This is a genomic window from Cellulomonas sp. GbtcB1 (assembly GCF_019091725.1).
Taxonomy (GTDB): domain Bacteria; phylum Actinomycetota; class Actinomycetes; order Actinomycetales; family Cellulomonadaceae; genus Cellulomonas.
In genome coordinates this window covers 1-48,284 of record NZ_JAGXJG010000030.1, presented here as the reverse complement: position 1 = coordinate 48,284, position 48,284 = coordinate 1, and the positions used below count along the sequence as shown (strand labels likewise).

At 74.8% G+C, this 48,284-nt stretch carries 40 protein-coding genes, 1 tRNA gene, 2 pseudogenes and 1 riboswitch; of the genes and pseudogenes, 27 read left to right on the top strand and 16 right to left on the bottom strand.

Annotation, left to right across the window (positions count from 1 at the left end; genetic code table 11):
• The 3 genes and pseudogenes from KVT14_RS12135 to KVT14_RS12125 form a co-directional block, all read right to left on the bottom strand.
• Positions 1 to 813, bottom strand: a pseudogene (locus tag KVT14_RS12135) (hypothetical protein); the annotation flags it as partial.
• Between the two features lie 178 nt (positions 814 to 991).
• Positions 992 to 1,062: transfer RNA gene (locus KVT14_RS12130), tRNA-Gly, on the bottom strand.
• A gap of 121 nt (positions 1,063 to 1,183) precedes the next feature.
• Positions 1,184 to 3,676, bottom strand: coding sequence for a glycosyl transferase (locus KVT14_RS12125; RefSeq protein ID WP_217615897.1), 2,493 nt, complete (start codon positions 3,674 to 3,676; stop codon positions 1,184 to 1,186).
• A gap of 189 nt (positions 3,677 to 3,865) precedes the next feature.
• On the opposite strand from KVT14_RS12125, the gene KVT14_RS12120 reads away from it, so the two are divergent.
• The 6 genes from KVT14_RS12120 to KVT14_RS12095 all read left to right on the top strand — a co-directional run bounded on the left by KVT14_RS12120 (position 3,866) and on the right by KVT14_RS12095 (position 10,083).
• Positions 3,866 to 4,396 (top strand): hypothetical protein, encoded by a 531-nt coding sequence (locus KVT14_RS12120; protein ID WP_217615896.1) that lies wholly within the window; start codon positions 3,866 to 3,868, stop codon positions 4,394 to 4,396.
• A 171-nt stretch (positions 4,397 to 4,567) separates the two neighbouring features.
• The gene (gene dcd / locus KVT14_RS12115; RefSeq protein ID WP_147795220.1) at positions 4,568 to 5,143 is read left to right on the top strand and encodes a dCTP deaminase; all 576 of its coding nucleotides are present in this window, start codon (positions 4,568 to 4,570) and stop codon (positions 5,141 to 5,143) included.
• A 7-nt stretch (positions 5,144 to 5,150) separates the two neighbouring features.
• Entirely contained in the window at positions 5,151 to 6,248 is a 1,098-nt protein-coding gene (locus tag KVT14_RS12110) for a hypothetical protein (protein ID WP_308161051.1), read from the top strand.
• Positions 6,249 to 6,394: 146 nt separating this feature from the next.
• Positions 6,395 to 7,288 (top strand): SDR family oxidoreductase, encoded by an 894-nt coding sequence (locus KVT14_RS12105; protein WP_217615895.1) that lies wholly within the window; start codon positions 6,395 to 6,397, stop codon positions 7,286 to 7,288.
• A gap of 13 nt (positions 7,289 to 7,301) precedes the next feature.
• A complete protein-coding gene (locus KVT14_RS12100; RefSeq protein WP_217615894.1) occupies positions 7,302 to 9,212 on the top strand; it encodes a glycoside hydrolase family 15 protein in 1,911 nt (636 codons plus the stop codon).
• A 70-nt stretch (positions 9,213 to 9,282) separates the two neighbouring features.
• Complete coding sequence (locus KVT14_RS12095; protein WP_217615893.1) at positions 9,283 to 10,083, top strand: SDR family NAD(P)-dependent oxidoreductase; 801 nt, start codon at positions 9,283 to 9,285, stop codon at positions 10,081 to 10,083.
• A gap of 697 nt (positions 10,084 to 10,780) precedes the next feature.
• Here KVT14_RS12095 and KVT14_RS12090 read toward each other — a convergent pair.
• Together KVT14_RS12090 and KVT14_RS12085 are read right to left on the bottom strand one after the other, a co-directional pair.
• A pseudogene (locus tag KVT14_RS12090) lies at positions 10,781 to 13,471 on the bottom strand (cation-translocating P-type ATPase); the annotation flags it as partial.
• Between the two features lie 531 nt (positions 13,472 to 14,002).
• On the bottom strand, positions 14,003 to 14,521 hold the full coding sequence (locus KVT14_RS12085; protein WP_217615891.1) for a TetR family transcriptional regulator: 519 nt from the start codon (positions 14,519 to 14,521) through the stop codon (positions 14,003 to 14,005).
• Between the two features lie 81 nt (positions 14,522 to 14,602).
• Between KVT14_RS12085 and KVT14_RS12080 the strand changes: the two genes are divergently transcribed.
• Positions 14,603 to 16,153 carry an MFS transporter gene (locus KVT14_RS12080; protein WP_217615890.1) on the top strand — a complete coding sequence of 517 codons (1,551 nt, stop codon included), beginning with the start codon at positions 14,603 to 14,605 and terminating at the stop codon, positions 16,151 to 16,153.
• Positions 16,154 to 16,368: 215 nt separating this feature from the next.
• Here KVT14_RS12080 and KVT14_RS12075 read toward each other — a convergent pair whose 3' ends face one another.
• A complete protein-coding gene (locus tag KVT14_RS12075; protein ID WP_217615889.1) occupies positions 16,369 to 18,621 on the bottom strand; it encodes a (Fe-S)-binding protein in 2,253 nt (750 codons plus the stop codon).
• 294 nt (positions 18,622 to 18,915) lie between these two features.
• Between KVT14_RS12075 and KVT14_RS12070 the strand changes: the two genes are divergently transcribed.
• Genes KVT14_RS12070 through mnhG form a run of 6 tightly spaced genes read left to right on the top strand, consistent with a single transcriptional unit; the run spans position 18,916 to position 25,714 of the window.
• Positions 18,916 to 22,017: a Na+/H+ antiporter subunit A gene (locus tag KVT14_RS12070; RefSeq protein ID WP_217615888.1), complete on the top strand. Its 3,102-nt coding sequence runs from the start codon at positions 18,916 to 18,918 to the stop codon at positions 22,015 to 22,017.
• Positions 22,014 to 22,556: a Na(+)/H(+) antiporter subunit C gene (locus KVT14_RS12065; RefSeq protein ID WP_217615887.1), complete on the top strand. Its 543-nt coding sequence runs from the start codon at positions 22,014 to 22,016 to the stop codon at positions 22,554 to 22,556. The genes KVT14_RS12070 and KVT14_RS12065 overlap by 4 nt, the downstream gene beginning before the upstream one ends.
• Entirely contained in the window at positions 22,553 to 24,103 is a 1,551-nt protein-coding gene (locus KVT14_RS12060; protein ID WP_147795228.1) for a Na+/H+ antiporter subunit D, read from the top strand. The genes KVT14_RS12065 and KVT14_RS12060 overlap by 4 nt, the downstream gene beginning before the upstream one ends.
• Positions 24,100 to 24,681: a Na+/H+ antiporter subunit E gene (locus KVT14_RS12055; RefSeq protein ID WP_217615886.1), complete on the top strand. Its 582-nt coding sequence runs from the start codon at positions 24,100 to 24,102 to the stop codon at positions 24,679 to 24,681. The genes KVT14_RS12060 and KVT14_RS12055 overlap by 4 nt, the downstream gene beginning before the upstream one ends.
• A complete protein-coding gene (locus KVT14_RS22435) occupies positions 24,678 to 25,313 on the top strand; it encodes a monovalent cation/H+ antiporter complex subunit F (protein WP_308161050.1) in 636 nt (211 codons plus the stop codon). The genes KVT14_RS12055 and KVT14_RS22435 overlap by 4 nt, the downstream gene beginning before the upstream one ends.
• Positions 25,310 to 25,714: a monovalent cation/H(+) antiporter subunit G gene (gene mnhG / locus KVT14_RS12045; protein ID WP_217615885.1), complete on the top strand. Its 405-nt coding sequence runs from the start codon at positions 25,310 to 25,312 to the stop codon at positions 25,712 to 25,714. The genes KVT14_RS22435 and mnhG overlap by 4 nt, the downstream gene beginning before the upstream one ends.
• Positions 25,715 to 25,724: 10 nt before the next feature.
• Here mnhG and KVT14_RS12040 read toward each other — a convergent pair whose 3' ends face one another.
• Entirely contained in the window at positions 25,725 to 26,519 is a 795-nt protein-coding gene (locus KVT14_RS12040) for a class I SAM-dependent methyltransferase (RefSeq protein WP_308161049.1), read from the bottom strand.
• A gap of 94 nt (positions 26,520 to 26,613) precedes the next feature.
• Entirely contained in the window at positions 26,614 to 26,898 is a 285-nt protein-coding gene (locus KVT14_RS12035) for a DUF4235 domain-containing protein (RefSeq protein ID WP_154728452.1), read from the bottom strand.
• A 113-nt stretch (positions 26,899 to 27,011) separates the two neighbouring features.
• Positions 27,012 to 27,145: riboswitch (TPP riboswitch) on the top strand.
• Between the two features lie 73 nt (positions 27,146 to 27,218).
• On the opposite strand from KVT14_RS12035, the gene KVT14_RS12030 reads away from it, so the two are divergent.
• The 3 genes from KVT14_RS12030 to KVT14_RS12020 are packed head-to-tail and all read left to right on the top strand — an operon-like array spanning position 27,219 to position 31,171.
• Positions 27,219 to 28,331, top strand: coding sequence for a thiamine ABC transporter substrate binding subunit (locus KVT14_RS12030; protein ID WP_217615884.1), 1,113 nt, complete (start codon positions 27,219 to 27,221; stop codon positions 28,329 to 28,331).
• 15 nt (positions 28,332 to 28,346) lie between these two features.
• Entirely contained in the window at positions 28,347 to 30,119 is a 1,773-nt protein-coding gene (locus KVT14_RS12025; protein ID WP_217615883.1) for an iron ABC transporter permease, read from the top strand.
• Positions 30,116 to 31,171 carry an ABC transporter ATP-binding protein gene (locus tag KVT14_RS12020; RefSeq protein WP_217615882.1) on the top strand — a complete coding sequence of 352 codons (1,056 nt, stop codon included), beginning with the start codon at positions 30,116 to 30,118 and terminating at the stop codon, positions 31,169 to 31,171. The genes KVT14_RS12025 and KVT14_RS12020 overlap by 4 nt, the downstream gene beginning before the upstream one ends.
• Before the next feature lie 98 nt (positions 31,172 to 31,269).
• Here KVT14_RS12020 and KVT14_RS12015 read toward each other — a convergent pair whose 3' ends face one another.
• The gene (locus tag KVT14_RS12015; RefSeq protein WP_217615881.1) at positions 31,270 to 31,731 is read right to left on the bottom strand and encodes an SRPBCC domain-containing protein; all 462 of its coding nucleotides are present in this window, start codon (positions 31,729 to 31,731) and stop codon (positions 31,270 to 31,272) included.
• A gap of 38 nt (positions 31,732 to 31,769) precedes the next feature.
• A complete protein-coding gene (locus KVT14_RS12010) occupies positions 31,770 to 32,897 on the bottom strand; it encodes a GNAT family N-acetyltransferase (protein ID WP_217615880.1) in 1,128 nt (375 codons plus the stop codon).
• A gap of 126 nt (positions 32,898 to 33,023) precedes the next feature.
• Between KVT14_RS12010 and KVT14_RS12005 the strand changes: the two genes are divergently transcribed.
• From KVT14_RS12005 to KVT14_RS11985, 5 genes are all read left to right on the top strand, one after another.
• Entirely contained in the window at positions 33,024 to 33,677 is a 654-nt protein-coding gene (locus tag KVT14_RS12005) for a hypothetical protein (RefSeq protein ID WP_217615879.1), read from the top strand.
• Positions 33,678 to 33,792: 115 nt separating this feature from the next.
• Positions 33,793 to 35,031 carry an Nramp family divalent metal transporter gene (locus KVT14_RS12000; protein ID WP_217615878.1) on the top strand — a complete coding sequence of 413 codons (1,239 nt, stop codon included), beginning with the start codon at positions 33,793 to 33,795 and terminating at the stop codon, positions 35,029 to 35,031.
• Between the two features lie 218 nt (positions 35,032 to 35,249).
• Positions 35,250 to 35,918: a TetR/AcrR family transcriptional regulator gene (locus tag KVT14_RS11995; RefSeq protein WP_217615877.1), complete on the top strand. Its 669-nt coding sequence runs from the start codon at positions 35,250 to 35,252 to the stop codon at positions 35,916 to 35,918.
• Positions 35,919 to 36,044: 126 nt separating this feature from the next.
• The gene (locus tag KVT14_RS11990) at positions 36,045 to 36,263 is read left to right on the top strand and encodes a hypothetical protein (protein ID WP_217615876.1); all 219 of its coding nucleotides are present in this window, start codon (positions 36,045 to 36,047) and stop codon (positions 36,261 to 36,263) included.
• Positions 36,264 to 36,357: 94 nt separating this feature from the next.
• Positions 36,358 to 37,197, top strand: coding sequence for a class II glutamine amidotransferase (locus tag KVT14_RS11985; RefSeq protein ID WP_217615875.1), 840 nt, complete (start codon positions 36,358 to 36,360; stop codon positions 37,195 to 37,197).
• A 14-nt stretch (positions 37,198 to 37,211) separates the two neighbouring features.
• On the opposite strand, the gene KVT14_RS11980 is transcribed toward KVT14_RS11985, so the two are convergent.
• The 4 genes from KVT14_RS11980 to KVT14_RS11965 are packed head-to-tail and all read right to left on the bottom strand — an operon-like array spanning position 37,212 to position 39,556.
• A complete protein-coding gene (locus KVT14_RS11980) occupies positions 37,212 to 37,988 on the bottom strand; it encodes an ABC transporter permease (RefSeq protein ID WP_217615874.1) in 777 nt (258 codons plus the stop codon).
• Positions 37,985 to 38,785 carry an ABC transporter ATP-binding protein gene (locus tag KVT14_RS11975; RefSeq protein WP_217615873.1) on the bottom strand — a complete coding sequence of 267 codons (801 nt, stop codon included), beginning with the start codon at positions 38,783 to 38,785 and terminating at the stop codon, positions 37,985 to 37,987. The genes KVT14_RS11980 and KVT14_RS11975 overlap by 4 nt, the downstream gene beginning before the upstream one ends.
• The gene (locus KVT14_RS11970) at positions 38,782 to 39,147 is read right to left on the bottom strand and encodes a DUF1048 domain-containing protein (RefSeq protein ID WP_217615872.1); all 366 of its coding nucleotides are present in this window, start codon (positions 39,145 to 39,147) and stop codon (positions 38,782 to 38,784) included. The genes KVT14_RS11975 and KVT14_RS11970 overlap by 4 nt, the downstream gene beginning before the upstream one ends.
• Position 39,148: 1 nt before the next feature.
• Positions 39,149 to 39,556 (bottom strand): PadR family transcriptional regulator, encoded by a 408-nt coding sequence (locus tag KVT14_RS11965; protein ID WP_217615871.1) that lies wholly within the window; start codon positions 39,554 to 39,556, stop codon positions 39,149 to 39,151.
• A gap of 163 nt (positions 39,557 to 39,719) precedes the next feature.
• Here KVT14_RS11965 and KVT14_RS11960 point away from each other — a divergent pair, with 163 nt between their 5' ends.
• Entirely contained in the window at positions 39,720 to 40,589 is an 870-nt protein-coding gene (locus KVT14_RS11960; protein WP_217615870.1) for an AraC family transcriptional regulator, read from the top strand.
• Between the two features lie 24 nt (positions 40,590 to 40,613).
• On the opposite strand, the gene KVT14_RS11955 is transcribed toward KVT14_RS11960, so the two are convergent.
• Complete coding sequence (locus KVT14_RS11955; RefSeq protein ID WP_217615869.1) at positions 40,614 to 42,173, bottom strand: SDR family NAD(P)-dependent oxidoreductase; 1,560 nt, start codon at positions 42,171 to 42,173, stop codon at positions 40,614 to 40,616.
• 96 nt (positions 42,174 to 42,269) lie between these two features.
• Positions 42,270 to 42,695 (bottom strand): HNH endonuclease, encoded by a 426-nt coding sequence (locus KVT14_RS11950; protein ID WP_217615868.1) that lies wholly within the window; start codon positions 42,693 to 42,695, stop codon positions 42,270 to 42,272.
• A gap of 102 nt (positions 42,696 to 42,797) precedes the next feature.
• Between KVT14_RS11950 and KVT14_RS23475 the strand changes: the two genes are divergently transcribed.
• The 5 genes from KVT14_RS23475 to KVT14_RS11925 all read left to right on the top strand — a co-directional run bounded on the left by KVT14_RS23475 (position 42,798) and on the right by KVT14_RS11925 (position 48,209).
• Entirely contained in the window at positions 42,798 to 43,760 is a 963-nt protein-coding gene (locus KVT14_RS23475) for a cold-shock protein (protein WP_217615867.1), read from the top strand.
• A 290-nt stretch (positions 43,761 to 44,050) separates the two neighbouring features.
• Positions 44,051 to 45,919, top strand: coding sequence for a molecular chaperone DnaK (dnaK, locus tag KVT14_RS11940; RefSeq protein WP_217615866.1), 1,869 nt, complete (start codon positions 44,051 to 44,053; stop codon positions 45,917 to 45,919).
• Complete coding sequence (locus tag KVT14_RS11935; RefSeq protein ID WP_147795251.1) at positions 45,916 to 46,545, top strand: nucleotide exchange factor GrpE; 630 nt, start codon at positions 45,916 to 45,918, stop codon at positions 46,543 to 46,545. Before dnaK ends, KVT14_RS11935 begins: the two co-directional genes overlap by 4 nt.
• 127 nt (positions 46,546 to 46,672) lie before the next feature.
• Positions 46,673 to 47,683: a DnaJ C-terminal domain-containing protein gene (locus tag KVT14_RS11930; protein ID WP_147795252.1), complete on the top strand. Its 1,011-nt coding sequence runs from the start codon at positions 46,673 to 46,675 to the stop codon at positions 47,681 to 47,683.
• Between the two features lie 76 nt (positions 47,684 to 47,759).
• Complete coding sequence (locus tag KVT14_RS11925; protein ID WP_217615865.1) at positions 47,760 to 48,209, top strand: heat shock protein transcriptional repressor HspR; 450 nt, start codon at positions 47,760 to 47,762, stop codon at positions 48,207 to 48,209.
• Positions 48,210 to 48,284: the final 75 nt, after the last annotated feature.

The window sequence follows — 48,284 nt, the reverse complement described above, 5'->3', positions numbered from 1 at the left end:
CCGCACGGCGACGAGCGCCTGGACCGGCCGCCCGACCGCGGCGAGGCCGACGCCGAGGGCCGCCCCGCGGACCACCCCGCGCTCGCGCAGCGCCGGCGTCGGGTCGACCGCGGTGGGGGGTGCGCCGCCGACGGCGCCCGCGGCCCTCGTCGGCGGACCCGTGACCGCGGTTCGCGCCCGGGCGGTCCCCGGTGGCGCGGTCGCGGCCCTCGCCGCCGGCCGCGGTGCCGGCGGCCGCCGCCCGGTCAGCCCGACCCGGAGCCGGTGCGCGATCGTCTCGGCGTGCGTGACGAGGTCCTGGTAGCGCTCCGAGGACCGGGTGTCGAAACGCAGCTCGACGGCCTCGCTCGCCCCGGCCGGGAACACCGTCCAGATCACCTCGTGGCGCAGCACGCCGTGGCTCCGGAGCGCCACGACCGCCTGGCCCGCCGGCAGCTCCCGCAGGGACGCGGTGTGGTACGTGATGCGGGTGGCCGTGTGCCGGGACCGCGCGATCTTGCGCTGCACCCGGTGCAGGTAGGCGGCGGCCGCGTCGGCCCCGACGGGGACCTCGACCAGGATCTCGCACGCGAGCCCGGCGACGACGTCGCCGGTGGGTTCCGGCACCCACGCGCCGGCGCGGACGTGTCGGGTGTTCAGGCCGACGACCGCGCGGTCCACGGCCTCGAGCGCGGAGCGCAGCCGGGCGACCGCGACCGGGCCGCCGGCGAGGTCGGCCGCGAACCGCCGGGCGACCCGCGGGGCGTCGCCGGGTCGCCACCCGCACCACCGCGGAGGCAGCCGCAGGTCGATGCGGGAGATCTCGTGCTTCATGCGGTCCTTCCGTCGGGCTGGCCCTGGGAAGGTAGGCGGGGGTCCATCGACCCCCCGGCCGTTGAGTAGGGGGAATCACTCAGAGCAGGTGGTGACCCGCAAGGCGGCCGACCGCGCGCGTCGCGGCGGGAATGACGAAGGGCCAGGCGCGGCGGTGCCGGCCTGGCCCTCTCGGGAGAGCGGGTGACGGGAATCGAACCCGCGCTATCAGCTTGGGAAGCTGAAGTTCTACCATTGAACTACACCCGCGTGACCGTCCCCGGCTGCTCGAGCCGGGCGGTCGACGCGCCCCCGCGAGGGGAGCGCGCGCCCAGCATAGCGGCTCCGGACGCCCGCACGCGCGGACGCCCGGAGCGCGCGTCACGCGTCGTCAGACGGTGACCTCCACCCGCACGGTGCTGCCCGCGGGCGCGTAGGGCACGGTCGACCCCTCGACCGGGACCCCGTCCACGACCAGCCGCCCGCGCGCGCCCGGCGCGCCGGCGTTGGTCACGGTGATCTCGTACCGGGCGCCGCGGGCGACCCGGGTGACGCCGAACGACGGCACGTCCGGCCCGATCTGCGGGTCGACCACCAGGCCGTCGTGCTCAGGCCGGACGCCCAGCAGGTACTGGGAGACGGCGACGAAGTTCCACGCCGCGGTGCCGGTGAGCCAGGAGTTCTTGGCCTCGCCGTGCCGCACCGCCTCCTTGCCCGCGATCATCTGCGCGTACACGTACGGCTCGAGCCGGTGCACGTCGGAGATGTCCTCGCGGTACGCGGGCGTGATCCGGCGGTAGTAGTCGAACGCCCGCTCGCCGCGGCCGAGGACGGTCTCGCCGATGATCACCCACGGGTTGTTGTGGCAGAAGATGCCGCCGTTCTCCTTGTAGCCCGGCGGGTAGGTGGAGACCTCGCCGAGCTCGATCTGGTAGCTCGTGTAGGCGGGCGACTGCAGCACCATGCCGTGCGGCGTCGCCAGGTGCTCGCGCACCGAGTCGAGCGCGCGCACCGCGGGGGAGGCGGGGTCGCCCGGGTTCTGGGCGTCGACGCCGATCCCGGCCATGACCGCGAAGCCCTGCGGCTCGATCCAGATCTTGCCCTCGGGCGACGCGTCGGTGCCGACCGGGTTGCCGTAGAAGTCGTAGGCGCGCAGGAACCACTCGCCGTCCCAGCCGTGCTCCAGCACCGCGGTCCGCATGGCCTCGATCTCGGTGCGCGCGCGGGCAGCGACGTCGGCCAGGCCGCGGCGCTCCGCGAGCTCGGCGTACTCGGGGCCGATGTGCACGAACATCGCGGCGATGAACACCGACTCCGCGACCCCGCCGGCCTGGTTCTCGGTCGTCTGGAACGACTCGCCCGGCTCGGTGGAGAAGCAGTTGAGGTTGAGGCAGTCGTTCCAGTCGGCCCGGCCGATGAGCGGCAGGCCGCGCGGGCCGCGGTTCGCGACCGTGAACTCGAACGACCGGGTCAGGTGCTCGAACAGCGGCACCTCGGAGCCGGGCTCGTTGTCGAACGGCACCGGCTCGTCGAGGATCCCCCAGTCGCCGGTCTCCTTGATGTAGGCCGCGACGCCGAGGATCAGCCACAGCGGGTCGTCGTTGAAGCCCGACCCGATGTCGTTGTTCCCGCGCTTCGTCAGCGGCTGGTACTGGTGGTAGGCGGAGCCGTCGGGGAACTGGGTCGACGCGATGTCGATGATCCGCTGCCGGGCGCGCTCCGGGACCAGGTGCACGAAGCCGAGCAGGTCCTGGTTCGAGTCGCGGAAGCCCATGCCGCGGCCGATGCCGGTCTCGAAGTACGACGCCGACCGGGACATGTTGAACGTGACCATGCACTGGTACTGGTTCCAGATGTTGACCATCCGGTCGAGCTTGGGGTCCGTGCTCGTCACCGAGTAGGTGGACAGCAGGTCGGTCCACGACGTCCGCAGCGCCTCGAAGGCGGCGAGCGTCTGCTCGGTGGTGGCGAACCGGGACAGCAGGGCGTGCGCGCGCTCGCGGTTGACCCGCTGCATCCCCGGGACGCCGGCGGCCTCGTCGGCGGGCGCCCACTTCTCGTCGTGCGGGTTCTCGACGTAGCCCAGCACGTAGGTGAGCGACCGGCTCTCGCCCGGGGCGAGCGTGACGTCGACCTGGTGCGAGCCGATCGGGTACCAGCCGGACGCGATCGACCCGGTGGCCCGGCCGGCGTGCGGCACGGCCGCCTCGCCGAGCCCGTTGAAGGGGCCGGTGAAGGAGTCCCGGTCGGTGTCGAAGCCGTCGGCGCGGGTGTTCACGCCGTACACCGCGTAGTGGTCGCGGCGCTCGCGGTACTCGGTCTTGTGGAAGATCGCCGAGCCGTGCGGGCCGTCCAGCTCCACCTCGACCTCGGCGAGCGACAGGTTGCGCTGGTAGTTCGTCTGGTCGTCCTGGGCGTTCCACAGGCAGAACTCGACGAACGAGAACAGCGAGACCGTCTTCTGGGCGTCGGAGGTGTTGGTCAGCGTGACGTGCTGGACCTCGGCGGTCTCGCCGAGCGGCACGAAGAACAGCGTCTCCACCCGCAGGCCGCCGCGCTCGCCCGTGATGCGCGAGTAGCCCAGGCCGTGCCGCGCCTCGTAGTGGTCGAGCTCGGCCTTGACCGGCAGCCAGCCCGGCGTCCAGACGTCGCCGCCGTCGTGCACGTAGAAGTACCGGCCGCCCTCGTCGGCGGGGATGTTGTTGTACCGGTAGCGCGTGAGGCGGCGCATCTTCGCGTCCCGGTAGAACGAGTAGCCGCCGCCGGTGTGCGACAGCAGCGAGAAGAACTCCTCCGAGCCCAGGTAGTTGATCCAGGGATACGGGGTGCGCGGCGTCGTGATGACGTACTCGCGTGCCTCGTCGTCGAAGTGGCCGTACCGCATCGTCGCGCCTTCCGGTCGTCAGTGGTGGCCGCTGCGGGAGCGCTCCCACGCGGCGTGCGTCGGTCAGCGTAGCGCACGGTCGAAACGCTTCCGGCGGGCCCTGGTCCCGGCCCCGGAGCGGAGGTCCCACTCAGCGCCGGGAGCGGGCACCTACGGTCCCGGGATGCGCGACGACGAGCAGGCCGGCCCGTGACGTCCCACGCGTACGTCGACGAGTCGAAGGCGCGCGACTACCTCCTCGCGGCGACGATCGTCGACGGGGGCAGCGTCCACCGGGCCCGTCAGGAGGTCCGCCGGCTGGTGCTCCCTCGGCAGACCCGGGTCCACATGAAGCACGAGTCCGACCGCCGCCGACGGATCATCCTGAGCGCCCTCGCGGAGCTCGGGCTCGGCACGACGATCTACTCGGCGGGCGGACCGCCCGCCCGGACCCAGATCGAGAGGAGACGCGCGTGCCTCGCGCGGCTCGTCGCCGACGTCCACGACGGATGCGACCGCCTGGTCCTGGAGTCCGACGAGACCCAGGACGCCCGCGACCGCCGGGATCTGCTCGAGATCACGCGGGCGGCGGGATCGCAAGAGAGGTTGAGCTACGAGCACCGGCGGGCCGCGCAGGAACCCCTGCTCGCGCTCCCGGACGTGGTGGCGTGGTGCTGGGCCCGCGGGGGTGAGTGGCGGCGGCGGGCCGCTCCGCTCACCGCGGGGGTCGTCGACGTGTGACGGCGCTCCGGCACATGCGTAGGGCCCGAACGCCACGTCCTCCGGACGGGTCTCGGGCCCTCGACTTCCACGAGGATCAGCTCCCCGGGCGATAGCGGCACTCTAGCGAAGCAGCGTCCGGGGACGGAAGCCCGATCTCGTCGGCCCCGCCGACCCCGGTACCGTGGTCCCGTGCTGCTCTCCGACCGCGACATCACCGCCGAGCTCGACGCCGGCCGGGTGGTCCTCGACCCCCACGACCCCGCGATGGTGCAGCCGTCGAGCGTCGACGTCCGTCTCGACCGGTTCTTCCGGCTGTTCGACAACCACAAGTACGCGGTCATCGACCCGTCCCAGGACCAGCCCGACCTCACGCGGCTGGTGGAGGTCGACGGCGACGAGCCGTTCGTGCTGCACCCCGGCGAGTTCGTCCTGGGCTCCACGTTCGAGCAGGTGACCCTCCCCGACGACATCGCCGCGCGCCTGGAGGGCAAGTCCTCGCTCGGCCGGCTCGGCCTGCTCACGCACTCGACGGCGGGGTTCATCGACCCGGGCTTCTCGGGGCACGTGACCCTGGAGCTGTCGAACGTCGCGACGCTGCCGATCACGCTGTGGCCCGGCATGAAGATCGGGCAGATGTGCTTCTTCCGGCTGTCGTCGCCGGCCCTCGCCCCGTACGGCTCGGGCGCCACCGGCTCCCGGTACCAGGGCCAGCGCGGCCCGACCGCCTCGCGCTCGTGGCAGCACTTCCACCGCACGCAGGTCTGACCCCGTCGTGACCGCGTCGCTGCCGCCGCTGCCCGAGGTGCCCGCCGCCGCGGGCGTGACGCCGCCGCCCGGGCGGCACCTGCTGGTGCTGCCCGAGGGGGTCGCGCCCGACGAGGTCGACGTGCTGGCCAGCAGCCGGTTCCCCGCCGCGCGGTGGGAGCGCCCGCCGCGGGTGCCCTCCGGCCGGCGCGCGTCCGGCGCGAGCCGCGCGCCCGCGCCCGCGGCCACGCCCGGTGTGCTGCGGCTCGGGCGGCTGTCGACCCTGACGGGGCCGTTCGCGCTGGAGCCCGCGCAGCTCGCCCGCTGGGGGCTGCCGTCCGACGCGCGGGTCGCCTGGGTCGTCGACTGCCCGCGCGAGCGCGCCGAGCAACCCGCGTTCGGCGGGGACCGGGACGGTCTGCGCCGCGCGTTCGGGACCGCCGGACCGGTGCGGGAGGAGCAGCGCGTCGTGCTGTGGCTCGTCGCGGTGGCCCGCCGGCTCGGCGGCGCGCTGCGCGTCGACACCGGCGTGGTGCTCGAGCCGGACATGGACGCGGCGCTCGACCTCACCGTGCTCAGCGACCGCTGGGTGGAGCCCGAGACGGTGCTCGCCGCCGCGCACCGCGTGTCGTCCCGCGCCGCGCTGGACGTGCCGAGCGCCCCCGACCCCCGGAGGGCCTCGCCGCAGCAGGCCGGCGCCGCGCTCGCGGCCCGGGACCGGGTGGGCGCGGGCGTCGCCGACGCCGAGGAGCGCCGCCGGCTGCACGCCGAGGCCGACGCCTTCGACGCGCACATGCGCGAGAACCCGCCGGCCGCCGAGGCGTTCGGCCTGCAGGTCGACCTCGGGGTCGACGGCATCGTGGTCGTCGAGGTGGCCGCCGAGGCCGAGGTGCCGCAGGTGCTCGCCGGGGTCGACTGGGCCCAGGGCGAGGTGGTCGCGTACCGGGTGCGCTGGGAGGCGCCCGACGTGGAGCAGCTGGAGTCCGAGCGGCCGTCGCTGCCGCACCGGGTCGCGCGCGGCCGCGCGGCGCGGGTGGTGCGCGGGGTCGCGCGCGAGGTGCACGCCGAGGTGGGCGGGGAGATCGCCGACATGGCGGGCTTCCTGGTGGACCCCGCCGACCTCTGACGCCTGGGCGACGGGACCGCGCGGGAAGCGCTCCCTGTTGCGACCCTCCCGACCCCGGCTGACGATGGACGCGGGTCGACGCCCGCCGGTCTCCACGCCGGCGGGCGTCGCCTTTCGCATTCACCGCCCAGGACGGAGGACGCCGCATGGCCGACCAGTACACGTTCCAGGACCCGATCGCGCAGTACCCGATGCCCGAGCCGCCCGAGCAGAGCCAGGACGGGCCCGGCCTCGACGCCGACCTGCAGCCGCTCGCCGACCACGGCCAGGACACCTACCGCGGGTCCGGCCGCCTCGAGGGCCGGAAGGCGATCGTCACCGGCGGCGACTCCGGCATCGGCCGCGCCGTCGCCATCGCGTTAGCCCGGGAGGGCGCCGACCTCGTGCTGTCGTACCTGCCCGAGGAGCAGGAGGACGCCGAGCACGTGGCGCAGCTGGTCCGCGACGCCGGCCGGAAGGTCGTGCTCGCCCCCGGTGACGTCGCCGACCAGGCCTACAGCCGGTCGCTGGTGCGCACGGCGCTCGACGAGCTCGGCGGCCTGGACACGCTCGCGATCATCGCCGGGCGCCAGCAGTACGTGGAGGACATCACCGAGCTGACCCCGGAGTCGTTCGACGAGACCTTCAAGACGAACGTCTACGCCCTGTACTGGCTGGTCCAGGAGGCGGTGCCGCACCTGCCGAAGGGCTCCAGCATCATCACGACGTCGTCGATCCAGGCGTACCAGCCGGCTCCGATCCTGGTCGACTACGCCACGACGAAGGCCGCCATCAACACGATCTCGAAGGCGCTCGCCGGGCAGCTCGCGCCGAAGGGGATCCGGGTCAACGTCGTGGCGCCGGGGCCGATCTGGACGCCGCTGCAGACCGCGGGCGGCCAGCCGCCGTCGGCGCTGCCGGAGTTCGGGCAGCAGACGCCGTACGGCCGCGCGGGCCAGCCGGCCGAGCTCGCCCCGGCGTACGTCTACCTGGCCTCTCAGGAGTCGAGCTACGTCAGCGGCGAGACGCTGAACGTCAACGGGGGGATGCCGACCCCGTGACGGCGACCCGCGGATGACGGAGCAGCCGGGCCTCGAGAACCTGGACGGCGACGCCGGCACGCGCACGGAGGGGTCGGGGCACGCGGCGGCGGACGAGCCGCGCGACCCGACCCCCCGCACCGCGGGCTACGCCGACCTGCGCTCGTACGCGGTGCTGGGGGACGGGCGGACCGTCGCGCTGGTCGCGGACGACGGCCGGGTGGACTGGTTCCCGGTCCCCGACCTGGACACGCCGCCGGCGTTCGCCGCGCTGCTGGACGCGGACGCCGGCGGCTACGTCGAGCTCGCGCCGACGGTGCCCTTCCGGCTGCGCCGGCAGTACGTCGTCGGCACGAACGTGCTGGTCACCACGTACGACACCGACGGCGGCCGGGCGCGGGTCACGCAGGCGATGAACACCGGCGTGGCCGGGCGGCTGCCGTGGAGCGAGCTCGCCGCGCGGGTGGAGGGCCTGTCCGGCTCCGTGCCGATGGCCTGGCGCGTCGCGCCGGGCACCGTGCTCGGCACGGCGTCGCCGTGGGTGCAGCGGACGGTGCAGGGCCCGGTGCTGCGGGTCGACGGCGTGACCCTCACCGTGCGCACGCTCGGCGAGATGACGACGGTCGTCGACGACCAGGCCTGCGCGGGTGCGTTCGAGGCGACCGCCGGGTCGCGGCACCTCGTCGCGGTCGCCGGCACCGAGCGCGAGCCGGTGATGCTGCCCGACCCCGAGGACGTCGACCGCGGCATCGACCGGACGGTCGACAACTGGCGCGCCTGGACCCGCGAGTTCCACTACGACGGGCCGTGGGGCAAGGCGGTGCAGCGCAGCGCGCTCGCGCTCAAGCTGCTGCTGCACGAGCCGACCGGCGCCATCGCCGCGGCGGGCACGACCTCGCTCCCCGAGAGCCTGGCGGGCGGCAAGAACTGGGACTACCGGTACGCGTGGGTCCGGGACGCCGCGTACACGCTGGACGCGTGGATCGGCTTCGGCCTGCGCGAGGAGGTGCACGCCGCGATCTCGTGGACGCTGCGCACCCTCCGCGAGCACGGGGTCCGGATCTTCTTCGGGCTCGACGGCGCGCTGCCGCCCGAGCCGGAGCGCCACGACGTGCCGGGCTGGCGGGGGATCGGCCCCGTCGTCACCGGGAACCGCGCGGACGGGCAGCTGCAGCTCGGCGTCTACGGCGACGTCCTCGCGGTGGTCCGCGGGTACGTCGATGCGGGGAACCTGCTCGACGCCGAGACCGGCCGGCTGCTCGCCGCGGTCGCCGACGAGGCCGCCGACGCCTGGCACCGCCCCGACGCCGGCATGTGGGAGCTGACCGAGGAGCGGCACTACACGTCGTCCAAGCTCGGCTGCTGGCAGGCGCTGCGGTGCGCGGTGCACCTGGCCGAGCTCGGGCAGATCCCCGGCGAGCCCGATCGCTGGCGCGCCGAGGCGGACCGGATCGCCCGCTGGGTCGGCGAGCACTGCTGGTCCGAGGAGCGCGGCGCCTACGTGATGCACCCCGGGTCGGATGCCCTCGACGCGTCCGTGCTGCTGCACGCGCGCAGCGGGTTCGACACCGGCGAGCGCATGAGCCGCACCGTCGACGCCCTGCGCGCCGAGCTCGGCTCCGGGCCGCTGCTGCACCGGTACACCGGCATGCCCGAGGAGGAGGGCGCGTTCGTCGCCTGCGCGTTCTGGGGCGTGGCCGCGCTGGCGCTCGTCGGGCGGACCGACGAGGCGGCGCAGTGGATGGGCGAGCTGCTCGACCTCGCGAACGACGTCGGCGTGTGGCCGGAGATGATCGACCCGGCGACCGGCGACTTCCTCGGCAACCTGCCGCAGGCGCTGAGCCACCTCGCGCTGGTGCAGGCCGCGCTCACCCTGGCGCCCGCGCTGCGCGACGACCCGCCCCGCGACGACCCGCCGCGCGACGACCGCGACGCGGCGGGCTGACCCGCTCCGCCGCCCCGCACCACCGGCGCCCGCCGACCGGCCGGCACCACCCGCACCCGAGGAGGACCCCATGGACCTGGGCATCACCGACCGCGTCGCGCTCGTCACCGGCGGCGACTCCGGCATCGGCCTCGCCACCGCCCGCCTGCTGCTCGCCGAGGGCGCCCGCGTCGTGCTCACCGACCAGGACGCGCCCGCGCTCGAGCGGGCGGTCGCCGACCTCGGCGCCGGGCCCGACCGGCTGGTGCCGGTGCTGGCCGACCTCACCGTCCCGGCCGAGGTCGAGGCGCTGGTCGCGCGGGCGCACGGCGCGTTCGGCGCCCCGGAGATCCTGGTGCACGCCGCGGGCGTGACGGGCGCGCAGGGGCTGTTCCACGAGATCGACGACGAGGGCTGGGCCCGCACGATCGAGGTCGACCTGCTCGCGGCGGTCCGGGTCGTGCGCGCGGTGCTCGGCCCGATGCGGGAGGCGGGGCGCGGCCGGATCGTGCTGCTCGCCTCGGAGGACGGCGTGCAGCCCTACGTCGACGAGCTGCCGTACTGCGCGTCGAAGGCCGGCGTGCTGTCGCTGGCGAAGGGGCTGTCGAAGGCGTACGGCGCCGAGGGCGTGCTGGTCAACGCGGTGTCCCCGGCGTTCATCGCCACGCCGATGACCGACGCGATGATGGCGAAGCGGGCCGAGGAGCGCGGCACGGACCGGGACGAGGCGATCGCGTCGTTCCTCGACGAGGAGCGCCCGGGCATGGTCCTGAAGCGGCGCGGCGAGGCCGGCGAGGTCGCCGCCGTGATCGCGTTCCTGGTGTCCGAGCGCGCCAGCTTCGTCACCGGCGCGAACTACCGGGTCGACTCGGGGTCGGTCGCGACGATCTGACGTCGCGGTCGTGCCCGGGGTGCCGTCACCCTGCGGTGACGGCACCCCCGGGCACGACCGGAGGCGGTCAGTCCCGGTCGGCCTCCGGTGCCACCGTGCCCAGCGGCTCGGTCGGGGCGGCGGCGTCCCGACGGGACCGGCGACGCGGCGGCGCGGGGGGCTCGGGGGCGTCGTCGCCGGCGGCGGGGACCGGGTCGAGGACGATCGTCGCGTCCGCGGTCCCCGGATCCGGTGCTGTCCCGTCGGCACCGACCTCGGCGGCCGGGCGCGTGCTGACCCGGGTGGGCGCCGTCTCCTCCGGCGCGGCGGGCGCGGCGGAGGAGCCGACCGCGGACGCCGCGAGCGCCTCCGCCGGCGGCGCGGCCGGGTCCGCCGCCTCCGAGGCGCCGAGCTGCGCCCCGTCGGGTGGCGTCAGCTGGATCGCGGTCGTGCTCACGTTCGCGGCGACCGTCTCCCCGGCGGCGGCCCCGCGGCCGCTGGTGCGCCGCGCGGCGCCGGTCACCGCGACGATGCGTGCGACCGGGCGACCGTCGCGGGTGAGCGTGACCTCGTCGCCGTGCTCGACGGCGTGCACCAGGGCGGGGAGCCGGGACGCGGCGTCGGCGAGCGTGACCGACCCGGCGGGGACGGGTGCCCCCGGCAGGGCGGCGGCCTCCGTCGCCTCGGCGGGCCGGGCGTCGGTCCGCGCGTCGGCCCGGGCGTCGATCGCCCGCGTCACGGCCTTCATCGCCTCGGCGAGCAGGAACACCAGGATCGCGAAGCCCAGGGTCAGCGCCCACTCCCGCAGGCCGATGGGCGCCGAGTCGAACCAGGAGTTCATGAACGGCACGTACGTGAAGAACACCTGCAGCGCGACCAGCGCGCCGGTCGCGATCCACACCACGCGGTTCCCGCGCAGCACCCGCAGGGTGAGGCTGGACTCGCCGAGGAACCGGCAGTTGAACAGGTACGCCAGCTGCCCGAGGGCGAGCATCGTCACCGCGGTCGTCTGGGCGACCGCGTAGTCCGTGCCCCGGGCGTCCTCGATGAAGAACACCGCCAGGGTGGCGCCGCCGATGAGCAGCGACACGACGACCACGTGCCGCAGCGAGCGGCCCGAGATCACCGACCCCCCGGGTGCCCGGGGCGGCCGGGACATCACGCCGGGCTCGGCCGGCTCGTAGGCCAGCGCGAGCGAGAGCGTCACGGCCGTGACGAGGTTGACCCACAGGATCTGCACCGGGGACAGCGGGAGGGTGAGGCCGAACAGCACGGCGACGAGGATGACCAGCGACTGCGCGCCGTTCGTGGGCAGCAGGAAGACGACGGACTTCGCGATGTTGTCGTAGATCCGCCGCCCCTCCTCGACCGCCCGCTCGATGGTCGCGAAGTTGTCGTCGGCGAGGACGATGTCCGCGGCCTCCTTCGTGGCCTCGGTGCCCTTGATGCCCATGGCGATGCCGATGTCCGCCCGGGTGAGGGCGGGCGCGTCGTTCACGCCGTCCCCGGTCATCGCGACGACCTCGTCGTGCGACTGCAGGGCCCGCACGATCCGGATCTTGTGCTCGGGGCTGGTGCGCGCGTAGACGTCGACGTCCCGGACGCGCTGCCGCAGCTGCTCCTGGGTCATCGCCTCGAGCTCGGCGCCGGTGAGGGCGTGCACGTCGCCGTCGGCCGCGACGATGCCGAGCTCGCGGGCGATGGCCGTGGCGGTGCCGACGTGGTCGCCGGTGATCATCTTGACCCGGATGCCCGCGCGGTGGCAGTCGGCGATCGCCTGGACCGCCTCGGGCCGGGGCGGGTCGACGATGCCGAACAGGCCGAGGAACACCAGGCCGTCCTCGACGTCGTCCGGGCCGAGCGTGGTCGTCCCGTCCGCGACGGCCCGCTCGGCGGCCGAGAGGGTGCGCAGCCCCTGGGACGCGAGCTCGTCGATGACGGCCTCCCAGCGGGCGCGGTCGAGCGGCTCGGTGCCGCCGTCGGCGGCGCGCTGGTGGCTGCACCGGTCGAGCAGGCGGTCCGGGGCGCCGACGACGCGGATCCGGGTGCCGGCGCCGGGGACGCGGTCGAGCGTGGCCATGTACTTCGTCGCCGACTCGAAGGGCAGCACGGCGACCCGCTCGACGCCCGCGAGATCCACGCCGGCCTTGAGCGCGAGGGTCGCGACGGCGCCCTCCGTGGGCTGGCCGACGACCTTCCACAGGCCGCCGTCCTGGACGATCCGCGCGTCGTTGGCGGACGCCGCGGCGGCGACCAGGGCGGCGAGGTCCGGGTGCGCCCCGAGCGTGGCGTGCGCGCCGTCCCGGGTGATCCTGCCCTCGGGCGCGTAGCCGAGGCCCTCGACCTGGTACGTCCCGGACCCGGTGACGACGGTGCGCGTCGTCATCTCGTTCTTGGTCAGGGTGCCGGTCTTGTCCGAGCAGATCGTGGTCACCGAGCCCAGCGCCTCGACGGCGGTGAGCTTGCGGGTGATGGCGTTGCGCCGGGCCATCTGCTGGACGCCGAGCGCCAGGGTCACGGTGACCAGCGCGGGCAGGCCCTCCGGGACGGCCGCGACCGCGAAGCCGATGGCCGCCGAGATGAGCTCCGGCACGTCCCAGTCGTGGATGACGCGCCCGACGACCAGCATGAACGCGGCCATGCCGAGGATGCCCAGGGAGAGCGTCTTGCCGAACTGGGCGAGCTTGCGCGACAGCGGGGTGTCGAGGTCGTCGGAGGCGTCGGCGATGAGCGACTGGATCCGGCCGATCTCGGTGCCGGCACCGGTCGCGGTGACGACACCGGTGCCGGTGCCGACCGTGACGATCGTGCTGGAGTACAGCATCGAGGCCCGGTCGCCCAGGCCGGCGTCGGCGCCCACCGGGTCGACGTGCTTGCTCGCGGGGACGGACTCGCCGGTGAGGGCGGCCTCCTCGACCTGGAGGTTGGTCGACTCGAGCAGCCGCACGTCGGCGGGCACCCGGTCGCCGGACCGCACGCGCACGACGTCGCCCGGGACGAGGGAGTCGGCGTCGACGACCTGCCACTCGCCGTCCCGGCGGACCTGGGCGTCGAGCGAGAGCATGGTCCGGATGCCCTTGAGCGCCCGCTCGGCCTGGCCCTCCTGCAGGAAGCCCAGCGCCGCGCTGATCACCGCGACGGCGAGGATCACCGCGAAGTCGATCCAGTCGCCCAGGAGCGCCTTGAGCACCGCCGAGGCCAGCAGGATGTAGATGAGCACGTCGTCGAAGTGCCCGAGCAGCCGGCGCAGCCAGCTCCTGCCCTGCGGGTCCGGGAGCCGGTTCGGCCCGTGCTCCCCGAGGCGGCGCGTGGCCTCCGTCGCGCGCAGACCCGCGGGCGTGCTGCGCAGCTCGGCGAGCACGGACTCCGCGGGCTCGGCGTAGGGCCGGGGACCCGGGGGAGGGCTCACGTCCGCGGGGTCCGCGGGCGAGGGCGTCGTGAGGGCTGAGGTCGTCATGTCACCACCTGACCGTTCGGCGTCCGAGACATGGTGGCACGCGTGGTCGCCGCCGATCGAGCGGAGACGGGGCATCTCGGTGCGGGGCGGCGCTGATCACGCGCGTGATGCCATGAGAACCAGAAGGTCCCGGCGGGACGTCGGTCCTACGGGCCGGGGGGTGAGGCGACCGCGCGAGGTTTTACGCGGAGTTCACCCGGCGGGGGTGCGCCGTGCGGCCCGAGACCGCAGGATGGCACTCCGGAACGGATCGAGGGGGGTAGTCATGGAGATGACGACGAACGACCAGCAGGCGTCCGAGACCGAGTTCGACGACGTGCGCTGGACGAGCGTGAGCAACCCCCGGCGCGTGCGGATCTGACGCGCCGGACCCGTCCCGCCCCGTGTCCTCCGCACGGGGCGGCACACCGCTTCCGACGGCCCCGCGGCTCCTGCCGCGGGGCCGTCGTCGTGCTCGGGGCCTGAGCCGGGGCGCCGGACGGGTCAGGCGCCGGCGCGCAGCCGGCCGAGCACGGCCCGGGCGTCGGCGAGCGCGGTGTCGTCCCGCACGCCGGTGACCGCGTTGTAGTACATGCCGTCGCCGACCAGCTGGACGACGTGCGCGATCGCCGGGTCGCCGAGCTCGTCCGCCAGCGCCTCGAACCAGTGCCGCCGCAGGTCGTCGAGCACCGCGGTGGCGTCGTCGCCCGCCTCCTCGGCGAGCCGCGCGAACGCGATCAGCGCGCGGTCCAGCGGACCGCCGGACTGCTGCGACTCGCGCAGGTAGTACTCCGCCGCGCCCTCCGGTGCGGCGCGCATCGCGGCGACGTCCGCCTGCCCGAGCTCCGCCAGCCGCTCGCGCTGGCCCTGGACCAGCGCGGCCTTGCTGGGGAAGTGGTAGAGCAGCCCGCCCTTGGACACCTCGGCCGCGGCGGCGACGGCGTCGAGGGTCGCGGCGCGGGGCCCGTGCGCGATCAGCAGGCCCTCGAACGCGTCGAGGAGGCGGTCGCGGGTCGCGGACATGGGAATGACCGTACCGGCCGTGACGCTTTACCGTCCAGACGGTACAGTAGCCGCCGATTCCCGAACGAACGAGGTCGCGTCATGTCCGCCCCGGTCACCACCGGTCCCACCGCCGCCGTCCCGCTGGCGCTCCTGCACCGCGGTCGCCCGGTCCGCCCTTGGGCCGTGCTGGTCGTGCTCATGCTCCCCGTGCTGCTCATCTCCGTGGACAACACGGTGCTGAGCTTCGCGCTGCCCTCGATCACGGCCGCGCTCGGCGCCTCGGGGTCGGAGCTGCTGTGGATCGTCGACGCGTACCCGCTCGTGCTCGCGGGCCTGCTGGTCCCGATGGGCAGCCTCGGGGACCGCGTCGGGCGCAAGCGGTTGCTGATGATCGGCGCCACCGGGTTCGCGGTCGTGTCGCTGCTGGCGGCGTGGTCGACGAGCCCGGCGATGCTGATCGCGGCGCGCGCGGCCCTCGGCCTGTTCGGCGCGACGCTCATGCCGTCGACGCTGTCGCTCATCCGGAACGTGTTCCTGGACCGCGCGCAGCGCCGGCTCGCCATCGCCATCTGGGCGTCCGGGTTCGCCGGCGGCGCCGCGCTCGGCCCGATCGTCGGCGGCGCGCTGCTCACCCACTTCTGGTGGGGCTCGGTGTTCCTGCTGAACGTGCCGGTGCTGCTCGTGCTGCTGCCGCTCGCCGCGGCGCTCGTGCCCGAGTCGAAGGACCCCGCGCCGGGGCCGCTCGACCCGTGGAGCAGCGTGCTCGCGCTCGCCACGATGCTGCCGCTGGTCTACGCGATCATCGCGTCCGGCGAGCACGGCCTGACGCCGACGACGACGGGCGCGGTGCTCGTCGGCCTCGTGGCCGGGTGGGCGTTCGTCCGCCGCCAGCGCCGGCTGCCGTCGCCGATGCTCGACGTCCGGCTGTTCACCAACCCGGTGTTCTCCGGGGCGGTGTCGGCCAACCTGCTGTCGGTGCTCGGGTTCTCCGGCCTGCTGGTCATCGTGTCGCAGTTCCTGCAGCTCGCGGCCGGCCTCAGCCCGATGGACGCGGGCCTGGTGCTGCTGCCGGGGACCGCCGCGTCCGTGGTGGCCGGCCTGCTCGCCGTGCGGCTGGTGCGGTACGTCCGCCCCGGCGTGCTCATCGGGTCGAGCTTCCTGCTCGCGGCCGTCGGATACGGCGTGCTGACGCTGGTCGGCGACGTCCCGACCCCGGTGACGGTCGCGGTGACCTTCGTCGTGATGGGCCTCGGTGTCGGGCTGGCGGAGACGCTGACCAACGACCAGATCACCACGGCCGTCCCGCCGGAGAAGGCGGGCGCCGCGTCGGCGATCTCCGAGACGGCGTACGAGCTCGGCACCACGCTCGGCGTCGCGATCCTCGGCTCGGTGCTCAACGCGACGTACCGCGCGCGGGTCGCGCTGCCCGGGACGCTCACCGCCGACCAGGCGCACGCCGCGGGGGAGACCCTGGGCGGCGCGTCCCGGGTGGCCGGCGAGGTCGGCGGCGGCACCGGCGAGGCGCTGCTGGAGTCGGCGCGCCTGGCGTTCGACGCGGGCACGCAGCACGCCGCGGCGGTCGGCGCGGTCGTGGCGGTGGGCGCGGCGGTCGTGTCGTTCGTCACCCTCCGCCGCGCGACGGCCCTCTGACGCGCCGCTGCGCGCCGCTGCGCGCCGCGGCGCCCGCACCCGCGCACCTTCGCCGAGTCTCCGAACTAGGCCTCTGCCGCCGCTCTCGCGGACAGACACGCTCCGGAGACTCGCCGAGATGGCAACTCTCGGCTGCGCGCAAGGGGCTCGACGCAGCCGAGAGTTGCCATCTCGGCGGGGTCGCGCGGGTGGGTCGGGCGGGTGCGGGGGGGGGGTCAGCGGGCGGCGCGGACGCGGTCCAGGAGGAGCAGCGCGATGTCGGTGACCTCCGGGACACCGACCGCCGCGCGGTCGACGTCGAGCGGCGCGCCGCCCGCGCCGGCCGCCGCCACCCCGTCCGTCAGCATCACCGTGCAGTAGGGGCACGCGGTCGCCACGACGTCGGCGCCGGTCGCGATCGCCTCCTCCGCCCGGGCGGTCCCGATCCGGGTGCCGATCGACTCCTCCAGCCACATCCGCGCCCCGCCGGCGCCGCAGCAGAACGACCGCTCCCACGTGCGCGGCATCTCGACGGCCTCGACCCCGGGCAGGGCGCCGAGCAGCTCGCGCGGCGGCTCGTAGACCTCGTTGTGCCGGCCGAGGTAGCAGGGGTCGTGGTAGGTCACGCGCTGCTGCTCCGCGTCCGGCGCCGCCACCGGCGTCAGCCGGCCCTCGCCGACCAGCCGGTCCAGCAGCTCGGTGTGGTGCACCACGTCGTACCGCCCGCCGAGCTGCGGGTACTCCCGGGACAGCGTGTTGAAGCAGTGCGCGCAGGTGACGACGACGGCGCGCGCCTCCGCGGCTGCCAGCGTCTCCACGTTCGCGGAGGCGAGCATCTGGTACAGCACCTCGTTGCCCGCGCGCCGGGCCGGGTCGCCGGTGCAGCCCTCGCCGTCGCCGAGCACCGCGAACGTCACGCCCGCGGTGTGCAGCAGCTCGGCCACGGCCCGCGTCGTGCGCTTCGCCTTCTCCTCGTACGCCCCGGCGCAGCCGACCCAGAACAGGTAGTCGACCTCCGCGGCCGTGGCGACGTCCGCCCCGACCACCGGCACGTCGAACGGCAGCCCCTTGGCCCAGTCCAGCCGCTGCCGCGCGGGCAGGCCCCACGGGTTGCCGCGCCGCTCGAGCTTGGTGAACGTCCCGCCGAGCTCCGCGGGGAACGCCGACTCCATGAGGGTCTGGTACCGCCGGATGTCGACGATCGTGTCGACGTGCTCGATGTCGACGGGGCACTGCTGCACGCAGGCGCCGCAGGTGGTGCACGCCCAGAGCGCGTCCGCGTCGATCACGCCCGAGGCGACCAGGTCGACGTCGACGTGCCCCGGCTCGACCTCGGCCCCGGCGCGCGCGGCCCGCAGGTACGGCGCGGTCGCGGCCGCGTGGTCCCGCAGCGCCAGCGTCAGCAGCTTGGGGGACAGCGGCTTGCCCGTGGCCCACGCCGGGCACTGGTCCTGGCACCGCCCGCACTCGGTGCAGGTCGAGACGTCGAGCAGTTGCTTCCAGGTCAGGTCCTCCACCGCGCGGGCGCCGAGGCGGGCGTCGTCCGGCAGGTCCTCCAGCGCCGCCACGTCCAGCGCGACGTCGCCGACCCGCACCGGCTCCAGCGGTCCCAGCGCGGGCGCGCCCGTCACCGACCGGCGCGCGTACACGTTGAGCACGGCGAGGAACCGGTGCCAGGCGACGCCCATCGTGGGCTGCAGGCCGACGACGACGAACCAGGCCATCGACACCAGGATCTTCACGGTCGCGCACACCACCACGGCCGCCTCGACCGCGCCGGCCGACGCCCCCGACCACAGCCCGCCGATCCAGGCGGTGGTGGGGAAGTGCCAGGCGGTCGCGAGGGCCGAGCCGTCGCGCGCCGCCAGCTCGTGCTCCAGGCCGCGCAGCAGCAGCACCGCGAGCACGACGAGCAGCACGGTCGCCTCGACGACGACGGCCTGCGCCGTGCTCGACCCGAAGAACCGGGACCGCCGCTGCGGGAGCGAGCCCGGCTCGGCGACCGGCCCGGACCCGTCGCCGGTCCCCGCTCCCACGGCGGCCACGGCCCGCGCCGGCGTCGCCGGCAGCCCGCGCGGGGTCCGGCGCACCCGCACCGCGATCAGCGCGAGGATCCCGGCGAGCGACAGCCAGGCGATCCCCTCGGTGAGCCACTCCCACGGCGCCAGGTGCCCGAGCAGGGGCAGCGCCCACCGCGGGTCGACCACCTGCGCGTACCCGGCGACCAGCGTGAAGAACAGGACGGGGAACGACACCATGACGACCCAGTGCGCCGCCCGGACCACCGGCGTGTGCTGGAACCGGCCGTGCCCGACCATCTCCCGCACGACGAGCCACGCCCGCCGGCCGACCGGGCGCAGCCGACCCGTCGCCGGGCGCCCGACCCGGATCGTGCGGGTGAGCCGCCGTGCGCCGAGAGCGAACGTCGCGACCCCGACGACGGTGGCGACGAGCACCACGACGAGGCAGGTCATCCGCAGCAGGTCCACGCGATCACGCTAATCGTCCCGGCCGCCGGGGCCCGCGACCGGAGGTCCCGGGTGAGGTCCCAGCCGCTGTGCGCCCCGTCGTGCTGGGCCATCACTTGATAGAGTCCAGGTAATCCCTCGACCACGGTCGGCCTCCGCACGCTTGCGTGCGCCGTGTCGCCGTGCGTCCCTGTACCTGCCCGCTGACAACACCACAGTCGTCGAACCGCCGCGGGCGAGCCTCAGGGCCACCGTGGGCCCCGGGTCGGCGCTACCGACCGACCGACCACCCGCCCACGACAGGACGGAGCGGACGTGCTGCAGCTCCTCGCGGTGCACCTCGTCGCTGCCCTGGTCGCGCCCGCGCTCGTCGCGTGGATCGGCCGCAAGGCGTTCTGGGTGCTCGCGCTCGCCCCCGCCGCGGTGGCGGTGTGGGCGCTCTCCCTCACCGGCCGCGTGCTCGACGGCGACGGGCCCACGCAGGTCGTGCAGTGGATCCCCGGCCTCGGCATGGAGCTCTCGTTCCGGCTGGACACGCTGTCCTGGCTGATGACGCTGCTGGTCGGCGGGGTCGGCGCGATCGTCCTGGTCTACTGCTCCGCCTACTTCAAGGCGGGCGCGAGCGGGCTCGGGCGGTTCAGCGGGGTGCTGGTCGCATTCGCCGGCGCGATGCTCGGCCTCGTCACCGCCGACGACACGCTGCTGCTGTTCGTGTTCTGGGAGCTGACGACGGTCTTCTCCTACCTGCTCATCGGGCACTACCACGAGCGCAAGGCCAGCCGCCGGGCGGCGATGCAGGCCATCGTCGTGACCACCGCGGGCGGCCTGACGATGCTCGTCGGCGTGATCCTGCTGGGCGAGGCCGCGGGCACGTACCGGATCTCCGAGACGCTCGCGAACCCGCCGCACGGTGCGATGGTGACCGCCGCGGTCGTCTGCCTGCTGGTCGGCGCGATCAGCAAGGCCGCGCTCGTCCCGACGCACTTCTGGCTGCCGGCCGCCATGGCCGCGCCGACGCCGGTGTCCGCGTACCTGCACGCCGCCGCGATGGTGAAGGCCGGCGTGTACCTGGTCGCGCGGTTCGCCCCGGCGTACTCCGAGCTGTCGGCCTGGCGCTGGATGATCGTGGTGCTCGGCGGCGGCACGCTGCTGCTCGGCGGCTACCGCGCGCTGCGGCAGCACGACCTCAAGCTGATCCTGGCGTTCGGCACCGTCAGCCAGCTCGGGCTCATCGTCCTGCTGGTCGGCTACGGCACGAAGGCGACCGCGCTCGCGGGCCTGGCCCTGGTCGGCGCGCACGCCATGTTCAAGGCCGCCCTGTTCCTCGTGGTCGGCGTCGTCGACGCCGCGACCGGCACCCGCGACCTGCGCCGGCTGTCCGGCGTCGGGCGCGCGCTGCCGATCACCGCGGTCGCGGGCGGCCTCGCCACCCTGTCGATGATCGGCGCGCCGCCGTTCGCCGGGTACGTCGCCAAGGAGGCCGCGCTCGAGGCGCTGGGCCACGGCGGCCACCCGCTCGACCTCGTCGTGCTCGTGCTCGTCGCGGTGGGCTCCGCCCTGACGGTCGCGTACGGCCTGCGGCTCTGGTGGGGCGCGTTCGCCACCAAGCCCGTGCTGTCGCCCGCCGCGGTCAAGGCGCTGACGATCGCCCGCGAGGCGAAGGCCGCGAAGGACGAGCCCGGCGCGCGCGACGAGCGCAGCGTCCCCGAGCTCGACGCCCCCGCGGAGGACGACCGCGCGGAGCCCGCCGCGGTCGGCCGGCCGTCGCTGCTGCTGGTCTGGCCCGCCCTGCTGCTCGCGGTGCTCGGGCTGGCCGTCGCGCTGGTGCCGTCGTTCGGCGAGGAGCTGCTCGCCCCGCAGGCCGACCTGTACCCCGAGGGCGAGCCCGGTCACCTGCTGCTCTGGGGCGGGTTCACCCCGACGCTGGCGATCACGGTCGCGGTGCTCGCGGTCGGCGTGCTGCTGTTCCTCTTCCGCGGACCCGTCGAGGCCGCGCAGGCCGCGGTGCCGCACGTCCCCGAGGCCGACCGGATGTACCGCCGGTTCATGCGCCGCCTGGACGACGTCGCCGCCGACGTCACCGCGATCACCCAGCGCGGTTCGCTGCCGTTCTACCTCGGCGGCATCCTCGTGGTGTTCGTCGTGACGGTGGGCGTCCCGCTGATCCGGTTCACCTCGCTGCCGACCGAGACCCGCGCCTGGGACCGCCCGGCGCAGCTCGTCATCGGGGCGTTCGTCGCCGTGGCGGCAGTGCTGGTGGCTCGCGCGCGCCGCCGGCTGAAGGCCGTGATCCTGCTCGGCGTCTCCGGCTACGGCGTCGCCGCGCTGTTCCTGCTCCAGGGCGCCCCGGACCTCGCGCTGACCCAGGTGCTGGTCGAGACCGTCACGCTCGTGGTGTTCGTGCTGGTCATGCGCCGGCTCCCCCCGTACTTCTCCGACCGGCCCCTGGTGGCGTCCCGCTGGGTCCGCCTGGTCGTGGCGCTGTCGGTGGGCCTGACCGTCGGCGCCCTCGCGCTGATCGTGCCGAGCGCGCGCATCCACATCCCGGTGTCGGTCGACTTCGCCGAGGAGGCGTACTCGTTCGGCGGCGGCAAGAACATCGTCAACGTGACCCTGGTCGACATCCGCGCCTGGGACACGATGGGCGAGATCTCGGTCCTGCTGGTCGCGGCCACCGGCGTCGCCTCGCTGGTGTTCCTCCGCAAGCGGTCCGGCGCGATCTTCCGCGCGGGCGACGCGCCCGAGCACCGCGCGGTCTGGGGCAGCGAGGACGACCCGCAGGGCGCGCTCCGCAAGCCCGTCGAGGCGCGCGCCGGCTACCAGCCGCGCGAGTGGCTCCGCGCCGGCCGGACCCTGGCCCCGCGCCGCCGGTCCGTGGTGTTCGAGGTCGTCGTCCGGCTGCTGTTCCACACGATGATCGTGTACTCGCTGTTCCTGCTGTTCTCCGGGCACAACGCCCCAGGCGGCGGGTTCGCGGCGGGCCTCGTCACGGGCATCGCGCTGATCGTGCGCTACCTCGCGGGCGGCCGGTACGAGCTCGGGGAGGCGGCCCCGGTCCAGCCCGGTCTGCTGCTGGGCAGCGGCCTGTTCCTGTCGGCCGGCGTCGGCCTGGGCGCGCTGATCTTCGGCGGCACCGTGCTGCAGTCCTGGATCATCGACGTCTCGCTGCCGCTGATCGGCGACATCCACCTGGTGACGTCGCTGTTCTTCGACGTCGGCGTCTACCTCGTCGTCGTCGGCCTGGTCCTGGACATTCTGCGCAGCCTCGGCGCCGAGATCGACCGCCAGGCCGAGCAGGACGGCGACCCGGAGGCGGTCGGCGGCGACGCCGAGCCCGCCGAGGAGGTCCGCGTGGACGCGGTCGCCGCCGGGCGCGTCGCCCCGCAGCACCACGACGACCGGGAGGGCCCGCGATGATCGACATGAGCCCCAACCTCGTCCTGGTCGGCATCATCGTCGTCCTGGTGACGGCGGGCGTGTACCTGCTCCTCGAGCGCAGCCTGTCCCGCGTGCTGATCGGGGTCGTCCTGATCGGCAACGGCGCGAACCTGCTGTTCCTGGTCGCGGGCGGCGCCGCCGGCCGGCCGCCGATCGTCGGGCTGGAGCTCGAGCGCGACATGGCCGACCCGCTGCCCCAGGCGATGGTCCTGACGGCCATCGTCATCACGCTCGGCATGACGGCGTTCCTGCTCGCGATGGCGTACCGGTCCTGGCAGCTGCACCGGCACGACGAGGTCCAGGACGACGTCGAGGACCGCCGCATCGCCCGGCTCGCCGCCCGCGACCAGCGCGCCTTCGAGGACGACGACACCGAGGAGTCGACGACCACCCTCGACGAGGAGGCCGCCGAGACCCGCGACGAGACGGACGAGGGCGGTCCCTCGCCGGCCGGCGTCGGGGGCGCCGCCGGGGACCACGACCGACCGACCGACGACCACGGGGAGGGCAGCCGATGACCGAGTACACCTGGCTGGTGCCGCTGCCCGTCGTCGTGCCGCTGTTCGGCGCCGGCCTCGCGCTCGCCCTGTACCGGCGGCCGCGGTTGCAGCGGATCATCAGCGTCATCGCGCTGAGCATCGTCCTGGTCGTCGCCGCGACGTTGCTGGTCCTCGCCGACGACGGCCCGCTGGTGGTCGACATCGGCGGCTGGGCCGCCCCGGTCGGCATCGACCTCGTCGCGGACCGGCTGTCGGCCCTCATGCTCACGGTCTCCGCGGCGGTGACGCTCTGCGTCCAGCTGTACTCGCTGGCCCAGGGCGAGGCCGACGGCGACGAGGCCGCGCCCGTGTCGATCTACCACCCGACGTACCTGATCCTCGCCGCGGGCGTCGCCAACGCGTTCCTCAGCGGCGACCTGTTCAACATCTACGTCGGCTTCGAGATCCTGCTGGCCGCCTCCTACGTGCTCCTGACCCTCGGCGGCACCGGCGAGCGCATCCGCGCCGGCAGCATCTACGTGGTCGTGGCGCTGCTGTCGTCGCTGCTGTTCCTCATCGCGATCGCCCTCACCTACGCAGCCGCGGGCACGGTCAACCTGGCGCAGCTCGCCGAGCGGCTGCCGGAGATCGACCCCGGGGTGCGGCTGCTGCTCCAGGTGCTGCTGCTGCTCGCGTTCGGCATCAAGGCGGCGATCTTCCCGCTGTCGGCCTGGCTGCCCGACTCCTACCCGACGGCGCCCGCGCCGGTGACGGCCGTGTTCGCCGGCCTGCTCACCAAGGTCGGCGTCTACGCGATCATCCGCACCCAGACCCTGCTGTTCCCCGAGGGCCGGATGGACGACGTCCTCATGTGGGCGGCGCTCGCGACCATGGTGGTCGGCATCCTCGGCGCGGTGGCGCAGGACGACCTCAAGCGACTGCTGTCGTTCACGCTGGTCAGCCACATCGGCTACATGCTGTTCGGCATCGCGCTCGCCTCGGAGGCCGGCTGGTCCGCGTCGATCTACTACGTCGCGCACCACATCATCGTGCAGACCGGGCTGTTCCTGGTCGCGGGGCTGATCGAACGGCGAGGCGGGTCCACGTCGCTCGACTCGCTCGGCGGCCTGGCCAAGCTCGCCCCGGTGCTCGCCATCCTGTTCTTCATCCCGGCGATGAACCTCGGCGGCATCCCGCCGCTGTCCGGGTTCCTCGGCAAGGTCGGGCTGCTGCAGGCCGGCGTCGCCGACGGCTCGTGGCTCGCGCTGACCCTGGTGGTCGGCGGTGTCGCCACCTCGCTGCTCACGCTCTACGCCCTGATCAAGGCGTGGAACAAGGCCTTCTGGCAGACCCCGCCGGAGCCGCTGCCCGACGCCACGCTGCCGAAGGGCATGGTCGGCTCCGCCGCCGCGCTCGTCGTGCTCGGCCTCGCGCTGACCGTCGGGGCCGGCCCGCTGTACGGCTACGCCGAGCGCGCCGCCGGGGCGCTGGCCGACCGGTCCGTGTACATCCAGTCGGTGCTGCCCGAGGGCGGCCGCGGCTCCGGGGAGTCCGTCGACGTGGCGCACGGGGGTGACGACGCGTGAGCCTGCACCCGCGCCGCAAGAAGCTCGCGGCCCAGTGGCCGACGATGGTCTGGCTGGTCGTCGTCTGGGTCCTGCTCTGGGGCGACCTGTCCGTCGGGAACGTCATGGCCGGCGCCGTGATCGCCGTCGCGGTGACCGGGCTGCTGCGGATGACGCCGATCGACTTCCACGGCACCGTGCGCCCCTGGCCGCTGCTGGTGCTGATCGGGCGGTTCGCCTGGGACCTGCTGCACGCGTCGGTCGAGGTGTCCTGGGTCGCCCTGCGCCCGCGGCACACCCCCCGCGGCGCCGTGATCGGCGTCCAGCTGCGCAACCACTCCGACCTGTACCTCACGATGACCGCCGAGCTGTGCTCGCTCGTGCCCGGCTCGCTGGTCGTCGAGGCGCACCGGCTCACCGGCATGCTCTACCTGCACGTCCTCGACGTCGAGCAGTCCGGCGGCGTCGAGCGTGCCCGGCAGACGGTGCTCGACCAGGAGGAGCGGGTGCTGCGTGCGTTCGCCTCCGACGACGAGCTCCGCGAGGCGGGCCTGACGCCCGGCGGCCGGTCGTCCCGACGCCAGGAGGTGCGCGCGTGACCGCGGTCCTGCTGATCTGCGCCGTGCTGCTGACCGCCGCCGGCGTGCTCGCCCTCATCCGCGCCGAGCGCGGCCCGTCGATGCTCGACCGGACGGTGGCGCTCGACATCATCGTGACCGTCGTGGTCGCGGCCGTGGCGCTCTACGCCGCGGCCGAGCGCCGCACCGACGTGGTGCCGATCCTCGTGGTGCTGTCCCTGGTCGGCTTCGTCGGCTCGACCACCATCGCGCGGTTCGCCTCCGTCGAGCCCGCGGGCGAGGGCCGGGTGCGCACCCGGGAGGAGATCGCCGCCGAGGAGGCCGAGCGGATCCGCGCCGAGGAGGAGGCCGAGGAGGCCCGCCGCGCGCGCCGGGCCCGGGAGGCCGAGGGGGCCGCGACCGACGCGCCGCGTCCCGCGTCGGACCCGGAGGAGGTCCGCGCCGAGCACGCCGCGCACGGCGACGAGGCCCACCGCGCCGAGGTCGTGGCCGAGGAGGACCGGCGCGAGCACGGCGACGAGCCGCACGTGGACGAGCACGGGCCGGGCGAGCACGGCGACGGGACCGACGGCGGCGACCTGGCGGCGGAGGACACCGCCGCGGACGAGGACGCCGCCGCCCGCGGCACGCGCGACGAGGGGAGCGACCGATGAGCTGGGACTGGGACGTGGTCGCCGACGTCGTGGCCTCGATCTGCCTGATCGGCGGGGCGCTGCTCGCGCTCGCCGCCGGCGTGGGCGTCCTGCGGTTCCCCGACCTGCTCTCCCGGATGCACGCGGGGACGAAGCCGCAGGTCCTCGGGCTGATCCTGGTGCTGATCGGGCTGTCGCTCCGGCTGCGCTCCGGCGGGGCGGTGTGGGCGCTGGTGCTGGTGGCCCTCTTCCAGATGCTGACCGCGCCGGTGGCGGCGCACCTCGTCGGCCGCGCGGGCTACCGCACCGGCAAGGTGCGCCGGGACCTGCTCGTCGTCGACGAGCTCACCGAGGCGCAGGACCAGGCCACGCAGCGCGGCACGCCGCCCGAGGACGCGCCGGGCTCGGGCGACCGGGGCTGACGGCAGCGCGTCAGCGGCGGAACAGGCCCGCCCAGAGGAAGTCCGCGCCGAACGCGTCGCCCGCGTCGACGGCCGGGCGCATCCGGCGCAGCTCGACCTCGTCGAGCCAGCCGAACGCGCGGCGCAGGTCGTCGGCGGCGTAGGCCAGCCCGCCGCCCAGGCCGCCCTCCCGGTACAGGTCGACGTCGTCGGCCCCGGTGCCGCCGCGCTCGTCGTGGCCGTCGTCGCCCGCCGCGAAGCACGCGATCCCGAACCGGCCCCCGGGGCGGACCGTGCGCTCCAGCAGCGCGCGGTACGACACCCGGCGGTGCGGCGGCAGGTGGTGGAAGCAGCCGGAGTCGTAGACGAGGTCGTAGGGCTCGGCGGGCGGCTGCCAGGCGAAGATGTCCGCGCGCTCGAACCCGACGTCCACCCCGGCCTCGGCGGCGCGCTCCCGGCCCCACGCGACCGCCGTCGCCGACAGGTCCAGCGCGTCGACGGCGCAGCCCTGCTGCGCGAGCCAGACGGCGTTCCGGCCGGGGCCGCAGCCGAGCTCGAGCACGCGCGTGCCGGGTCCCAGCGGCAGCCGGCCGTCGGCGGCCCAGGCGACGAGGCTCTCGTCCGGCGCCCAGCGGAAGAACGGCACGGGGCGGTCGCGGTCGGCGTAGAACCGGTCCCAGAAGTCGGCGCCGCCCCAGTCCGTCCACCGGTCGGCGCGCTCGGCGAACAGCAGGTCCATCAGGGCCAGGACGTCGTCGACGGTGTGCACGGAGCGGCCGACGCCGACGGCGGGCCGGGAGGAGGGCTGCGCGGGAGTCTGAGGCACGGCTGACCTGCACCTTCGTCGGTGGACGGGGTGCTCAGGCTAGGCCGCGCCGGGGCCCCGCGGGCGGGACCTCCGGCCGTCGACGGGCGGGCGGTCAGGCCTTCGGAAGGCGGCGGTTCTTGTCGACGCGCTCGACGAACTTCTTCGTGCCGCGGGTCGCGAACACCCGCGCCACCGTGACGGCGGCAGCGGTGATGGCGGCGGCCGCGACGACCTCGGCGATGCGCGGGTCGTCGTCGTCCTCGGGCTTCGGCGGCTTGTGCCCGGACGCCGCCTTCCACGCCGCGTCCACCGCCTTGCCGGCGATCCAGGCGACGGCGCCCGCGACCACCAGACCGGTGATCTTCGCGAACGTGGACTGGGTCTCTTCGTCGGCCACGGGACCTCCTGCGTCGGGACGGCTGTGCTCCGCCCCACGCTAGCGCCGCCGGTGCCGCGCCGCAGGTCAGCAGGTGCCGGGCCGGGGGCGCGCCGTGCCGGTGTAGGGTCGGCCCCGAACGACAGGGGAGCGTCCCGGGCCGTGCGTGACACCGCGGCCCGACCGACGCTGAGAGTGCGGACGGAATCCGCAGACCCTCGCACCTGATCCGGTTAGCACCGGCGTAGGGAGTCGGGATCTCAGTCGCCCCGTGCCGTCGTGCTCCCCGGGGCGCGGCGACGCGGTGCGGCCCCCTCGGTGCACATCGAGGAGGAACCACCATGGCGCGCACGCGCGCACGCCGCCGGGCACCCCGGCGGACCACCACGGCCGGCCTGGCCGCCGCCGCCGGCGTCCTGGCGCTGACGGCCTGCTCCGTCACGGGGTCGGGCTCGGGCTCCGAGGCGGCGTCCGGCTCCGGGACCGACGGGTCGGGCGGCACCGTCACGCTGGTCACGCACGACTCGTTCCACGTGAGCGACGGCCTGCTGGAGCAGTTCGAGGCCGAGACCGGGCTGACCGTGAAGCAGGTCGCGCCCGGCGACGGCGGGGCGCTGGTCAACCAGCTGATCCTGACCAAGGACGCCCCGCTCGGCGACGTGGTCTACGGCATCGACAACACCTTCGCGTCGCGGGCGATCGACGAGGGCGTGCTGGAGCCGTACGAGTCGCAGGCGCCCGCGGCGGCCGACGCCGAGCAGTACGCGCCCGACGCCTCGCACTCGCTCACCGCCGTCGACATGGGCGACGTCTGCCTGAACGTCGACCACGCCTGGTTCACCGAGCGGGGGATCGCGGAGCCGACGTCGCTGGAGGACCTCACGGACCCGCAGTACAAGGACCTGACGGTCGTCACCAACGCGGCGACCAGCAGCCCGGGCCTGGCCTTCCTGCTGGCGACCGTCGGCGCGTTCGGCGAGGACGGCTGGCAGCAGTACTGGACGGACCTGACGGCCAACGGGCTGAAGGTCGCCGAAGGCTGGTCCGACGCCTACTACACGGACTTCTCCGGCGGCGGGGGCGGCGGCCCGCGGCCCATCGCGCTCTCCTACGCGTCGAGCCCGCCCGAGACGATCCCGGAGGGCGGCGGCGAGCCGACCACCGGCGCGCTGCTCGACACCTGCTTCCGCCAGGTCGAGTACGCGGGCGTGCTGGCCGGCGCGCAGAACCCCGAGGGCGCGCAGCAGCTGGTCGACTGGCTGCTGTCCGACGCGGTCCAGGCCGACATCCCCGGGTCCATGTACATGTACCCGGTGAGCACGGCCGTCGACCTGCCGGAGGCGTGGGCGCAGTGGGCGCCGCTGTCGGACGCGCCGTACGAGGTGCCGCTCGACGACGTCGCGGAGAACCGCGACACCTGGGTCCGCGAGTGGACCGACCTGGTCGTCGGTTGAGACGCGGCTGACCCGATGAGCACGGCGACGCGGACGCCCCCGACCGGCACGGGCCGGCCGGGGGTGCCCGCGCGCCCGGGGCCGGCCGGCGCCGTGGCGGGGCGCCCGCCGCTCCGCGCGCCGTCCCGGGGCTGGGCGCTCGGCCGTGCCGGGGCGTGGGCGCTCGCCGCCGCCGTGCCGCTCGTCTTCCTCGGCACGTTCTTCGCCTGGCCCGTGCTGTCGCTGGTCGGCCGGGGGTTCCTGCCCGACGGCGCGCTGGACCTCTCCGGGTTCGCGGACGTGTTCTCCCGGCCGCGCACCTGGCGGATCGTCGGGCTGACGCTGGCCCAGGGCGCGATCGGCACGGTGCTGTCCGTGCTGCTCGGCGTCCCCGGCGCGTACGTGCTGTACCGGTGCCGGTTCCGCGGGGTTGGCGCGCTGCGGGCGTTCGTGACGGTGCCGTTCGTGCTGCCGACCGTGGTGGTCGGCGTCGCGTTCCGCGCGCTGCTCCGGGAGAACGGCCTGCTGGGCTTCCTGCACCTCGACGGCACGTTCGCCGCGATCGTCGCGGCGCTGGTGTTCTTCAACTACGCCGTCGTGGTGCGGACGGTCGGCGGGCTCTGGCAGCGGCTCGACCCGCGCCCCGAGCAGGCCGCACGGTCGCTCGGGGCGTCGCCGGCGCGGGCGTTCTGGACGGTGACCCTGCCGGCGCTGACGCCCGCGATCGTCTCGGCGGCGTCGTTGGTCTTCCTGTTCTGCGCGACCGCGTTCGGCACGGTGCTGGTGCTCGGCGGGATGCGGTACGGCACCGTCGAGACCGAGATCTGGATCCAGACCACGCAGTTCCTCGACCTGCGGGCCGCCGCGGTGCTGTCGGTGGTGCAGGTGGTCGTGGTGGTCGCGGCGCTGGCGGTCGCCGGGCGGGCGCGGGCGCGGCGCGAGCGGGCGCTGTCCCTGGTGGCGCCGGGGTCGTCCGGCGCGGGGCCGAACCGCCCGCACGCGGTGCCCGCGGCCGTGACCGGGGTCGTCCTGGTGCTGCTGGCGCTGCCGCTCGGCGCGCTGCTGCTCGGGTCGCTGCGCACGGGCGACGGGTGGGGGCTGGACCACTACCGGGCGCTCGGCACCACCGGCGGCCGGAACGCGCTGACCGTGACCGTGTGGGAGGCGCTGGGCAACTCGCTGCGGATCGCCGTCGACGCGACGCTGCTGGCCCTGCTGGTCGGCTGCCTTCTCGCGCTCGTGGTGTCGCGGCGGCCCCGGGCCCGGGCGGCGCGCCGCGCGGTCGGCGTGCTGGACGGGACGTTCATGCTGCCGCTCGGGGTGTCCGCGGTGACCGTCGGGTTCGGTGCGCTGCTCACGCTCGGGCACCCGTTCGGCATCCAGACGGACCTGCGGAGCAGCGGCATCCTGGTGCCGGTCGTGCAGGCCGTGGTGGCCGTCCCGCTCGTGGTGCGGACCGTGCTGCCGGTGCTCCGGGCGATCGACCCGCGGCTGCGCGAGGCCGCGGGCACGCTCGGCGCGGGGCCGGGCCGCGTCCTGCTGGGGGTCGACGGCGCGCTCGCCGCCCGGTCGATCGGGCTGGCCGTCGGGTTCGCGTTCGCGGTGTCGCTGGGGGAGTTCGGCGCGACGTCGTTCCTCGCCCGGCCCGACCTGCCGACGCTGCCGGTGGTGATCTTCCGGCTCATCGGGCAGCCGGGTGCGGACAACTACGGGATGGCCCTCGCGGCGAGCGTGGTGCTCGCGGTGCTGACGGCCGGGGTGATGGCGCTCGCGGAGCGGTTCCGCGGGCCGGCGGGAGGAGAGCTGTGACGGGGACGGGGTCCGGTGCGGGTGCGGCGGGTCGCGGGCTGGCCGTGCGCGACCTGGTGGTGCGCTACCCCGGCGCGGGCCGGGGCGCCCCGGCGGTGACGGCCGTCGACGGGGTCGCGCTCGACGTCCCCGTCGGCGAGGTGCTCGCGCTGCTCGGCCCGTCGGGCTGCGGCAAGTCGTCGCTGCTGCGGGCCGTCGCCGGCCTGGAGCCGCCGACCGCCGGAGCCGTGGCCTGGGACGGCGTCGACCTGGCCGCGGTGCCGGTGCACCGGCGCGGGTTCGGGCTGGTGTTCCAGGACGGCCAGCTGTTCCCGCACCGGGACGTCGCGGGCAACGTGGCCTACGGGCTGCGCGGCCTGCCGCGGGCGGACCGGGCCGCGCGGGTCGCGGAGCTGCTGGACCTCGTCGGCCTCCCCGGCTACGACCGGCGCCCCGTCGCCACGCTGTCCGGCGGCGAGCGGCAGCGGGTGGCGCTCGCCCGGTCGCTCGCGCCCCGGCCCCGGCTGCTGCTGCTCGACGAGCCGCTGTCCGCGCTCGACCGGTCGCTGCGCGAGCGGCTGGCCGACGACCTGCGCCGGGCGCTCGTCGCCACCGGCACGACCGCGCTGTTCGTCACGCACGACCAGGACGAGGCGGCCACCGTCGCCGACCGGGTCGCGGTGATGTCGGCGGGGCGGCTGCTGCAGGTGGCCGCTCCGGAGACGCTGTGGCGGCGGCCCGCGTCGCGGGAGGTGGCGGAGTTCCTGGGGTACCGCACGTTCCTGGCCGCGGGCGACCCGGCGGGCGACGGCGCGGCGCTCGCGGTGGCCGCCGGCGGCTGGCGGGTGCTCGGTCCAGCCGACCCCGAGCCCGGGTCGGCGACCCCGGTGCGCGCGGCCGTCGTCGCGGAGCGCCGGACCCGGCGCGGTCGGGCGGAGGTCGTCGCGGTGCTCGAGCCCGAGGACGCCCGGGTCACCGCGGCGCTGCCCGCGGGCGGTGCCGGGGCGCCGGAGCCGGGGGACCGGGTCCGGGTCGCGGCCGAGGAGGGCGCGGTCGCGGTCGTCGGCGGCTGATCCGGGGTCGGCCTCTGCCGGACACGCCGACGGCGTGTCCGGCACAACCTTCCACTGTCGAGCGGGGGGGCGGGCGCTCCCGCCCACCGCCGCGCGGGTCAGGGCTCGAGGTGCGCGGCGAGCTGTGCGAGCGACGAGAGGATCCCCTCGGCGTGGTCCCGGGCGCGGACGCCGGGCGGCACGTCCCGCGCGACCACCTCGACCTCGGTCCCGTCCTCGGCGGGGCGCAGCCGCCACTCCATCCGCATCGTCCCGCGGAAAGCCGGGTCGTCGGAGGCGAACTCGACCTCCTGGACGACCCGCTCGCCCGGGACGACCTCGACGACGCGGACCTCGGACACGTCGGAGTCCGCGGTGGTCTTCCCCGGGGACCCGGACGTGTCGGCGTAGGTGAGCACCAGCCGGTAGGACCCGCCCGTGCGCATGTCGAACCGGTCGAACCGGCCCCGCATCCCCGCCGGCGGCAACCAGGCCAGCAGCGCGTCCCGGTCGGTCAGGGCCGCGAAGGCCTCCGCGGTGCTCACGTGCACGAGGAGGCTCGCGCGATCGGTCCGGCCCACGCCCGCACGCTAGCCGACGAGCGCCGGCCCGTGGACGGTCACCCCAGCCGGAGCTGCCACTCGCCGGCGCCGCCGGCCGGCCGGAAGCCCAGCGCGACGTTGATCGCGAGCATGTGCGCGTTCTCCTCGGCGTTCCAGGTGCCGACCCGGCGCGCGCCGGGCTGCACCTCGGCCAGCCGGGCGAGGTTCGCCGTCTTGACCAGCATCCCGAGCCGGCGCCCGCGGTGGTCGCGGAGCACGAGCGTGTCGTCCTGGAACACGTACGCGTCCGTGTCGGGTCGGCTGACCAGCGCCGTGAACGCGGCGAGCACGCCGGTCGGCTCGTGCAGGGCCGCGGCGACCCGGTAGGTCATCCCGCGCTCGACGAACGCGCGCTCCGCGTCCCGCACGCGCGCGCCGTCCCAGACGTCCTCGCGCAGGTCGAGGCCGCCGGCGGGGGCGTCGGTGCTCATCCGGGTCTGCAGCAGGGCGAACCGGTCGAGCAGCTCGTCGGGGCACCGGCCCTCCCACAGGACGACCCGGTAGCCGGGACCGGCCGCCGCGGCCGCCTCCGCGGCGTGCGCCGCCAGGCGCTCCGCGGGGAGCGGGACGTCGAGCACCGACCGCCGGGTGACCTGCTCGAGGTCCCAGCTCCGCCGCACGAGGAACGTCACCCCCGGGTGCGTGGCGGGGACGCGGCCGGTGCCGGTGCTGGGGACGAGCGCGTCCGCCCCTTCGTCGGGCTCCGCCGCCTGGTCGGTCGACGTCGTCAGCATGCTCCGCCCGCGGTCGCGGGCGGTGGCCACCGCGAGGTCGTGCAGCGCCGAGCCGACCCCGCGCCCGCGGTGCTCCGGCCGGACGTCGAGCTGCAACCAGCCGGTGTGGGTGTTGTCCTGCCGGGGCAGGTTCAGCGCGACGTAGCCCAGCACGCGCGCCGGGTCCGCCGGCCCGTCGTCGACCGGGGCGTCGAGCGCGACGAACCGCAGCTTCTCGTCGTACTCCTGGTGCCGCAGGCCCGCCAGGACCTCGCCGGGCGTGCGCGCGTGGTCGAGGTCGCCCCAGGCGTCGAGCACCGCGGCGTTCGCGGCGTCCACCATGCCGTGCAGCAGCCAGGCGTCCGGGGCGTCGAGGCCGGCGGGCACCGGGAGCGGGACCAGGTGCGGCCGGGTGGCGGCGGAGGCGGTCATGCCGCCCATGGTCGTCGGGGCCGTCGCGCCCGGCCAGCGATTTCCGGGTCGCCCGAGGTTTCGGGAGCGCCGCTACCGGAACCGGGTCCCGGGCCGGGGCGCCGGGCGACCGGTACGGTTCGCGCCATGCCAGTCCTGGAGATCATCGGGTGGGTCGGGTCCGTCCTCGTCGTCGTGTCGCTGATGCAGGCCCGCGTCCTGCGGTTCCGGTGGCTGAACTTCGCCGGGTCCGTCATCGCGACCGCGTACAACACGGTCGTCGGCATCTGGCCGTTCGCCGCCATGAACGCCGTGATCGCCGTGATCGACGCGTACTGGCTGTGGCGGCTGACGCGCGAGCGGCACGACGCCGACGTGTACGAGGTGGTGCAGGTCGGCGCGGGCGACCACTACCTGCGGCACGTGCTCGGGGTGCACGCGGACGACATCGCGCGGTACTACCCGTCGTTCGGCCTTCCGGGTGATGTCGGGGGTGAGGCCGCGGGTGGTTCCCGCTGGGCCTACCTCGTCCTGCGGGGCGACGAGACCGTCGGCGTCGTGGTCGTCCGGGACGCCGGCGACGGGGTCGGCGAGGTCGAGCTCGACTGGGTCACGCCGCGGTTCCGCGACTTCGCGCCCGGTGAGTTCGTCTACCGGCGGTCGGGGGCGTTCGCCGGGACGGGGCTGCGGTCGCTCGTCGTCGCCGAGGACGCGCGGGACACGGGGCCGTACCTCGAGCGCGTCGGGTTCGCGCGGGTCGACGGCCGGTGGCGGCGCGAGGTCGAGGCCGCCGCGGCCTGAGCAAGGGCTCGAGGCCCCGGCCCTCCGAGTGCGCGTCGCCGCGCGCGGGTGCAGAGTTCGGATGCCCGAACTTGTGTGCCTACACTGAGTTCGGACGACCGAACTTGGAGGTGCGGTGACCACCACTGTCGACCGGCAGGCCGTGCGGCGCGGCCGCGTGCTGCCCCTGCTCGGCCCCGCCTTCGTGGCGGCGATCGCCTACGTCGACCCGGGCAACGTCGCGGCGAACCTCACCGCCGGCGCGCGGTACGGCTACCTGCTGCTCTGGGTCCTGGTCGGCGCCAACGTCATGGCCGTCCTGGTCCAGTACCAGTCGGCGAAGCTCGGCATCGTCACCGGCGACTCGCTCCCGGGCGTGCTGGGTCAGCGGCTGCGGCGGCGCTCGCGGCTGGCGTACTGGGCGCAGGCCGAGGTGGTCGCGGCGGCCACCGACATCGCCGAGGTGGTCGGCGGCGCGATCGCGCTGAACCTGCTGTTCGGGCTCCCGCTGGTGCTCGGCGGCCTGATCGTCGGCGTGGTCTCGATGCTGCTGCTGGCGACCCAGAACCGGTACGGGCAGCGGCGGTTCGAGACGGTGGTCGTCGGGCTGCTGCTGGTGATCGTCGTGGGGTTCCTGGCCGGGCTGCTGATCGGCCCGCCCGATCCCGGCGAGATGCTCGGAGGCCTGGTCCCGCGGTTCGCCGGGACGGACTCCGTGCTGCTCGCGGCGTCGATGCTCGGCGCCACGGTCATGCCGCACGCCATCTACGTGCACTCCGCGCTGAGCCGGGACCGGTTCGGGCGGGTGCCGGACGACGGCGCACGCTCGGGGCTGCTGCGCGCCACGCGGTGGGACGTCGGCGCGGCGCTGACGGTGGCCGGGACCGTGAACATCGGCCTCCTGCTGCTCGCGGCCGCCAACCTGCGCGGCGTCGAGGGCACCGACACCATCGAGGGCGCCCACGCGGCGATCAGCGAGGCTCTCGGCCCGGTGGTCGGCGTGGTGTTCGCGATCGGGCTGCTGGCGTCGGGGCTCGCGTCGACGTCGGTCGGCTGCTACGCCGGCGCGGCCGTGATGGAGGGGCTGATCCACAAGCGCATCCCGCTGCTCGTGCGGCGCTCGATCACGCTGGTGCCGGCGCTGGTGCTGCTCGCCGTGGGTGCGGACCCGACGTGGACGCTGGTGGTGAGCCAGGTCGTGCTGAGCTTCGGCATCCCGTTCGCGGTGATCCCGCTGGTGCGGCTGAACCGGGACCGGTCGCTCATGGGCCGGTACGCGAACGGCCCGCGGCTGCAGGCGGTGCTGGTGGTCGTGGTCGCCCTGGTCGTGGCCCTGAACCTGGCCCTGCTCCTGCTGCTGGCAACGGGCCACTGACCTGTTTCGGTAGCCGCGCTCCGACTTCCCGCGCACCGTTGATCGCCGAGATGGCAACTCTCGGCTGCCGCGAAGGCCCTGATCACAGCCGAGAGTTGCCATCTCGGCGTGGTTCCGGGGGGAGTGCGCGACGGGGGCGCCTGCCTGGGCGGGCTCGCCCGGCGTTTGTGGGAGTGGCGCTACCGAAAGGAATGCGGAGCGCTGCTACGGTTACCGGCGTGACCAGCAGCGACACCGCGCCACCGCGGGACGGGCGCGCAGCCCGGGCCGCCGCGTCCCGGGCGCGGATCGCCGAGGCCGCGACCCGGTTGTTCCTCACCGACGGGTACGGCCCGACGACGATCACGGCCGTCGGGCGCGCCGCGGGGCTCGGGGTGCAGACCGTCTACTACTCCTACCCGTCCAAGTCCGACATCCTCGTCGGCTGCCTGGACCACGCCGTCGACGGCGCCGACCGCCGGGACGCGGCGCCCGACCTCGCCGACCAGCCGTGGGTGCGCGCCGTCGTCGCCGAGCCGGACCCGGCTCGCCGGGTGTTCCTGCATGCGCGTGGCGCCGCCGAGCTGCTGGGCCGCGCCGCCGGGGTGCAGGACCTGGTCCGGGCGCACGCCGTCGGTGACCTCGTGCTGCACGCGGCGTGGGAGCGGGACGAGGCCCGCCGGCGCGCGGTGCACCGGCTGCTCGTCGAGGCGTGCGACCGGGACGGGGTCCTGCGGCCGGGGCTCGACGTCGAGCGCGCCACCGACGTGGTGGCGCTCGTGCTGGGCCCGGAGACGTGGAACGCCCTGGTCCGGCGGGGCGGGTGGAGCGCGCTCGCCTGGGCCCGGTGGGCGCACCGCACCCTGCTGGCCGACCTCGTGCCGTCGCGCTGGGACCCGGAGGCGTAGGCCGGGCGCGCCGCCGCTCCGCCGCGGGACGGACCCCGCGGGGTGAGCCTCGCCCGCGCGGCCGAGCGCGAAGATCCGCCGCCGGCTCGAGGCGCCACAGCCGAGCCCGAACCTAGGCTGACCTGCATGAACAACGACAAGAACACCACGACCGACCCGGCCACCGCCCTGCTCGGCCTCGGCGGCCTCCTGCTGCTCCTCGGCCTCGTCGCGATGCAGCGGGAGGCGGGCACCTGGCTCGTGCTGGCCGCGATGGGCGCCGCCGCCGCGGCCTCGCTCGGCTCCGTCCTGATGCGTCGCCGGCAGCCCGCGCCGGCCGTCGAGCAGGCGCCCACCGAGGACTGATCCCGGGCGCGCCGGGGCCGCCTGCGAGGCCCCGGTGCACAGTGGCCCCGAGGGGCCGGCGACGGCGCGGGCCCACCCCACACGGGAGGCCGCCATGTGCCGTTGGCTCGCGTACACGGGTTCGCCGGTGACGCTCGACGAGCTGCTCTACAAGCCGGAGAACTCGCTCGTGATGCAGAGCCGGCACAGCCGGCTGGGCGTCGAGCCGATGAACGGCGACGGGTTCGGCGTCGGCTGGTACGACGACCACTCGCCGATCCCCGGGCTGTTCCGCAGCATCGAGCCGGCGTGGAGCGACCGGAACCTGCGCGAGCTGTCGCAGCACATCCGGTCCGGCCTGGTCATCGCGCACATCCGGGCGACGACCGGCACCGCCGTGCAGCAGACCAACTGCCACCCGTTCCGGCACGGGCAGTGGCTGTTCGCGCACAACGGCGTGATCAACGGGTTCAGCACCCTCAAGCGGGACCTCCGCATGGCCGTCGACCCGACGCTCTACCCGCTGATCGAGGGCTCGACCGACTCGGAGACGCTGTTCTACCTGGCGCTGACCTTCGGCCTGACCGACGACCCGCCGGCCGCCGTCGCCCAGGCCGTCGGCCTGATCGAGGACGTCGCCCTGCGGCACGGGGTGGCGTTCCCGGTGCAGGGGACGTTCGCGACGACGGACGGGCACCGGCTGTGGACGTTCCGGTACTCCTCCGAGGGCCGGTCGCGGTCGCTCTTCCGGAACCGGGACGTCGCGGTGCTCCGCGCGCAGTACCCGGACAACCCCGTGCTGCACGGCCTGTCCGACGACACCCGGATCGTGGTCTCGGAGCCGCTCGGCGACCTCAAGGGCGCCTGGCTGGAGGTCCCCGAGAGCACCTGCCTGGTCGTCGAGGACGGGCGCGAGGAGCTGGTGCCCTTCGCGCCCGTCCTGACGACGGCCTGACCGCCGGCCCGGACTCAGCCCACCTTGCGCCGGTACGCCCGCACCGACAGCGCGTACGCCAGCACCAGGATCCCGACCAGCCACGCCAGCGCCACCCAGAGGTCCCCGCCGACCGGCTCCTGGGCGAACAGCGCCCGGATCGAGTCGACCACGGCGGTGACCGGCTGGTGCTCGGCGAACCACGCGACCGCGGTCGGCATCGAGTCCGTCGGCACGAACGCCGAGCTGATGAACGGCAGGAAGATCAGCGGGTAGGAGAACGCGCTCGCCCCGTCGACGGTCTTCGCGGACAGCCCCGCGAGGACGGCGATCCAGGTCAGCGTGAGCGTGAACAGCACCAGGATGCCGGCCACGGCGAGCCACGCGAGCACGGTCGTCCCCGTGCGGAAGCCCATGAGCAGGGCGATCCCGACGACCAGGACGACCGACGTCAGGTTGGCCGCCATCGACGTCAGCACGTGCGCCCACAGGACGCTGGGCCGGGCGATCGGCATGGACTGGAACCGCTCGACGATGCCGCCCTGCAGGTCGAGGAACAGCCGGTACGCGGTGTACGCGACGCCGGACGCGACCGTGATGAGCAGGATGCCGGGCAGCAGGTAGTCGACGTACGACGAGGTGGACCCGCCGTGGATCGCCCCGCCGAACACGTAGACGAACAGCAGCATGAGGGCGACCGGGGTGACCGCGGTCGTGATGATCGTGTCCGGGCTGCGCAGGATGTGCCGCAGCGAGCGGTCGGTCAGGGCGACGGTGTCGCCGACGACGTGGGTGGTGGCGGTGGCGCTCATCGCGGGTCCTTCCCGGCCGGCGTGCTGCCGGCGCCGACGAGGGCGAGGAAGACGTCCTCGAGCGTGGGCTGCTTCTCGACGTACTCGACCCGCGCGGGCGGGAGGAGCCGCTTGAGCTCGGCGAGCGTGCCGTCCTGGATGATCGTCCCCTCGTGCAGGATCGCGATCCGGTCGGCGAGGCGCTCCGCCTCGTCCAGGTACTGCGTGGTGAGCAGGACGGTGGTGCCGCCGCCGGCGAGCTCCTCGACGGTCCGCCACACCTCGTTGCGGGCCTGCGGGTCGAGCCCGGTCGTCGGCTCGTCGAGGAAGATCACCGGCGGGTCGCCGATCAGGCTCATCGCGATGTCCAGCCGGCGCCGCATGCCGCCCGAGTAGGTCGACGCCCGGCGCCCGCCCGCCTCGGTGAGCGCGAACCGGTCGAGCAGCCGGTCCGCCACGGCGCCCGGGTCGGGCAGGTGCCGGAGCCGGGCGACGAGCCGGAGGTTCTCCCGCCCGGTGAGCATCCCGTCGACGGCCGCGAACTGGCCGGTGAGGCTGATGGACTCGCGGACCTCGGCGGCCTGGCCCACGACGTCGAACCCCTGGACCGTCGCCGTGCCCGCGTCGGGCTTCAGCAGCGTGGACAGGATCCGGACGAGGGTCGTCTTGCCCGCCCCGTTGGAGCCGAGCAGGGCGACGATCGTCCCGGGCGCCACCTCGAGGTCGACGCCGCGCAGCACGCGCAGGTCGCCGAACGACTTCTCGACGCCGCGGACGGCGACGGCCGGGCCCGGGGTGCCCGCGGCCCCGGCGCTCATCGGGCGTCCTCCTCGGCCTCGTCGATCGCCTTCGTCAGGCGGGCGCGCTCCTTGTCGATCCACCGGTCGCCGACGTACGCCTGGGCGAACGTCTCCGCGAACTCGACCGGGTCGTCGCCCACGACGTCGCGGACGGGGGTGCCGTCGGTCGCCGCGCGCTCCCAGAGGTCCGCGAGGTCGGTGAACATCGTGACCATGGTGTCGCCGCCGGTGACGCCGCCGGAGTACATGAGGTACCGGTGCGTGGCCTTCGCGGCGGCGCGGTACGGCTCCGGCAGCGCCTTGATGCGGGCCATGTCCTGCCGGTACTGCTTCTTCTGCTCGAGCGAGCCGGTGAGGGCCTCGATCCACTTCGCGACCATGTCAGTCGTCCCCTTCGCTGCGGTCGGTGGTGCGGTGGGTGGTGCCGGAGTCGGTGCTGGTGGAGCCGGTGCCGGTGCGGCCGGCGTGCGCGGCGCGGAGGTGCTCGATCCGCCCGGCGAGGAAGGCCCAGGTGGCCCAGAAGTCGTCGAGCTGGGCCCGGCCCGCGGCGTTGAGCGAGTAGACCTTGCGCGGCGGGCCCTTCTCGGACGGGACCCTCTCGACGTCGACGAACCCGCGCTGCTCGATCCGGACCAGGAGGGCGTACACGGTGCCCTCGGCCAGGTCGGCGAACCCCTCGTCGCGGAGCTGCGCGGTGATCTCGTACCCGTACGCCGGCCGCGCCTCGAGGATCGCGAGGACGATGCCCTCGAGCGTGCCCTTGAGCATCTCGGTCATCTGGTTGGCCATCGTGGGCTCCTGTACTCGGTGTCGCTGACTACCGGTACAACGTAACGCTAGGTACCGGTACTTGGCAACACTGAATACCGGGCGACTCCTGATCGGATAGGGCCAGGATGGTCGGGTGCCGCGGTCGGTCCGTCCGCGAGGGTGGAGGGCGGAAGGGAGCACCGTGATCGCCTCGCTCAACCGGCTCGTCGACCTCGTGGAGGACCGCCTCGACGAGGACCTCGACGTCGCCCGCCTCGCCGCCGCGCTCGGCACCACCGAGTACCACCTGCGCCGTCTGTTCTCCTCGCTGGCCGGGATGCCGCTGTCGGAGTACGTGCGCCGCCGGCGGATGACGGTCGCGGCCGCGGAGGTCGTCGGCGGCAGCGGCGACCTGCTCGGGATCGGCGTGCGGTACGGCTACCGGTCGGCCGAGGCCTTCGGCCGGGCGTTCCGTGCGGTGCACGGCGTCAGCCCGGGCCAGGCCCGGCGCGACGGCGGTCCCCTCCGGACCCAACCCCGTCTCAGGTTCCGCCTGACCGTCGAAGGAGCAGCACCCATGGACGTCCGACTCGTCACCCGGCCCGCCTTCCGCCTCGTGGGCCACGCCGCCCGCGTCCCCCTCGTGCACGAGGGAGTGAACGCTGCGATCCAGCAGCACGTCGCGTCGCTCCCGCGCGAGGAGCACGCGCGCCTCAAGGCGTTGGGCGACGCCGAGCCCGCCGGCCTGCTCGCCGTCAGCGCCGACCTCGACCCGGACCGGCGCGAGGGCACGGAGCTGACGTACCTGCACGGCGTCGTCGTCTCGGACGAGGTCGAGGTGCCGGACGACCTCGACGTCCTGCCGGTGCCGGCGGGGTCGTGGGCGGTCTTCCGCGCCGAGGGCACCTACCCGGAGACTCTGCAGCACGTGTGGGCCGCGACCGCGACGGAGTGGTTCCCGTCCAACCCCTGGCGCCTGCGCCCGGGCCCGGAGGTCGTGGCGGTCCTCGACCGCGCCGACGACTTCAGCACCGCGACCGTCGAGCTCTGGCTGCCGGTGGAGCCCGCCTGACCGCCGACGGCAGCCGTGGTCAGGTCACCACTGGGAGCGCGCGTAGTCCTTGAGGAAGCAGCCGTACAGGTCCTCGCCCGCCTCGCCGCGGACGATGGGGTCGTACACCCGCGCGGCCCCGTCGACCAGGTCGAGCGGGGCGTGGAACCCCTCCTCAGCGAGCCGCACCTTGGTCGGGTGCGGGCGCTCGTCCGTGATCCACCCGGTGTCGACCGCGGTCATGAGGATGCCGTCGGCGAACATCTCGCCGGCGCTGGTCCGGGTCAGCATGTTGAGCGCGGCCTTGCTCATGTTGGTGTGCGGGTGGCCGGGGCCCTTGTAGCCGCGGGCGAACACGCCCTCCATCGCCGACACGTTCACGATGTAGGTCCGCCGCGCCGGCGACGCGGCCATGGCGCCGCGCAGGCGGCTGACCAGGATGAACGGGGCCGTCTGGTTGCAGAGCTGCACCTCGAGCAGCTCCATCGGGTCCACGCCGTCGACGGTCGCGACCCACGAGTTGGTCTCGGCGACGTCGGGGATCAGCCCGCCGGCGTCGATCGAGGTCCCGGCGACCAGCCGCTCCAGGCTCGCGGCCTCGGCGGTCAGCGACAGCGCGGTCAGCTCCTCCGCGGCGGCGCGCCCCGCCCGCTCGATCGCCAGCGCGGGGCTGCTCAGCTCGCTGACAGACCCGGCGAGCGCGCGGGGGTGCGCGTCGCTCGTGCGGCCGAACGTCGTGATCATCCGCGCGGCGTCCGCGTCGAGCGGGGCGTCCTCGGCGTCGGCGATCCGCGCGTACGCGCCCGGCGACCGCCGCACCGTCTGCGCGGCGTTGTTGATCAGGATGTCCAGCGGGCCCTGCGCGGCGACGTGGTCGGCGAGCGACACGACCTGCGCCGGGTCGCGGAGGTCGATGCCCACGACGTGCAGCCGGTCGATCCAGTCGGCGGAGTCGTCCATCGCGCTGAACCGGCGGACCGCGTCCTTGGGGAACCGGGTGGTGATCGTGAGGTCGGCGCCGTCGCGGAGCAGCCGCAGCGCGATGTACATGCCGATCTTGGCGCGGCCGCCGGTCAGCAGCGCGCGCCGGCCGGTGAGGTCGGTGCGGGCGTCGCGCTTGGCGTGGTGCAGCGCCGCGCAGTCCGGGCACAGCTGGTGGTAGAACGCGTCGACGACCGTGTAGTCCTGCTTGCAGACGTAGCAGGCGCGCGGCCGGATGAGCGTCCCGGCGATGGCGCCGGTCGCCGACGACGTGATCTGGATACCCGCGGTCTCGTCGTCGATGCGGCCCGGGCTGCCGGTCGCGGTGGCGGCGACGACGGCGGCGTCGGCCTCGGCGACCAGCCGGCGCTTCTCGCCGCGGCGGTGCTTCTTGGCGGCCTTGAACATCGCGGACGCGGCGCGGCGGGCGGCGGCGTGCTGCGGGTGCGTCTGCGGCAGGGCGGCGACCTGGTCCGCGACGCGCAGGAACGTGGCGAACTCGGCGGGGTCGACACCGGGGGGCAGGTCGGCCGTCGGGTCGAGGTCCGTGCCGGTCGCGAGGGCGAGGTCCTCGTCGGCGGGCCCGTCCGGGTGCTGCGCGGGCGTGGTCGTCTGCGCGCTCATGCGCCGTCCGTCCTGGGTGGGGAGAAGGGCGCCGCGGTCGCGCGGGGCCCGGAGGATCCTACGGCGCGGACACGCGGGAGCCCACGGTGGGTCTGGTCACACCGGCCCGGCGGGGTCGGCCTGGTCCGCCGCGTCGACCGTGGCTGCCGGATCCGTGGGCCGCAGGTCCCGCAGGATCGTCGCGTGCCGGACCAGGAACGCCCGCTCGTCGAGCTTCTTCCGCCGGAGCCACCCGGTGACCTCGTCGTTGTGCTTGCTGGCGTTGCACGACGCGCACGCCGGCACGACGTTCTCCCGCGTGTACCGGCCGCCGCGCGAGATCGGCAGGACGCAGTCCCGCTGCAGCGCCGTCGACGGCGCCCCGTAGTACGCGCACGCGCCGCCCCACGCCGCGACGAGGTCGGCCCACTCGGCCGAACTCAGGTCGTTGTCCGCGAGAGCGACCCGGCGTCGGCGGCGCTTCGCGTAGCGCGCACGGGTCGACGGGGAGGCCCCGGAGGAGACCTTGCGACGGCGGACCACGCGGCGACGCTACCGGCCGCCGGTGCTTCGGGGTTCGTCCCGCGCCGCCGACCGGTGGACACTGGTGCGCAGCAACCGCCGTCACCACCGAGGAGTACCACCGTGCCGCAGGGAACCGTCCGCTGGTTCGACACCGAGCGAGGGTTCGGCTTCCTCGCGCTCGGCGACGACGCCGAGGACCTGTTCGTCCACGCGTCCGAGATCGTCGGCCAGGAGGGACCGGCGTCGCTGCGCGAGGGGCAGACCGTCGAGTTCGAGGTCGGCGAGGGCGACCGCGGCCCGCAGGCGCGCCAGGTCCGCGTCACCGGCGACGTCGCCACCGACTCGGCGCCGGGTCGGCTCGGGACCGTCAACTGGTACGAGCCCGCCAAGGGCTACGGCTTCATCACGCCCGACAGCGGCGACGGCGAGATCTTCGTGCACTCCTCCGCGATCGTCGGCGGCGGGGTGATCGCCGAGGGCCAGCGCGTCGCGTTCCTCGTCGTCGAGGGGGAGAAGGGGCCGCAGGCCGACCACCTCCTGCCGCTCGGCGCCGACGCCGCCGCGGGCCCGGGCCGCGCGGCCGCGAAGAACGACGGCGCCGACGGCACCGTGACCTGGTACGACGCGGGCAAGGGCTTCGGCTTCATCACCCCCGACTCCGGGGAGCAGGACATCTTCGTGCACGCGCGCTCGCTGCACGGCGACCTGGCCGAGCTCGCCGAGGGCGACCGGGTGAGCTACCGCGCGTCGGAGGGCGAGAAGGGCCTGCAGGCCCAGGGCGTCCGGCTGGTCGGCGGCGGCTCCCGGGGCGGCCACGGCGGTCGCGGCGGGTCGGACCGGCGCGACTCCGGTCGCGGTCAGGCGCCGTCCCGCGGGCCGCAGCGCGGCGGCCAGGGCGTCGTCGCCCGCTACGACGCGGAGCGCGGCTTCGGCTTCATCACGCCCGACGACGGCGGGCCGGACCTGTTCGTGCACGTGTCGGTCCTGGAGCGCGAGGAGGCGCTGTACGAGGGCGACCGCGTCCGCTACCAGGTGCGGCAGAGCGACCGCGGCCCGCAGGCGGACCGGGTCGACCTGATCTGACCCGCGCCCGGCCGGGTGCCGGGCTCACCGAGACCGCAGCAGATGCGGGGTTCGCGGACGTCGAACCCCGCATCTTCTGCGTTCTCGGCGTCCGTGACCGCATGACTGCGGGGACCGGAACAATCCGTGCCCCTCGTGGGTTGAGCGAGGTGGACTCAAGTTCGCAGCCGCGGAGTTGCACCGTGACCGACCGCGACGCAGACTTGAGCGCAGCAGGCTCAAGGCGCCACCGCCCCGCCCCGGGACGGCCGCAGCGCCCGACGACGCAGCACGAACGAAGGAGCACAGACATGGCACGAGCAGTCGGCATCGACCTGGGCACCACGAACTCCGTGGTCGCCGTTCTCGAGGGCGGGGAGCCCACCGTCATCGCCAACGCGGAGGGCTCGCGGACGACCCCGTCGGTCGTCGCGTTCTCCAAGACCGGCGAGGTGCTCGTCGGCGAGGTGGCCAAGCGCCAGGCCGTCACCAACGTCGACCGCACCATCTCGTCCGTCAAGCGCCACATGGGCACGGACTGGTCCGTCGAGATCGACGACAAGAAGTACACCGCGCAGGAGATCTCGGCCCGCGTGCTCGGCAAGCTGAAGCGCGACGCCGAGTCGTACCTGGGCGAGCCCGTCACCGACGCGGTCATCACCGTCCCGGCCTACTTCAACGACGCCGAGCGCCAGGCGACCAAGGACGCCGGCCAGGTGGCCGGCCTCAACGTCCTGCGCATCGTGAACGAGCCGACCGCGGCCGCCCTCGCCTACGGGCTGGAGCGCGGCAAGGAGGACGAGCTCATCCTCGTCTTCGACCTCGGCGGCGGCACGTTCGACGTCTCCCTGCTCGAGGTGGGCAAGGACGACGACTTCTCGACGATCGAGGTCCGCGCGACCTCCGGCGACAACCGCCTCGGCGGCGACGACTGGGACAACCGGATCGTCGAGTGGCTGGTCGGCCAGGTGAAGAACTCCACCGGCGTCGACCTGTCGAAGGACAAGATCGCGCTGCAGCGGCTGCGCGAGGCGGCCGAGCAGGCCAAGAAGGAGCTGTCGTCCGCGACCAGCACCAACATCAGCCTGCAGTACCTCTCGATGTCCGAGAACGGCCCGATCCACCTGGACGAGAAGCTCACCCGGGCGCAGTTCCAGCAGATGACGGCCGACCTGCTCGAGCGGACCAAGGCGCCGTTCAACGCGGTCATCCGCGACGCGGGCATCAAGCTCGCCGACATCGACCACGTCGTGCTCGTCGGTGGCTCGACCCGCATGCCCGCCGTGGCCGACGTGGTGCGCGAGCTCACCGGTGGCAAGGAGCCCAACAAGGGCGTCAACCCGGACGAGGTCGTGGCCGTGGGTGCCGCGCTCCAGGCCGGCGTCATCAAGGGCGACCGCAAGGACGTCCTGCTGATCGACGTGACCCCGCTGTCCCTCGGCATCGAGACCAAGGGCGGCGTGATGACCAAGCTCATCGAGCGCAACACGGCCATCCCGACCAAGCGCAGCGAGATCTTCTCGACGGCCGAGGACAACCAGCCGTCGGTGCTGATCCAGGTGTTCCAGGGCGAGCGCGAGTTCGCGCGGGACAACAAGCCGCTGGGCACGTTCGAGCTGACCGGCATCGCCCCGGCCCCGCGCGGCGTCCCCCAGATCGAGGTCACCTTCGACATCGACGCGAACGGCATCGTGCACGTGTCCGCCAAGGACCGCGGCACGGGCAAGGAGCAGTCGATGACGATCTCCGGCGGCTCCGGCCTGCCGAAGGACGAGATCGACCGCATGGTCAAGGAGGCCGAGGCGCACGCCGCCGAGGACAAGAAGCGTCGCGAGGAGGCGGAGACCCGCAACTCCGCCGAGCAGCTGGTCTACTCCACGGAGAAGCTGCTCACCGACAACGACGACAAGCTGTCCGACGACGTGAAGACCGAGGTCCGCTCCGCCGTCGACGACCTGAAGAAGGCGCTCGAGGGCGAGGACCTGGCCGAGGTCACCGCGAAGCAGACCGCGCTGGTCACCGCGTCGCAGAAGATCGGCGAGGCGCTGTACTCGGCGAACCAGCAGCCCGAGGGCGCCCCGGCCGGCGAGCAGCCGGCCGACGGACCGACGGCGTCGTCCGCGCAGGACGACGACGTGGTGGACGCCGAGATCGTCGACGACGAGGGCGACAAGAAGTGACCGACCAGCCGAACCCGCAGGGGCGCGATCCCGAGGAGGAGGCCCCGCGCGTGACCGACAAGCGGCGCATCGACCCGGAGACGGGGCAGCTGCGCGAGCCGACCGCCGAGGAGCAGGTCCTGGCCGAGGCCGAGGCGGCGGCGACCGCCGCCGAGGAGGCCGTGGTGCTGGAGGGCCTGGTCGAGGCGCAGAAGCTCGCCGCCGAGCGGCTCGACGAGCTGCAGCGGCGGAACGCCGACTACTTCAACCTCGAGCAGCAGTACTCCGCGTACGTGAAGCGGTCCAAGTCCGAGGCGGTCACCGCCCGGGACCAGGGCGTCGCGTCCGTCGCCGAGGCGCTCATCAGCGTCCTCGACGACATCGAGCTGGCCCGCCAGCACGGCGACCTGGTCGGCCCGTTCGCGTCGATCGCGGAGAAGCTCGAGGGCACCCTGGGCCGGTTCGGCATCGAGCGCTACGGCGCCGCCGGCGAGCCGTTCGACCCGCAGGTGCACGAGGCGCTCATGCACGGGCACTCGGCCGACGTCACGGAGCCGACGGTGCAGCAGGTGCTGCAGCCCGGCTACCGCATGGGCGAGCGCGTGATCCGCGCCGCCCGGGTGGCGGTCGTCGACCCGGAGGCGTGACGGGCATCATCAGGACCCACCGGCAGGGGCCGCGTCGTCACGGCGCGGCCCCGGCCGTCGGGTCCACCCCGGTCCGGGGCGGGACGCACGCCCCGGGGGACCGGACGAGAGAGCGGAAGGAGGCGTCGTGAGCGGTCAGGACTGGCTGGAGAAGGACTTCTACGCCGTGCTCGGCGTCGCCAAGGACGCGGACGCGGCCACGATCAAGAAGGCGTACCGCAAGCTCGCCCGCACCATGCACCCCGACCACAACCCGGGGGACGCGGCGGCGGAGGCGAAGTTCAAGGAGGTCGGCGAGGCCTACGCGGTGCTCTCCGACCCCGAGCAGCGGCAGCAGTACGACCAGCTCCGGGCGATGGCCGGCGGCGCGCGGTTCCGCGCGGGCGCGGGCGGCCCGGGTGGTGCCGGGGGCGCGAACGGCGGCTTCGAGGACCTGTTCGGCGGGGTGTTCGGCGGCGGCGCCGGCGGCACCCGCGTGCGGTTCCCGCAGGGCGCGGGCGGCGGCACCGCGGGCGGCAACGGCGGGTTCGAGGACCTGCTGGGCGGCCTGTTCGGCGGGGGCGGCGGCTTCGGCCAGGGCCGCACCGCCCGGCGCGGTGCCGACCTGGCGGCCGTGACCACGCTGCCGTTCCGGCAGGCGGTCGAGGGCTCGACCGTCGCGCTCGGCGTCGAGGGCCGGACCGTCAAGGCCCGGATCCCCGCCGGCGTCCGGGACGGCCAGAAGATCCGGCTGCGCGGCAAGGGCCGCCCCGGGGAGAACGGCGCGCCCGCGGGCGACCTCGAGGTCACCGTGCGCGTGACCCCGCACCCGGTGTTCGCGCTGGACGGCAACAACCTCCGGGTGACCCTGCCGGTCGCCTTCGACGAGGCCGCGCTGGGCGCCGAGGTGCCCGTGCCGACCCTCGACGGCGGGCAGGTGCGCCTGAAGATCCCGGCGGGCACCCCGTCGGGCCGGACGCTGCGGGTCAAGGGCCGCGGCGTCACCACGGCGAGCGGCACCGGGGACCTGCTGGTCACGGTGCAGGTCGTCGTCCCGCAGCGGCTCAGCGCCGCCGCGAAGGAGGCCGTGCAGGCGTTCGGCATCGCGACGTCCGGCGAGGACCCGCGGGCCGACCTGCTGGCGCGGGCCAAGGACTGACCCGGCCGACCGCGTCCCGGGGCCCCGGCCCCGGGACGGCGCCGGTCGGCCGACCCGGCTGGAGGAGGTGGTGGGGATGGTCTCGGAGGACGCGCAGGTCTACGTGATCTCGGTCGCCGCCGAGCTGGCGGGCATGCACCCGCAGACCCTGCGGCAGTACGACCGGCTCGGGCTCGTGCAGCCCGGCCGCACCCGGGGTCGGGGCCGCCGGTACTCGCTGCGCGACATCGCGACGCTGCGCGAGGTGCAGCGCCTCTCCCAGGAGGAGGGCGTGAACCTCGCCGGCATCAAGCGGATCCTCGAGCTCGAGTCCGAGGTCGACCGGCTCCGCCGCCAGGTCGAGTACCTGCGCGCGTTCGCCGAGCCGGGACGCCGGGTGTTCACGGCGCACCCGTCCGGCGACGTCGTGGCGATGGGGCGTGGTCAGCGCCGCCGGGGCGTGCCGGACGGCGGTTCCCCCGCCGAGGACCCGCGGGCCGTCGGCGCGCGCGGGGCGATCGTGCTCTGGCGGCCGGGTGCGCGCTGAGCGCCGGCGCCGAGCCGTCCCCCGGCGCGGCGCCGTGCCGCGGGCCGGCGACGCCCCGCGGGCCGCCCGGCGCAC

Bases quoted from the DNA above. Each gene is read 5' to 3' on its own strand.
- KVT14_RS12125 (WP_217615897.1), bottom strand. From the start codon at position 3,676: ATGCGGTACGGCCACTTCGACGACGAGGCACGCGAGTACGTCATCACG.
- KVT14_RS12105 (WP_217615895.1), top strand. From the start codon at position 6,395: ATGGCCGACCAGTACACGTTCCAGGACCCGATCGCGCAGTACCCGATG.
- KVT14_RS12100 (WP_217615894.1), top strand. From the start codon at position 7,302: ATGACGGAGCAGCCGGGCCTCGAGAACCTGGACGGCGACGCCGGCACG.
- KVT14_RS12095 (WP_217615893.1), top strand. From the start codon at position 9,283: ATGGACCTGGGCATCACCGACCGCGTCGCGCTCGTCACCGGCGGCGAC.
- KVT14_RS12085 (WP_217615891.1), bottom strand. From the start codon at position 14,521: ATGTCCGCGACCCGCGACCGCCTCCTCGACGCGTTCGAGGGCCTGCTG.
- KVT14_RS12080 (WP_217615890.1), top strand. From the start codon at position 14,603: ATGTCCGCCCCGGTCACCACCGGTCCCACCGCCGCCGTCCCGCTGGCG.
- KVT14_RS12065 (WP_217615887.1), top strand. From the start codon at position 22,014: ATGATCGACATGAGCCCCAACCTCGTCCTGGTCGGCATCATCGTCGTC.
- KVT14_RS12060 (WP_147795228.1), top strand. From the start codon at position 22,553: ATGACCGAGTACACCTGGCTGGTGCCGCTGCCCGTCGTCGTGCCGCTG.
- mnhG (WP_217615885.1), top strand. From the start codon at position 25,310: ATGAGCTGGGACTGGGACGTGGTCGCCGACGTCGTGGCCTCGATCTGC.
- KVT14_RS12030 (WP_217615884.1), top strand. From the start codon at position 27,219: ATGGCGCGCACGCGCGCACGCCGCCGGGCACCCCGGCGGACCACCACG.
- KVT14_RS12025 (WP_217615883.1), top strand. From the start codon at position 28,347: ATGAGCACGGCGACGCGGACGCCCCCGACCGGCACGGGCCGGCCGGGG.
- KVT14_RS12010 (WP_217615880.1), bottom strand. From the start codon at position 32,897: ATGACCGCCTCCGCCGCCACCCGGCCGCACCTGGTCCCGCTCCCGGTG.
- KVT14_RS12005 (WP_217615879.1), top strand. From the start codon at position 33,024: ATGCCAGTCCTGGAGATCATCGGGTGGGTCGGGTCCGTCCTCGTCGTC.
- KVT14_RS11990 (WP_217615876.1), top strand. From the start codon at position 36,045: ATGAACAACGACAAGAACACCACGACCGACCCGGCCACCGCCCTGCTC.
- KVT14_RS11985 (WP_217615875.1), top strand. From the start codon at position 36,358: ATGTGCCGTTGGCTCGCGTACACGGGTTCGCCGGTGACGCTCGACGAG.
- KVT14_RS11980 (WP_217615874.1), bottom strand. From the start codon at position 37,988: ATGAGCGCCACCGCCACCACCCACGTCGTCGGCGACACCGTCGCCCTG.
- KVT14_RS11975 (WP_217615873.1), bottom strand. From the start codon at position 38,785: ATGAGCGCCGGGGCCGCGGGCACCCCGGGCCCGGCCGTCGCCGTCCGC.
- KVT14_RS11970 (WP_217615872.1), bottom strand. From the start codon at position 39,147: ATGGTCGCGAAGTGGATCGAGGCCCTCACCGGCTCGCTCGAGCAGAAG.
- KVT14_RS11965 (WP_217615871.1), bottom strand. From the start codon at position 39,556: ATGGCCAACCAGATGACCGAGATGCTCAAGGGCACGCTCGAGGGCATC.
- KVT14_RS11955 (WP_217615869.1), bottom strand. From the start codon at position 42,173: ATGAGCGCGCAGACGACCACGCCCGCGCAGCACCCGGACGGGCCCGCC.
- dnaK (WP_217615866.1), top strand. From the start codon at position 44,051: ATGGCACGAGCAGTCGGCATCGACCTGGGCACCACGAACTCCGTGGTC.
- KVT14_RS11925 (WP_217615865.1), top strand. From the start codon at position 47,760: ATGGTCTCGGAGGACGCGCAGGTCTACGTGATCTCGGTCGCCGCCGAG.